Here is a 55617-nt window from a genome sequence, read left to right as displayed (position 1 = left end):
TGGCTGGGCGATGCGTCCGAGCCGGGGCGGTATTCGGCTGAGGCTGTGCTCTCGCCCCCCGCCCCGGCTTCGTGACGAATTCCTCAGATTGATCGGGTCACACGATCGCCTGCCACCAGCCGATTTAGCATCCAAGGCATTCCCCGACTTCCACGGGCGGCCCTTCGTCCTGGGTTTCCGGTCGTTCCCAGTGGCTCTGCGAGGGTGAACTAAATCCCGCAGCGGCTGCAATAGCTAGTTTTAGAGCCTAAAAGGGCCTGTATCAGTATCGCCGCGATACGCCTGGACAACCGACGCGAGTTTAGAAGGCAGTGTGAATACCACCAGTTCAGCGAATGTCGGTGCTGGTCCGACGTCAGGCATTGTCCCAGCCACACTGTTTCGCCAGAGCCGCCTGCCAGGCAGGCGGCGGCTCAACGCCGAGCGCCGCCATTCCTACACTCGTCAGATCCAGAACGCGGCTGCGGTGTTGAGGTGGCACCTCAGCGATGGAGGCGTATCCCAGCGAATGCTTCGCTATCCCCTCTGCGGTTTGCAGCCAAACTGCTGGCAGAGACGGAAGGCCGCCACTATCGACCGGAGGATTTGTCATAGCTCGCACCTGACGCTGAGACCTCCCACTCTGACTAGCTGCTTGATCGGCATGGGAACGGGCTCACGCATCATCCTTCGAGGGGATGACCTCGCTCTGTACTGCGGCGCACGATATTCGGCCAGCAGGCGCCGCATTGTTCGATTAATATCGGAGCAGCATGGACTGGCATTGGTGCTTCAGGCGCGCTCGGCGTCTGCCATCTCGGTGATGCGTCTGTGCAGGGCGTCATAGAACTGTGCTCGAAGGCCGGCCGGCTCGCGCTGCACCATCCATTCGCTTCGCGCCTCGCCTGCTAGCTCCACAAGGAAGCGGTGTCGGCCTGAGCGAGTTGGCCAATCTCCTGCTGTTCGAGTGGCCTCCTCGGCGATGCGATGGACCAGAGTGGGGATGCTGACCCATCCCGGCGACCCTGCGTGATCTGCGTGTTCGCGCAGATCAGCTAGGAAGCCGCGTGCGGCGATCCTGGCAGAACCCGCAGTATCATCTAGTGGATTTTGCATCGGCGCCCCCTCACTTTCGTTCGTCACGGCTCTCGAACCCGAGGAACGAGCCCAGATGGAGAGAACGGGCTGGGATCTAAACTACCCGGTATCGCGCTGAGCTATCGGCCGGCGTTCGCAGCTGAGGCGGGTCCGAGGGGCGCCGGTATAAGCAGGGTCAGTTTGCCGGGCGCCCAACATGTTGCGCAAGGGCAGTCTTCCATCCAGGCGACGGCAAGGTGCCTCGCATCTGCATGCGTGCGGTGACGCTTGTCAGCACCATTTGCCAGTGCTCCGGGCTTAATGCAGGCAACGTGTGTTCGTACCCAAGATTGCGAGATGAACCGGCTGCTGAAACAGCCCACTCCTCCAGCACGTAGGCATCAAAAAATTCCTTGAAGTTGCCTGGTGCCTGTACCATCACTCTTCTCCAATCTCGAGCTAGATGTGATGGTTGTTGTCTTGCGTAATTTGCATGTTGGCGAGCGACAGATGCTGCTTTAATAATTGTCGCAACCTGATATTGGAGTTTTCGCCATCAGCAGGATTGGCAAGATACGCAGCACAGCTCGCGATTGCGTCGTCGGTGTGTTGGTCGACCATCGCGCGGTCTGCAGTATCCATCCCGTCGAGATCATCAAAGCCCAACTCAGCCGCAATCAACTCAGAGATTTCGAGACGTTTGGCATCGAGGGGGGTCATAGACCTACTCCAACCGATAGCGCCGATGCCGTAATGCTACTCCTGCGTGGCTCTGATGGCGAGGAAAAACTTTTGAGAATAACTATTTCGGAGGGGCAGATGCTCATACTCTGTCCAGAAGCTTCTGCAGGGAAGCCGACGTGGGCTTCTGCGTCTCATCAACGAGCACAAAAAGCGCCGTCGCCGAGATCATTGCATGGGGTGGAGGATTGCTGTGGGGCTGCCCTTGTGGATCCGCGTAGCCAACCAGCGTACCGAAATTCGCCTTGAGGACGGTCAGAACGATCTCCGACCAGATTAGGTCGCGGACCGTCACATCGAAGCGGAGGCACTCGTCGCCTTCGCTGGAAAACAGACGCTCGATGATCCATTCGGTCCCGGGGGCGACGATGGCGCGAACGATCATCTCAGGATAGCCGCGCAGCGGTCTGACGATAGCCGACGCACCGGCGCGCTTCAGGCGCTCACGGTTCATATCGTCCACGCACTCAGCAACGATGCGGGCGGTGATACCGCGGTCGCGCAGACGATGGATGATGTCGAAGGTGCGGCTGTCGGAAAGGCGTTCTCCTTCCTGTTCAGCCAGGATGACGAGGACACGAGCACTATCGACACCCGCTGCCTCCAGCGCCGCCGGGTCGTCAAAGCGGCCTTTGAGCTGGACGATGAGCGGATCATCCTCAAGGTCGGGCGGCAGCCCGTCCGGGAAGGCTTCTGTCAGGATTAGTGAGGGTACGTTGGCGAAGTTGGCATGTGAACGATGCAACTGATCGAGCAGCCGCCGGAGGTAGTCGCCGGGTTCATCTGCCGGAGCGTTCACGAAGACGATATGGTCGCGCATGTCCCACCTCCACTCGCCTCGCCGCTTACGCTCACGTCGCAGGATCCGGAATTCGAAGAAGGCACCTCCCGCTTGCGTCAGTAGAAAGATGCCCGACAGGTAGATTAAGACGATGGTGGAGGCACGACCAGCAGTGGTCTTGGCAGAGAAGTCGCCGTAGCCCGTCGTCGTGATAGTGGTAAAAGTCAACCAAATCGCCTCGCCGAGCCCGAGGTGCTCGAAGGAGATCATCGATACGACGTGCAAGCCGATCAGGATCAGCAATCCGACCAGGGCAAAGCGAATGCGATTGCGCAGATCTCGTACAACGCTTCGCCGAAACCGAAGCGGTCGCGTACGGGATTGCTTTGAACGCATTATATCGTCCGGGGTATCAGGTAAAATAGATGTTCCATTGACCTTTTATTTCGGAGAGATCCTAAGGATCTTCATGGCATCTGGTCTGAGTTCTCCTTTGGGATCGACGTGCCGGTAGAGGGTCTGCCGGGTGATGCCGAGCTCAGTGCAGAGTTCGGCGATCTTCGTTTCAGGCTTGCCCATTGATGCTTGCGCCAACCTCAGCTTCGCCGCCGTCATCTTCGGCTTGCGGCCGCCGCTTCGGCCCCGCGCACGCGCTGAGGCAAGCCCGGCTTTGGTCCTCTCGATAATGAGTTCACGCTCGAACTCAGCCAATGCCGCGAAGATGCCGAACACGAGGCGGCCATTGGCCGTGGTGGTGTCGATGTTAGCGCCCTGCCCCGTCAGGACTTTCAGACCAACCCCGCGCTTCGTGAGGTCGTGCACGGTGTTGATGAGGTGGCGCAGGTCGCGGCCGAGGCGATCGAGTTTCCAGATCGCGAGTGTATCACCCTCACGCAGCGCCTTGAGACAGGCGTCCAGTCCAGGGCGGCTATCGCGTTTGCCTGAAGCGTAATCCTCATAGAAGCGGTCAGGCTCGACACCGGCGGCGAGGAGCGCATCGCGCTGCAGGTCGGTGGTCTGGGAGCCATCGGCCTTCGATACGCGCATATAGCCGAGCAGCATCAGGCCGTGGTCCTCATCGGTCGTGCTGGAAGCATCCGAGCGCTGACCGCTCGTCCGCTATCCGTTTGAGATGAGCTGCGGCTGTCACGCAAACGAGCGATTGCGTGACAGAGCCGCTCGCGCAGCTTTAAAGGTGCAGCTTGTGCTCCGCAAGCCGTCAGGTTTTCAATGATCCGCAAACAGTCGGATCACATGATTTAGAGACACGTCTGGTGGTTGCGCGGCGATTTTCGTACCCTCCTACCGTCTCGCGACCTTCCATCGCGTAATAGGACTTTTCAAAGATGGTCGTATTCCGATTTTGGCCCAATTTTTGTGCTACAGGCATTATAGCTAGTTGATACCAATATGACGATTTGGTATGTTTATGGGATTCCTTTTCGGATGGTGGAATCCTTGAGCTCGCAAGCAGTAAAAATTATCGATGGGGGTAAGCTCATCATTCCTGCTGCGTTTCGGCGCAAGCTCGGGATCGGCATCGGCGATACCGTTGTGGTCGAACTGACGGAAGATGGATTGTATGTCCGTTCGCTCTCGTCCGCAGTCCGCCAAGCTCAGGCGATCGTGCGTGGTTTCCTACCTGAAGTCAGCGTTACGACCGAAGAGGATGCTGTACTAGGAGACGTCGAGGATCACCATGGTTGACACGTTCGTGCTCGACGCCTCGGCATTGCTTTGTCTGCTTAAAGGGGAAGCTGGCGCCGAGCGGGTCCTCACTGTCCTGCCTCATGCGTGGATCAGCGCGGTGCACCTGTCCGAGACCTATGCTCATCTCGCCGACCTCGGAGGCACTGAGGAGCGCATCGCACAGGCCATTGAGGGACTTCACCTGCGTACTGTCCCCTTCGACGCCCTCCAGGCACGTGCAGCCGGAATGCTGCAGCCGAAAGGAAAGACCTTCGGACTGTCACTTAGCGATTGCGCCGCCCTAGCACTGGCGCGGCAACGCGAGGCCACCGCAATGACCACGCACCGAGCCTGGACTGACTTGGCCGAGCCCCTCGGGGTCGTCGTCGAACTCGTCGGCTGACGGCGTACCCGCAGGATCCATGCAGCCATGCCGATCCGACGCGAGCATCGCTTCTTCTACCCTATTGATTGGCGAGAGCTCTCAGCCGCCATCCGCTTCCGCCGCGCGGGTGGATCATGTGAGGGCTGCGGCCGGCCACACGGGCAGACCATCTACCATCTTGGCGACGGGCGCTGGTGGGATGCCGGCCTCGGTGCATGGCGCGATGGACAGGGGCGACGGCTTCAAACTCTGCCAACGATCGAAGAGCTCGGCGTTATCCGTGCAACTCGCGTTGTACTGGCGGCCGCTCACCGGGATCATGACACCTCCAACAACGCCAACGCGAACCTCGCGGCCTTCTGTCAGCGCTGTCATATGAACCATGATCGGCCCGAGCATCGTCGGCGTCGGTGGCGGACGCTGTTTCGCCGGAAAGCGGCCGGCGATCTGTTCGCCGGTCCCTACGAGATGCTCTGAAGCGGGTTTGCTCTCTTGGCAGATCTAGAGCGACGCATGACATTCATGCGCCGATACGCGTCCCTCGGGCGGTATGGACATGATGAACAGATCGAGTTGCGCCGAGGATGCATGCTTTCGGCGTCGGCGTGGTGAGCGCGTCCGCATGACGGGAAGTGGGATCCCCGGCTTGGCGTGCAGGACCGATCCGATGATCCGGCAGCCATCTCCGCAGTGGTAAACGTAGGCTCGATACGGACCAGACTGTAGGATCTCTTGGGCAAGAGACTGGTCACCCGGCAGTCCCCGAAGAGTATTTAGCAGACACGACAGGCCAATAACTTCTGTTCGAGTCGAGCGAAACTCGAAGCTTTGCCCGATCCAAGTTTGGAGCTGTGCTCCGATACTAGTTTTTGGGAATGGGTTGATACCGACCTGCGTTGCGGCGTCGACCAGGAAACCAGCGATCGCCTCACGGTCTACAATGTGTGGGCACGCCAGGACCGAGGCAGCCAGCTGACGTTTGCTAGGCGACACGCGCATCTCCCTCACACATGCAAAAACGGCTTGGAAGCGAATCCTGATTCTTGTTGAGTTTGATGTCAAACGCTACTTTGCAGTCATTGACTGATGGGTATGCGCATGGCCGTGATGACGATCCGCAATATCGACGATGCGATCAAAACGCGCCTACGCATCCGCGCCGCCCTGCATGGTCGGTCGATGGAAGACGAGGCGAGGGCCATCCTCCGCGCTGCTCTGTCGACCGAGCCCGTGCGGCCACGCGATCTCGGCCAGGCCATCCACGCGCGCTTTGCGGCTCTCGGTGGGGTCGATCTGCCGGAGGTCCCGCGCGAGCCTAGCCGCGAACCGCCGGGCTTTGAGGCGTGATCGTTCTCGACACCAACGTGATCTCCGAGTTGATGCGGGCAGCTCCCGATCCACGTGTGTTGGCTTGGCTGGTGCGCCAACCCATGGCGGGTCTGTTCACCACCACACTGACGCAGGCGGAGATCTTCTATGGATTGCGCCTCCTACCGGAGGGGCGCCGGCGGGAGGATCTAATGACAGCGGCCAGACCCATCTTCGAAATCGAGATGGCCGGTCGCATCCTGAGCTTCGATAGCGACGCGGCGCTGGTCTACCCCGAGATCGCCGCCCACCGCCGGTTGGCGGGTCAGCCCGTCGCGCAGATCGACGCCCAGATCGCAGCGATCACGCGTTCGCGGGGCGCGCAGTTGGCAACCCGCAACGTTCGGGATTTCGTTGGGTGCGGGATCGACGTGATCGATCCCTGGCTCGAGGGATGAACGCGACCGGCGTCAGGGTCGAGTCCGTAGCCTGGATCACGCGGCTAGGATGTATCCTCATCTTGGTGATCCATCCCGACGCTCGGGATGGATCACGCCGCCCTCATAACCCGATACCGAGCCTTTCGTACGAACTCTTCAACGTCCTGGGTCCAGTCAGTCGAACCTCGGCCTCGACCTTCATCAGCCTGCCCCGGCGCGGATGAGCCTGTCCTTGTCTCGCAGACGACCCCCTCGTCTGGCGGTCTCGCGGGGGCCCTTGGGATTTTCAGGGCTCCTTGCCAACCTCCCGACATCAGGAATGCGCAGCGAGAGCCAGCAATGGTCTCGTAATACGTAGATCCGGCCAACGCCTCGGGACCGTCGTTCGATGCCGCGCTCCAGCACCAACCCGGCCACTTCCGGAACCTCCCTACGCCTGACGCTCGATGAGCGTCGACGTCTGGATCGTGCTGCGGCAGCCCTCGGCCTCGGACCGAGCGGCTTCGCGCGAGAGGCGGTCCTGGCCGCCATCCGGCCGAGTGCCCCCGACGCTACGATCGTAGACCGCCGAGCCATCCGTGCCCGCCTCCTGGCCCGCTGGACTCTCGAGATTGGCCGTCTGGCCGACGAGGTTCGCACGCTAGCAGCTGCGCCGGCCGGCCAGCTCGACCACGCGGCCCTCGCGACGGTGGCGGACAGGATCGCACAGGTTCACGCGGCCGTGGTCCAGACCTCGGAGGCCCCCCGGTGATCACGACCATCAAGGCGCATGGCCGTACGCGTCGGGATACTGCTGCCCTGGTCGTCCATCTCGAGAAAACCGAGTTCGGTCAGGTGGTCGACATCATCCGCATCGCCGGGAGTCCCGCCAGCGACATGGCCGGGGCGTTCGCGGATTTCGAGCGCATTCGGGATGGCAGCCGCGCCACGATCGCCCTCCAGCATCTGCCGCTCAGCCCCGGGCGGCCCTGGACGGCTGCCGAACGCGATACTGCGGTCAATCGGATCCTCGCGGCGCTCGGCGCCGAGCACCACGGCTACGTCCTCGTTGCCCATCGGAACAAGCCACGGGCGCGTGGCGAGGCTGGCGACGAGCATTTTCACCTCGTGATCGCCCATGTCGGTCCAGGCCTGAGAGCCCTAAACCTATCTTACAGCTATGCCACGCTTGAGGCGGTGCGCGCCTCTCTAGAGGTCGATTTTAGCGAACCCCTGACCCCCTCCCGACGCAGCCCCGCGATCGCGGCGCGTCTGCGCCGGGGCGGCCGGGAGGCGGTGGCCGAGCGGGTCGAAGCGGCCGCCCTCGTACAGAGCGAGCTTCCGCGCTCCGGTTTGACCAGCCGGATCCATGCCCGGCTGGAGCGACTTGGGATCGCCGCGCCCCTGGTGCGGGCCAGGGTGATATCGGCCTACGCGATGGATAGAGCCGGGTTCGAAGGCGCTCTTTCCGAGGCGGGCCTCTCGTGCATACCGGGAGACCAGGTCGCCGGGGCCTGGGTCGTGCGGCAGGGCGACGTCCTCGTCGGGGCGCTCGACCGGCTCGTCGCTCGCCCCCGCGCGGTGATGGCCGCCCGCATGCGGAGCCTGGTGTCGTGCGTGGGTGAAACGGCCGATCCCCGGCTCGCCCCGGTCGAGGCTGCGCAGCGTGAGGGTGATCGGGACGCTGAGCCGATCCCGGCACCGGTCGTCCCTATCGTCGACGGGATGGCGATATCGCAACCTCCGCGCTCGGATGCTCCGTCCCCGCTCACACAATGGCGGGCGCGGTTCGTGCAGGACCTTGCCCTCGAACAGGGAGCCCTCAAACGGGCCCAACAGCGCAGCTCCGTTCCCACGAGCCGCTGGCATAAGGAGGAGGAGGCCAGGGCCGAGCGTCGTACCGCTCGGACCGAACGGGCTCGGGCCGCGGCTCTTGTGCAGGACCTTGAGGCCAGCCAGGCTCCGCCCGGCATCCTCACGCGGTGGTTCGGCGCGAAGAAGCGACCCGATCCCCATCCCGAGCTCGCCGCAGCCCGGGCAGCCCTCGCCCATGCATCCGAGCGGGAGGCCAACGCCGAGACGAAGCTCGAGAGCCTCCCGGATCTCGTCGCACACGAGGCCGCAGACTACGCACGTCGCATGCGGATCGAGGACGAGGCGTCGAAGACAGCCGAACGCGATGCCGAGAACCAGATCGCGTTCTTCGAGGACGCTCTCATCGTCCTGGACTACGAGCCCTGGCGCGCGGCCATCGGCATTGAGGCCATCCGCGATGGGGTACGCCGGCTGCGTCGTGCGGCTCGGCTGACCGCGCAGAGCCACCCGCACAACGATCCGACGCCGGTAGACGGCCTCGAGGCATCGCTGCGATGGATCCCACGCGTCGTTTGACAAATCCATATGTTGCAGACGCCGCATCTACCATGCAGCTATGTGATAGTACCATCACATAAGAAACTAGTCACATCATCATACAAGGCAGTCCCGGTCCGGTTATCCGCAGTTTGAGGATACAGATAGTCGAATATCTGGTTCCACCGAGCCATCGTCGAGTCAGTCTGACTGGCAGCCCCCCTAGACCGGTAAAACGATAGACGGTCTATAGCTCCGATAGCTCTGTGATCGACAAGGATACTGGTACGATCGCATGCTTTTTGTGCCGTCGACAGAAGCCCTGTTGTGTTTCCAGGCAAAGGAAAGCCGTTGGCCGATCACAGGTCAGTTGCTGACACCGCAGCGGTAACTTCCACTGCCTTAGATCGCGCTCCCAGGCATCTTCGATGTCCCACTGCCAGGGCATCGAAACTGGATCGTCGGGGTAGCGTATGGCCTCGCGAGACGCATGCATGGACACGGAGCCGGAAACTGGTTCTGGATCGGACTGTTCCACGGAGGGTGTCACCGCATCGCCTGAGAGTTCCAAGACCGGACCCGTGTTCTGTTCCAGGCTCGTCGGTTCAGGAGCGATCGGAGCGGGAGCAGATAGATCGGATCTCGGCGGAACAATCGGAGGCTCAAGGGCATCCGGGTCGGACATCACAACGTCCCCTCCCCCTCTTAGGTAGGACGGACGGATCAGACGCAGGCGTCTGCCGTCGATCGTGACCCCGCGACAGGCGACATGGCCCAGCCCCCGAAGGATCGCAATCGCGTTCGCGACGCTGTGCGCATGCATGCCGGTCGCCGCACCAATCGCGGCATTGTCGAGCAGGCAACCATCTTGCGCGAAGGACGGGTGCTCCGACAGGAGCCAAGCAATGCGGAGGCTGCCCTTCGTCACTGCGGCATCCTGCGATACCTGCCGGCGCCAGTCCGACATCATGGCCATCATGACTCTCACATAACGATGCAGATAAACAATAGACCAATCATATGACTATATATCTTCCGCCGTCTTATCACGGTAATGCCCACGCTGCTGCAGCATCAGCAGCAGCCCTCACGATACAGAGCCTGGGCCGATGTATCCTCGTCGCAGGCAATCTGACGAATGAGTTTGATCGTCCCCGCGCTGGCATACAGCGACCTGTGAACGTGCCGGGGCGGCGTTTGCTGAGGTTCTATCTCGGCTCCCGAGCTATGATGAAGGGACGAGGAGCCTGTTTGGGCAGCATTTGGCTGGGAAGTGGCGTCAGGAACATCCTCATCGCGTAACGGCGCAGACGGTGAATCATGTCCCTGCGCAAGTGTCTGATGATGTGACGGTATCGCGTCGAACGCCGCACGGATTGAGGCGCGTGGAGGTTTGTTAGGCACTGACTTGCTCCGTCGGCATGCGTTGTTTCGTCCAGGCCCAAAGCTCGCGGATCTCGCTCGCTGCCTTCCCAGTAGGATCGAGCTCCGTCACCCCCAGGCCGCTTGCGATCGCATCCCGGTGCGCCACGCGCTCCGAAACCACTGGTCCCACGAGGCCATTCTCACCGAGCGTCGCGATCGCGTCGTTGGTCCGCGCGTAGGAAACCGGGCTCGCGCCGTTCACGACGAAGGCGAACCGTCTGCCCATGACGCCGATCCGTCGCGCGGTCGGGACACCGGCCCAAAGGTCGAGCACCGAGGCGCGGACCGGCACCAGGGCGCAATCGGCATGGCCGAGCGCGACGTCCACCCCCGGTCCGAAGGTACCTGGTGTATCGACGATGCAGAGGCTCACCACCGGGATCTGGCGAGTCCGTACGACCCATTGGTTGAAATCGTCGGGAGCGACGGTCCGAAACACGATGCCGCTCGCACTCCGCAGCGCGCCCCAACTTGTGAGTGATTTCTGCGGATCGAGGTCGACGACGACAACCCGTTCGCCGGCCTCATATGCAGCGACCGCCAGGGATGCGGCGAGCGTGCTCTTGCCACTCCCACCCTTCTGAGAGGCCAAAACCAGGATCTGCATGGGTCACCATCTGCGAGATCGGGACCGCCTCCAGCGCCCGGTCCGGTGACGCCTGGAACACTAGCAGAACGAAAAACCCGCTGCCAGGGGTACACATAATTATGTGATTATGTGATTATGTAGCTGTGTATCTATGTAGCTATGTTATTGTTTATTCACATAACTAAAAGATTGCGTGATCCTTGGATCATACGACGATGTGAACAGGCACCTATGTGGCTATGTAATCGGTATTCAGGTGATGCGTTCTCCCAGATCCAACCGTACCTTAGTAGATATCGTGCGGTCGCAAATTATGACAAATCGCGCCGTCACCCTGATCGAACAATATTTTTATGTGATTGATCTTTCGAGTGACTACACGTTTGTATGGCTGGATGCTGATGTAAATATGTAATGGCATCAACATGGGAAGTCGGTTGGATCAGAACGGATTTTTGTCAGCTTGATTTTATGTTAGGCATGGCCCGATACAATCGGTTGCTCAGTCCAATGGGCTAACCCAGCATAGCCATCATTTTATCGAGAGAGTATGTTGCGCAAGCCCGCGCGGCGGTCATTTACCGTCGAGATCAAACACAGGACGGCATCCAAGCAAGGTTTCATTCTGCCGAAACCGCCACGGGGTTTAAGCACGGCCAAACGTCCACCCAACCCGACGCTTGCTTCGACTCTCGCGTCCGAAGAGAGGGTGATATGCCGGTTTCAGGCCTTGCGGGAGCACCAGAACCCAGGCGTATCCTGCCGAGCCTGATCGCCTGGGAACCATCGACGCCTGAGCCGGAACTTGAGGTGCAGCCTGCACCGCCCCTGCCTCGGGTTCGTCGTATCGCGCCTGGGCAGACTGTCGATGAGGCGCCGCCTTGCAGCGGCGAGCCCTCAGAGGCCGGGCTTGAACCCAGCACCGCAACGGAACCCGCGAGGTCCATCCACTCCGTAGCAACGCCACCACGGCTCGAAGGCCTTGCATCCTCTCCATCAACGGTGAGACCCATCTCCAACCCTTGCGGTGCCCGGTTGAAGGCAGCGAAATTGTCGCGTGCGGAGCGATGGAAGCGCCGCCTCCCACGTGCCTGCTGGTAAGTTATCCAAAAACGCAGGTTGGTCAGCCTGAGGTAGAACGGCAGGCCTGCGAGCGTCGGTTCAAAGGATGGTACAGCTGGCTCGCTCGCTTGTGCGACGATCAAATCGGCTGCGGATTGGACGCACCTTGGAGTTGCAGAGGGTAAGGCTTGGCCCATACTTGGGGATCAAAGCGCAATACTGGACGACAAGATCGTCTATGTCATTGCCGACAATTGCGTTTTATGCATTCTGACGCGTGACTTCGGGCCAGCCTCCTCATGCCGCGCTATCAACTTCGGGTTTTGCGTCGCGTGAAGAACGGCACAGCACCCGTTGAGACCACTCATGCCTGGATTGACGCCGTGAATGGGGCACGGGCTATCGCGCAAGCGACGGGTCAAGCAGAGGCAGCTCTCACAGGCTGGTCCGGCGTAGCCATGCTGATAAATGAGGGCGGTGCCATGCTCTGGTCGGTGCGTAAGGACCTACCCAGACCTAACGGACCAGGGGGGCGACCTCCCACAATGATCTGAAAAGTCTCGGGCGCCTGCTCACAGGCCGGAACGCTCGCCCTCGGCGCCTCACACTCGATCGACATCGTCCAGAGCCGCCACGGGGTGCCCAGAGGCAGGAAGTCTGCCTCATCCAGGGTCCAATCCGGTCGCCCGTCCTGCGCTACCGTCATCCGGAACGACGTCTCACCCGGATCGCCGATCAGTACGACGGTCAAGGTGTTACATCCATCGTGGAGCCAGGATGTCACATCGTAGGTGAAGCCATCCTCAGCCGGGTCCATCCCTACTAAAGCCGGCTGTGTGACACCGTAGGTGTTGAGACTGACCATAGCACGGCACCCTGCGCCCCACAGTGTGAGACGCAGCCGCTCCCCGGCTTGAATTTGCATGATGTGCCCCGCTTCAAGGGCCAAACTGACTGCTTCGCGGGTTTTCCACAACGGGAACAATCCACGAACCGAAACGCCTCGTTAACCATGTTGCGGCTCGGTCGCAGGCGTCTCAGTGCTCCTCCCAAGCTGCGCAACGCGAATGTTACAAGCGTGACCGTGGGTTAGCGCGTCACCCTCCCACAACGGTCGTTGCCGGCTGAGTGGCAGCCACCGAACCTTAACCGTTTGTTACCGATGCTCGTTCAGGATGTCGCAACTTTCGGAGGATCCTGGCCCATGCGCGTGCTGCTGATTGAGGACGACGCCTCCGTCGCGCAGAGCATCGAGCTGATGCTCAAATCCGAGAGCTTCAACACCTACACCACCGATCTGGGTGAGGAAGGGATCGATCTCGGCAAGCTGTACGACTACGACATCATCCTGCTCGACCTGACCCTGCCCGACATCTCAGGCTACGAGGTGCTGCGGTCCTTGCGTGCCTCGAAGATCAAGACGCCCATCCTGATCCTGTCCGGCATGGCCGGCATCGAGGACAAGGTGAAGGGCCTCGGCTTCGGCGCCGACGACTACCTCACTAAGCCCTTCCACAAGGACGAGCTCGTCGCCCGCATCCAGGCCATCGTCCGCCGCTCGAAGGGTCATGCCCAGTCGGTGATCACCACCGGCGACCTGATCGTGAACCTCGACCAGAAGACCGTCGCGATCGCAGGCAGCTACGTGAAGCTCACGGGCAAGGAATACCAGATCCTGGAGCTTCTTGCCCTCAGGAAAAGCACGACGCTGACCAAGGAGATGTTCCTCAACCATCTCTACGGCGGCATGGACGAGCCCGAGCTGAAGATCATCGACGTCTTCATCTGCAAGCTGCGCAAGAAGCTCGCTAACGCCTCAGGGGGGAAGAACTACATCGAGACCGTCTGGGGCCGCGGCTACGTACTCCACGACGGTGTGTCGGAGATGCAGGCCTTGGCCGGCTGAGGCATCCCAGAGGCGCTCGCGCCAATCACGATAGGGGAACGCAACGCCTCTTGCATTCTGTCGAGGTCAGATACGGCCAGCCGCAGACCTTCATGGAACCAATTTCCGATGTCCGCCACCAGCTCTCGCGGAAGCCGGCGGCGGAAGAACAAAACGTCGATCAGTGCCGCGGACCGAAGGCTTCACGCGCTGCGACCACCGTCTCGACGAGCCTGGTGAGGCGACGGATCGAGCCGCCCGGCCAAGCCCGACGGACCGCAGCGATCTCCTCGTTGTCGAGCGTCGCCAGGAAGCGCGGATCCAGGCCTTGGCTCGCCGCGATCCCAGCCAGTACAGGCAGCAACAGAGCCTCGAGGTCGGTGGCGGTCGGGGCCGGCATCTCGATCACCCGCAAACGGTCGAGCAGCGGGCCCGGCAGAGGGGCGATGTCGTTGGCCGTGAAAAGCCAACTCACGTGGCTGATGTCCACCGACGCCTGAAACGCCGGATCCGGATAGGCCCTCGCGGTCTCCGGTTCGAGCATCGGCAGGAGGCTGTCCCAGAGCCTCCCATAATCGCGGCGCGTCGAGGCCTTCTCGATTTCGTCGACGAGCATGAGCGGGTTGGCCACACCGTACCGTGCGATCGCCATCACGGGGTGGGCCGGCTCGGTGGACGACCAACGGCGATCCAGACCGCCGATCGCCGCCCCGCTGTCGTGAGTCGCGTCGACCCGCCAGAGCCCGACGCCGAGATGATGGGCTATCCGCGAAATCAGCCTGCTCTTGCCGACGCCTGGCCTGCCTAAAATGACCGTGGGGTTGAGTCCGACATGGCTCCCGTTGTTCAGATTAACGAGGAGGCGATCGATCAGATCGGTCGCGTACGGGAACTCGAACCGCAGAGCTGCGCGCAACTCTCGTAAGTCCGGCACGGGCGCGAGCGGAACCGGCTTGCCGATGATCGCCTCGTAGCCCTTGGTCACGCTGCGACCGCGATCGGTCCCAGTCTCTCGGACCTCGGCGACCACGAGGACCTGTCCGACCGGGATCGAAATGGCTTGCGCCGGAGCGGGAGAGACTCGAGGCGAGGCGCGCAAGGCCTGCGACGACTTACGGTGTTCCGCCACGGCCTTCGCCAAGGCCGCCTCGGCCTTGCGCCTACGCCAGCGCTCCCGCTCGCCGGCCTGGTCCGCGATGGGCTGGGTCAGGCGCTCCCCGAAGAGCATCAGAGCGCGCACCAGCAAGGTGCAGGTCAGAAACTCGGCGGATCCACCGCGACTGAGAACGGCAGCAGCAGCGACGATAGACGAGGCCGCCGCGTTCAAGGACGAATAGGCAGCTTCGAGCGCGTCGGTCCACGCCTCGAGGAGGGTCGCCTCCGCGTCCCGGCCGTCGACATCGACCTCCTCCTCGTCGCGATCGGTGAGGCGCCCGAGGCCGAGGGCGGTCTGGGCCTCGGCCAGGGCGGGCAGATGGAGGACGAGCCCCGGGAGGGTCTCGGCCTCGAGCCAGAGTGGCAGCGCGATGCGTGCAGCGGCCGCCGTATCGTCGCCACCGCAGGACAGCAGCACGACAAGATCGGCAAGCGCCCGTGCGGCCGGCACATCGCACGCGGCAGCGTGGTGGTCGAGAAACCGCATCAGGGCCTCCCGGGCAGCAACGAGCGCCGGATCGCACCAGGGATCGGCCCCTGCGGCAGCGGCGGTCGTGTTCCAGGCCACGGCCAGGGCGGCCGCCTCGGGCACCAGTGCGGCGATCTCAGCAACGATCCCCTCGCGTGCGGCCGGGATCCGCAAGGCGGTGTCGAGGCAGAAGCGCAGGCGCCGCGGGAAGGCGGCCAGGATCAAACCCTGTGCAGCTTTGGCGTCGATGAGCGGCAGGGGTGAGGTCGAGGAAAATCCCATGGGTTCGTCCTCCTCAACGGCCGGGTGCGGTGATGAACGAGGAGCCCTGATGCCCTCTGTGACGCCAAGCGTGGGCGAGACGCAGGACATCGAGATCGGCTCGGCGCCGGGCGCGGCGGCCAAGGGCATGCACGAGGAGGTCGCGGCACGCGGGATCGCCGAGGGTGGCGCAGACCAAGACGGCCGAGAGCGCCAGGTCGAGGCTGCCGGGGCGGGCGACGCCCTCCGCCAGGACCGTGAGCGCGACGCCGATCGCTGCGGCCGGATCGGCCTGGATCGCCGCCTTCCAGCCGGGGAGCTGTAAGGCCGGGACAGCAAGCAGGCTAGCGCGCAGACGCTGCTGTGCGAACACGTCGAGGGTCTCGGGCGGGAGCGTTCTCCACCAGGTCAGGGGCGCTTCGGACAGGGGGGAAGCGGGCATCGACGCCGGCGGGTTGGCGGTGGGATCGGACGCGTCGTTCATGAAGGCATGCCTCGAGAGGGCATCGGCGCAGGTGGCGCAGCGATGCGGAAGGGGGAAAGGGGGTAGGCAGCGGAAGACCGGCTGCGGTCGGGTTCAAGCCGCAGCCGGATCTCAGGTCAGGCCATCGGCTTCCAGCTCGCCGCGTGGACGTGGCTACCCGTCACGAATTTGGCCGCCGAGGAGAGCGAGGGCAGGTTGATGTCGTGGGTCAGCCGCCAGCGGTCGGTGCCAGGGATCCTGATCACGATGTCCGAGGCAAACAGGCGTTCACGATCGAGCTGGATGCCCGGCGGCATAGTGGCGTAACCGCTGCGGCGGATCTCGGAGCCAGCCCGGATCGTGACATTGCCATCGATGGCCACGGCGTGAGCCCAGACATCGCGGTGCACGAGGTAGAGCCGGCGGGGCTCGATCGGCCCGGCCAGGGTCGCCCCCTCGCGCAAGCCCGACATCCGCTCGACGAACGTGGTCGAAGCGGCCGCCTCCCGCTCCGGTCCGGTCACGGCATCCCGGGCTGCGGATGAAGCGGTGCGTCCGAGTTCAGTCCGGGCCTCGGTATGGTCCGGCCGGATCGGCTCGAGCAGACGACAGCCGAGAGCCACCAGGCCGCGGCGGGCGTCGTCGAGCAGCCGCTCGAGCCCGATCCAGGTCGCGGCATCGAGGTCGGGGCGGCTCGGACGTGCACCCCGAAGGATGTGCGCCCGACCTGTGCTCTCGATCCGGGCATCGATCAGCCACTGCAAGCCCGCGACATGGTCCTTGCCGAAGAGCGGATCGCGGCTGGTCAAGATGAAGACCGACGTCACGAAGCTCTTGGCCGGATCGCGAGCGTGACACCCGAGCCGCTGACCGAGGTTGATCGTCTCGCCGTTGTAGACCGCCCAGCTGGTACCCTCGAGGTCGATGGAGCCGGCGAGGATGTAGGCGGCGATCTGCAAACTCCCGGCCCCGGCCACGAGGGCGTCGCGGCGCGACCAGGGGGCGGCGAGCACGACGGCCGACGAGCCCGGGCTCGTGGCCATGCGAACACCGAGCGGATCACCGTCGACGTGCTCGACGAGGCAGGTGGCGTGAACGGCGGACGGGTTGGTGAGAAAGAAGGACAAGCGGTCGTCTCCAGGAAAAAGACGCGCGGACGCACACGGCCGCGATGGCTGCGGCGCGTCATGCGGCGGGGCCGAGTGCGCGAGAGCGCGGACATCGGACAGCCCGGGTGGCGTCAACGAAGGTGGTCGAGGGTCCTGCGAGCTCACCGCATCACACGATGCGGCAGCCACGCGATCACGCGCTCACCCGACGATGTGATCGCGCGCAGCGCGATCCGCATCAGGGGGCGTGAGGCTCTCGGGCTTCAGGTCTGGAGGGGCGACCGATCCGGATCGGCGGCAGCGACGAAGTTCTGCTGCAGGGACGGTTTCGCGAACGGCGCAACGCCGCTAAAGGGGCTCGTAGCCATGGTGGTATCCTTACTCGATACGACGGTGGTCAGGCCGCTGCTCGGTGCTCTAACACCAGTAGCGGCCGCTCTCTAAAGCGGACGCGACGTGCATAGGCTGGCCCGACTCAACCTGGTCCAGACCTGTACTGCTGGAAAGCCCTTCGGCGCGCTTTTTTGCGGATCCCGATGTGTGTTGACCAAGCGTGGTTAACCAGGAACCAGGCGCGATCACGCGATCCTTCCGATCACGTCGAGAAATCAGACGGCGATACGGACAGCTGGAGCGTCGCCGGGATCAGTCACGCGATGGAGGCCGCACCCAGTGTCGGACCGGCAGGGACCATCAGCACATAGATATGCGGAAACCGGTCGTTTTCTGCACACTGCTGACTTCCTTGCGGACGCAGTATTTAGAGTCGAATTTTTGCAGTGCTGCTTCCTACTTCGTCACCGCTCCGTTCGGCGTGCCGGTCTCCGTCGTCACCTGTGCCGGCGCGGCAGTACTTCTGCTGCTCGCGAACCGCAGCCGGGTCATTCCGATCCGCAAGGTGCTGGCCGGCGCACCCTGGCAGATCGTATTGTTCAGCCTCGAGGGACGGGAGCGTGGGTTCACTCAGCGTCGGAGTGGCTGATCATGGCGATGGTTGCGCTCAGGCGCTGCCTGTCCAGGGGAGCCACCTTCGTGCGTGGAAGCGCAGCGACGGGCTTCCGGTCGACCTGAGGCGCACGGGAGGCGATCACGGCCTGCTGCAGTTGGGTGCGAGCGGAGGCATCAGCCAGAACGAAGAGCCCGGCGACGACGCAGCCGGACAGGCAGGCGCTGACGATGAGGGCTGAGAGGCTGGGCATGCACACGATCCTGATGACGGCCTGATCGTAGCCGTCGAGCCGGGCCCGAGATGCAGCGGGAGGAACACGCTCGAAGACCGAACGATCTTATCCCCCGGCTCTCATCGCGGCGGGTGCCCTTCTGCGGGCCCTGTCGCAAACGCGAACGCGCGGGCGTTTACCCGACGTTGACCATACGGCCTGCATGGCGCCTCCGTTTTCGGAGGTCGCCTATGATTTTGTCCGCCATTGCCGCCAAGCTCAAGCAGCGCTCGAAGACCGACTTCAAGAGACGGCACTACGAGGCGGCGCTCATCGTACAGGCGGTCTCCTGGTACCTGCGATATCCGCTGAGCTACCGCGACATCGAGGAGCTGTTCCTGGAGCGCGGTGTCGAGGTCGATCACAGCACCCTGAACCGCTGGATGCTCGCATACGCGCCGCTGATCGAGAAGCGGCTGCGCCAGTTCCGCAAACCACATTGCGGATCGGTCCGGATCGACGAGACTTACATCAAGGTCCGTGGCGAGTGGCGCTACCTCTACCGAGCCATCGACAAGCACGGCAACCCGGTCGACTTCCTGCTCACTGCGAGCCGGGATCTCGACGCCGCCAAGCGCTTCTTCCGCAAGATGCTGGTGGACCAGCCACTTCTAGCGCCAGACCGGATCGGTACGGATGGCGCCAGTACCTATCCGACGGCCATCGCTGGGAGCCACAAGGAGGGCTTGCTGCCTCGCATGCCAGCCCACTACGTCACCAAACATCTGCAGCAGGGCATCGAGAGCGACCACTTCCGGGTCAAGAAGAACATGCCCCGGATCGGCGGCTTTCAATGCTTCCACACGGCCCGGCGCACTATCCAGGGCTTTGAGGCCATGCTCTGGTTGCGCAAGGGCTTTGGCTTTGCCGGCGTATGGACCGTCCGTGAACAGAACCAGCTGCTCGGGGTCTGCTTCGGACTTCAGGCGGTTAACAAAATCTAAAACGAGGCGGATCTGGCCTCTGCTGCGGCCTACGGCACGATATGCGACAGGCCCGTTGGACAGGACAACGACCGGCTTCACGGAGCTGGGTTCCACGCCATAAAAACGGTCGCCCCGCTGCGCGGGGCGATGCGGTCGCGCCTGTGGAGCGAGCCTTTCTACGCGCTGCGCGCGAGGGGGCCTCATTACCGGCCCCCGAACCCCTGCTAGGATTTTCTGGAAGGGTTAGGTTTTTGTTTTACACTCAAGCTACGAAACAGCCAGGGATGGCGATGGTCGTGAAGGGTTAGGGGCCACTCTGGCAACAGGGTGGCCTTTGCCATGGGAGGGACCTCGCGTCAGCTTGGGAAGTTGCTGTGCCATGACCGATCCTTTCGATCTCGCACGGTTCGTGGACGCTCAGGGCGCCACCTACCCGCAGGCCTTGCAGGAGCTGAAAGCAGGTTACAAGTGCAATCACTGGATGTGGTTCATCTTCCCGCAGGTCGCCGGACTCGGGTTCAGCGCGATGGCACAGCGCTTTGCGATCAGCGGCCTCGATGAGGCGCGGACCTACCTCCAGCATCCGGTCCTGGGCGAGCGCCTGCGGGTCTGTACTGCAGCGGTCAACGCAGTTACCGGGCGGACCGCACACCAGGTGTTCGGCTCCCCCGACGACATGAAATTCCGCTCCAGCATGACCCTGTTCGGGCGCGCTGAACCGGCCGAACCAGCGTTTCGGACGGCGATGGAGCGGTACTTTGATGAGCAGGAGGACCTGCGCACGCTGGAAAAGCTGAAAACTGGGTAACCGCAACCCCACATTTGCAGAAATACGATTTTCTGGTCGCACGCAGCGCCGGAAGCCCGGCCCAAATATGGGGCCGTTGCTCACGCAGCCGACCCGGTGGGGCCCAGACAGTTCAGCCGTCAGCCTCATGACTGCGAACAGGCTGGCGGCAGCCGACGTCCGCAGGAACAGCGGCCCTAGAATTTTCCTCCAGCAAGCCGCGGCGAAAGTTCATCGCCAGATACGGCACCTTTGCTGCTCGCGTTTCGCGGTCGCTCTGCGACCGCATCATCCCCCATCGCGCTCTGCGCGGTGACAACGCCTCTGAGGAGGGCTGTGGGCTGTTCTAAGGGCTCTGGCCTCACACCGTCGGTTCTGCCGCTCAGAACGGTTCCTGACGCCGCTCAGGCTGGTTCTGCCACTCACTGTCTCGCAGAGACTCTTCACGTCCGTCGCTAGGCGGATCCAGTTCGAGTTAGCCGTCGCAGGCGGCTTCCGTATCCGGTGGGGGAGCGAGTTTTCGCGCAGTGAAAAGGGGCGGGTTTTTTCGGTCACCATCGCAGTGGGGTTTTGTCAAAAACGATTCGGGCGGTTCAGCTGCGCTGGATTGATTAAGCGCACAAGCGGAGAGTTATCCACCGGTGCAGCGTTTTAGACAGTTTTCTAGGTTTTAAATAGTTTTAGGAGTTTTGCGCTTCGCCGGCCGACAGAAATTTATGATTTTTTACAGCACCTTAGCAATTAAAAAGATTGGTGATGTACGGTCCCCGAATTGGTGATGTACGGCTTGTCATTGGTAATGTACGGGATGTCATTGGTGATGTACGGTTTTCGATTGACGAAGTACGGTTTTGACAAAAGTTTTCCACAGGCTGGCGGGGACTTTCAGCCGCCAACCAGGACCATTGGCGAAGTACGGTTTTGACAAAAATGGCTGACAAAAACGCCTCTAGGCCAGTGGAAGCTCGGGCGCACCGGCACCACTGCCTAAAGGAACATCAGCCGCGTCGGGCTTCCGTTCGCGCATGACAAGAATGTCCTCGCGCTTCCCCTCAACGATCTCCAGGTCGTAGTCCGGGAACGGGAACACGCGGGTGCTGCTGACGAACTGGCGCACCTGAAAGGCGAACTGCGGCAGCCCCTGCAGGGAGCCGCTGCGCTTGTGCAACTCTTTCAGGCCATAACGGGCGATCCCGCTCTTGCCGGCCGCGCGGCGGGCCAGCCGGTAGATGAAGCGGCCGATCCCCTGCGTAATCAGGAAATACTCCGGGTTGAGGGTCAAGATTTGTGGGTTGCCCTTCTCGCGCACCACGCCGTTGTAGACCCAGTCGGGGATGCCGATTTCGACCTGATCGATGTTGCCCGTGGTGGTCTTGCTGATCACCTTGAACGTCTGGATCAGCGGCATTGCCACGACCTCGCGGCGGCTGCCGCCGGTCAGGTTGAGGATTTTGATGCGGGTGCCCTGTAGCCGGTCGAGCGCGGCTTCCAGGTCCTTGTACTGCTTGCCGCCGGAGCTGCGCCGGCAGAACTTCAGGATATGCGACGAACTGGGGCGGTAGACCCGGGCAGGCGCATCGGTGCGCAGGCCCTTGTCCTGGTTGAGACGGTAGCGCCGCGCCTCCTCGGCGAGGCTGGTGACCATGTGCAGGAAGATGTCGTAGTCGAACACCGTCGCGAGGCCCGCTGAAGCGCTCCCGTCGATGGTGATGATGCAATCCTTCAGCTCGTAGCGGATCTCCCCTCCCCGCTTGGCCTTGCCCAGTGAGAACGGCGCCACGTCCATCAGGTTGACGTCGTCCTTGAGCGGCGCGTCGTAGATGCTGGGCACGAAGAACGAGAGTTGGGAGTCGTCCTCGGGGGCTTCTCGCAACACGGGCGCCGGCAGCTCGGCGGTCAGGGCACCGACGATGTCGGGGCGCCGCTCGTTGAGTTTGACGGCCTCACCGAGGTCCCTGAGGGCCTGCTCCAGCGCGTTGGTTGGCTCCGGCGAGACCTTGAGGTCTGCCAGGCTGCGCCGGCTGTAGAAGCGCCGGAGACGGCTCAGGGCGTCCTTGCTGAGCTCGAGCGTCTCACGGCCGGTCCGGGCGCAGAACGTGTCGGCGAGCTCCTGCAGGTAGTCGTTTTTGGCGTGCAGCCCCAAGGCCCCGAACTGGTCGAGGGGCATCAGGTCGAGGCGGACAGGCTCGCTCACGTCAGCTTTTCCGGAAAATCGTAAAGGCGGATTTCTTCATCAGCGCAATTACGACGCCGGAAACTCGCGTTCGAGCAGGTCGCGCATCACGTCGGCCATCTTCTGACCGCGGGCGGCGCACTGCATCTTCACCCGGCGGTGCAGGCTTTCGGGCACGTCGATGGTGAAGCGGGACATCTTCTCCTTCGGTGCCTCAGCAGGCGCAGCCTCGACGGGCTTCAGGGCGGTCACGGTGCCCCCTTCCCGGTCGCTCGCAGGCTCGGCGCCACGGTTGGCGATCCAGGCGTCCGCACCGGTCGCCAGCTTCGAGGTTGGCACCTTGAACGATACCGACTTGCCACCCTTGCTCATGCGGCCTTCCTTTCTTTCTTGGTCTTGCTGCTGCCCTTGGTCAGCAGGAGTTCGTTGGCGAGCTGGGCCATCTCGATCGCGGCCTCGCTTTTAGGATCAGTTTCGATCACGGCCCTCCCCTGTGCCGCGCTTTCAGCATAGATCACCCGCTGGCAAAGGGCATTGGGCAGCACCGGAAAATCGAACTGCTCCAGCGCCTTAGCAACATCGCGCCCAATTGCCGTGTTTACGATTTTGCGATTAATCACAAAAACGGCTTTGATGTTTTCCTTAAACTGCTGGGCTTCGCGGATCAGCTGCACGGTGTCGGCCGAGGCCCACACGTCGTAGGGTGACGGCTGGACCGGGATCAGCACCACGTCACTCGCGAGGATCGCGGCACGCCCAAGGTCGTTCACCCGCGGCGCACCGTCGATGATCACCACGTCGTAATCGGCGGCCAGCTCCGGCAGGTCCTTGTGCAGGGTCGGCTTAGCCATGCTGATCACCGGGAACAGCGGATCGGCTTCTCGGGCGGACGACCAGGCCATTGAGCTGCCCTGGGGGTCGGCGTCGACCAGCAGCACCCGGCTGCCCGCCTTGGCGCAGACGGCAGCGAGGTTGGTGGCGATGGTCGTTTTGCCGACGCCGCCTTTCTGGTTGAGCACCCCGATGATCATGCAGCCGCCTTTCTGGATTTGTGCATTTCCGGTTTTACGATTTTCCGCAAAGCCGCTTCTGTAGGATTACGATTTCACACAAGCACGACCTTGCCAACGGTTGGTTAACGGCTTGTGCGAACAGTGTGCCGCAGGGGCCACATTTCTGGAAAGGCACAGACCCATAAAGTCGTATTTACGCCGCGCGGATGCGAAAGCACCGCCCTCTGGGTGGCGCGCAAAGCGGGGATCACCATCCCGGGCAGACCGCGAAGCAGGGTCCCACTGGGATGCTGGCGGCTGTACCCGTGGGGCCTGGTCCGTACAGCATCGCCCGGTGATGAGCCGAGGCCACCTGTCTCTGTCCCTCTATGCGGGCTCGCACCGGGCGAGCCTGACAGCGGCGATCCACCACAAAATCGTAAAAGCGGATTTACTGTTTTCTAAGCTGTCTCCCAGAAACCTGCCGCGCCTGCGGGCGGGGGCTGGGACTCTTAAAGCCTCTCCGGTGTACCTCGGGACCAGCAGCCTGTCAGAGCAGGCTTGATTGGTAACGTATATGGTACTATGTTAGATGGAGATCAGAGAGTTCCTAGACAGCCGCGGCGGCAGTCCGTTCGCCAGCTGGTTCGATGATCTGGATGCGCAGGCTGCCGCCAAGGTGACGGTCGCGCTGACCCGGATGGAACGGGGCAACCTCTCCAACGCCAAAGGCGTCGGGGGAGGGGTCCAGGAGTACCGGATCGACTGGGGCCCGGGCTACCGGGTGTATTTCGGGCAGGACGGAGACACGCTGATCATCCTCCTATGTGGCGGCACCAAGCGCCGGCAGCATGACGACATCGCCGAGGCGCAGGCGCACTGGGCGGAGTACAAACGACGGAAAAAGGAGGAGGGGTGATGGCCCTGACCCGCAGCTTCAAAGACACAGTAAAGGCGCGCGCTGAGCGCGACCCGGCGTTTCGGGATGCCCTGCTGACCGAGGCGGTCGACCTGTTTCTGGCTGGAGACCTCGACACCGGCAAAGCGGTCCTGCGCGACTACATCAACGCGACGATCGGCTTCGAGCGTTTAGCCGAGGAGACCGGCGCCTCGTCCAAAAGCCTGATGCGCATGCTCAGTCCAACCGGCAATCCTACCGCCAGCAACCTGTTCAGCGTGTTGAGCACGGTCCAGAAGGCGGCAGGCGTCCATCTTGCCGTGGCCGCCGGCCATTGACGGAAGCCTCGGGCCTCAGAACTGGAATGGGTAAAGCCTGAGGAACAAATCGCCGAGTGCCTTCCAGTGTCGGCGGCCAGGATCAGGCTCTATAAGTCCTGCCTGTAACCAACTGAGCGCCTGTCAACAGGCAAGAAAAAAGGCCGCTCCAAGGGGGGAGCGGCCCGAAGTCTAGGGGCCCTCTCTCAAACGCGCAGCGTTTACCCGGCGTTGACCATAGAGCCCGCAGAGCCCGCATGGCACCTCCCGTTTCGGAGGCCACCCCATGATCCTGTCCGCCATCGCCGCGAAGCTGAAGCAGCGTGCCCGGGCTGACTTCAAGGACCGGCACTACGAGGCGGCGCTGATCGTGCAGGCAGTCTTCTGGTACCTGCGCTACCCGCTGAGCTACCGCGACATCGAGGAGTTGTTCCTGGAGCGCGGGGTCGAGGTCGATCACAGCACCCTGAACCGCTGGGTCCTGGCCTACGCGTCCCTGATCGAGAAGCGGCTGCGCCAGTTTCGCCAGCCGCACTACGGGTCGATCCGGATCGATGAGACCTACATCAAGGTGCGTGGTAAGTGGCGCTACCTCTACCGAGCTGTCGACAAGCACGGCAATCCTGTCGACTTCCTCCTCACCACCAACCGCGATCACGACGCCGCCAAGCGCTTCTTCCGCAAGATGCTGACGGATCAGCCGCTGCTCGCACCCGACCGGATCGGCACGGATGGTGCCGGAACCTATCCGACGGCCATCGCTGGGAGCCACAAGGAGGGCTTTCTGCCCCGCATGCCGCTCCACTATGTCACCAAGCACCTGCAGCAGGGCATCGAGAGCGACCACTTCCGGGTCAAGAAGAACATGCCCCGCATCGGTGGCTTCCACTCGTTCACCACGACGCGCCGCACGATCCAAGGCTTCGAAGCCATGCTGTGGCTGCGCAAGGGCTTCGGCTTTGCCGGTGCGTGGACTGTCCGCGAGCAGAACCGTTTGCTCGCCATCTGCTTCGGACTTCAGGCGGTTAACAAACCCTGAAAACGTGGCAGATCCGGCTTCTGCTACGGCCTACGACACGGCTTGCGACAGGCGCTGGTGGAGCACCAGGGCGTCATGCTCGACGCATACCGCAAGGGTGAAGCTGCCAAGCCGAAGAAGGCCCGCAAAGGCGAGACGGTGCGAACTGGCGATCAGATACTGGCCGATCTGAAGGCGAGGGTCGCACACCTGTGAACCCGATCATCCTGACCGTTGTCCAAGACGACTCCGGGTTCCTCGTTCACGGCCCTGACGAGAAGGTCACCGTGAAGCCGTTCGAGGGGTTCGACGACGCCCTCGACTTCCTGTGCTGGTGCACGGTCAACCGCTGCGCCGCAGAGCCCTTGTTCAGCCTGCCGATCCACTACCGGGGTGGACGATGCTGGGTGATCAAGCCCGTGGATGAAGACGCAGCGTTCGCGCTGCGCATGCGGTGGCTCTGAAACCGGTAGGAGCCCCGAGAGGCTTGCTTGCGAGTTAACATAGATCACAGTTGATGCTGCTACTGGGGGAGCCATCGGCAACCTCAAGCGTAGCGCTTCATGCACCGGCTCGGATCATCACGCCCACCCTACGCCCTGGTCGTCGAAGGCCATGTACTTATACGCCTGGACGCCGCCAGCATCCTTGAGGATGCGGGCTTCAAGGTGCTCGATGTGACGACGGGTGATGAAGCCATGCACCTTCTGAATCAGCACGGGCGAGACCTCGCCTTGCTGTTCACTGCCGTGGGGCTCGACGGTCAATATGACGGATTTGCGCTGGCCCGTAAGACCGCCTCCGATCACCCCCACATCAGCATCGTTGTGGCTTCAGGTCATCACACGCCCGCTCCGGGCGATCTACCGGCCTCGGCTTGCTTCATCCAGAAACCGTTCAGTGCTGGGGTCATCCATGACCACCTCCGGCGCATTCTGCCGGACGACAAAAAACCAGAACCGTTAAAGTGAGACGAAAAAGGCCCGCCGGAGCGGGCCAAGGTTCTCGGTGCAAAACGATCCTGGGAGACCGAATTGGCAACAGGGACGGTGCCTCGAATGCTCCCAGCCGTCTAGGTAGTTCGCCACACGCTAATACAGTGTCGCAACTGCCCGTGAGATACATTTTCCGGGTACGCACGCCTCGCGCCCAATGCCGCCGCGCGCCGCGCTGCTTCCACGTCAACCATAGCTCCCAGACCTCCCACACCGACCATGGCAGCTATGGGACCTGGGGTAGCTCTGGAAAGCTCAGGAAGGGTGTGGTTCGCCTCGATCCGACAAGCTGGGTGAGGAAGCGAACGTGTCGGGGTTGGTTTGTCCGACAATGTCGGTGATCGTTCATCCTGCATCGTTACCCGACATTATGTCGGTTTTGTCAAGACCGTTTATACGACAATAGAAAACCAGTCAGCCTTTTACGACACGTCTGCCTTCGAGGGTGGGTGTCGGGTTGTCCGGTTAGAACGGGTGTCGATTATACGATCGAATATCCAACATATCGCTTAGGTTGCTGTTGGCCTCAGAGTGAGGCCGTGGTTCGGTGGAAAACAGCTCATTGGTAGGCAGGTGTCGAACAGGAACCGCAGGAGAGGTGCCAGCACCCTCCAATTGGCTCGGCGCAGACAGTGAACTGCATCAAAACGGCGGCGTTCTTTGCTAAAGGCGGAGGCGCATCATGCTGCTGATTGACGAGGTCCATGCGACTGGTAGGCGCCGTTTTCTCAGACGCACGTATATCGCGTGGCGATTTTTGGTTGTAGTTGCTCGTGATTTTTGGAGGCTTGGCACCAGCCGAGCAGCATCGCATTCGGATCAGCGACCTTAAATCCTAAAGCAGCCTTGCTCGACCGGTTTGAGCCTCAGGTGTAAGGTCGTATTTCCGATACAGATAGACGTATGCGCCGGGCGTCTTGGGGAAAGCCGGATTGATACTTGCGCCGCAGGCGCTTCAGCCCGGCGGACATGTTCTTCTTGCCGGGCGGCTGGCGGTGCATCTATCTCCCGATCACGCCGGGCGTCGTTCTAGGTGCGCAAGATCGAGAGCCCGACCTTGAGATCGCTGGTGATCTCTTAACGGAAGCGGCCATTCGTCTGGGCGAGCCGAATCACCTCCGCGAGAAACTCAGGTATGAACAGTTTCTCGAGTTCTGCCATTGGAGACCTCCTCCTTTGCGGAAAGAGTTCTCCACATCTCCCAAGCAAGCCCAGAGACGCAGATCCCAAGGCAGAGCGCCAGAAGAAGCGGCCAAATCAGCAGTAGGGCCAAACCGACCACAGCGATTTCGGCAGCCCGCTGGCTCAAACGCTTTAGAAGCTGAGCTTGACTAATCCACAAAACAGGACGGGTAAGGTTTAGCTCCGGAAACCTTGTAGTAAAAACGGGTATGTTAGAAGCTTGACTGTCGCGCATCATCTTGATCCAATTCTGCTTCAGACTGTTCCGGTGTGGTGATGAGGTTGCGCAGGCAGCCGAAAAACGTGGTGTTCCAAGGCGCGGTGGCCCCGTCCGCCAGCGTTGAGCGACTGAACTCGTTGTTGAAGGTCAGCTGCATGCCGGCTCGTGTCGCAACGATAGCAGGCGCTGACGTTGAGATCTGATCCACGGTAAGCCCCCGGTAGATTCATTATCCGAGAGTTTGCCCAGCACGCTTTAATCTGACCTGCGCACAATTATTAAAAATTGATACAACGCAGCAGCGAAGCTGCATTTGTTCCTTGCGAGTAAAAAATTCTAGACACGTTGGTTTCCAGATGATTGATGAGATCTGAATAATTTGCTTGCGATTTACTGGCTTTGGCATGAGTTTCACGAGACCGCGGTGGAGACGGTTCTGTAACTCTCAGTGAGCGCAGGTCTCTCGGAATTTTTAAATTTTGTGCAATCTTTCCTGATGTACCTGAGCGTCAGGCAACCGGTAGTTTTCCTGACTGCTACTGAAACTCGATCTTTTCCAGTTATCACTTGAAGGTAACGCTAACATAAGTGAATATGTCTTGGCCAATTTCTCATTGCCTATTGATTTCAATGGGATTGCTGATCATCATTAGTGATCAAGTTGAGCCTTTCCGGGGTCATACTGATCAAATGATAGAGCTGGCGCTGATGAAATCCTCGCCTGAGCAACCTGCATTGGATTTGGATCAACGCATCGCGGAGGCTGAAAACACCTTCGCGATGCTCACTCACCTAATCCTGAAGCTCTCCTTTCAGGAGCAGGACGCCAGCGAGGCGGAGAAGGCTCTCGGCGCCTGTCTGGAGAGGCTGACGCGTCTCCGGCTCCAACGGGCTGTCCTACCAACGCCGACCGGCTGGTAGCCTCACGAAGGAAGTCATGGAGAACTTCTGGGCGACCTTGGATCACCTCATTGACGAGGCAGAGGAGCGGCGTACCAAGCAGATGCTGCACATCGCCACTTTATTGGCGGGGGACGAAGACACGACCGAAGTCGAGGCGGAACTGCGCCAGATCGAGAACCTTCTGATGCGGATGCGCGCCCACCGATCCGCTGAGCCATCGCAGAGGAACGAGGTGTTGGCGGCAGGCTGATGATGCGATCGATCTCGGCTAGAAGGGGGTGAGCATGAACACGAACTGGATCGACGACGTACTGCGCTTGAACGCCCGTATTGTCGCCACGCGGACCATAGTCAGCGCTCAGGGCGATCGTATCCTTGAAATGCTCGAAGCGCGTGAGGATACCTCCCTCGCAGAGGCTCTGTTCAAATCCTACGGGCGACAACTTGCCTACCTGCGCATGATGCAGGCTGAACTGCTTCAGCAACCAGAAGCATCGAAATAAGGACATGTCGCAAATTCGTAGCGTTTGCTCCGCGTTTATCATGCAGCCTGCATCGCGATTGCCAGTTTAGACGACGTTCTGATTGTGCGAACAGTCTCTTGGTACCCGCGCCACCCACTTAGCTACCGCGATATCAAGAACAATTTTGGAGGCTCCGTAAACGCGCTTACGCAAATAGTCAGAGCGAGCGTCGCAAATCATGCTTCCTGATGCTTTACACGCGTCAAATAGCTTCATGGTGACGCTTAAATCTATCTATTTTTCTACTAAACCATTGATCCCACTCATCCTAAGGCGGATGCGAGCGCTAGAATTTCACCGCTAAATGAGCCATTCGGAATTGAGGTGGGAAGCGTTTATAGAGGGCGTATGCAGATCCGATACAAGGTCCTCTAAAGTTCCGCGTGAGGGCTCCTGGCAGCCACCTGCGGAGGAGAACGCCACTAGCGTGTAGGCCGCAATCAACTGCGCGACAGCCGGGTCCACGTGCTCGCCCAGCAGGAGCTGAACGGCTTGGCTTGCCCCCTCGGCGGCGGCCAACAAAGCCTCATCCTGGAAGAAGGCGTGTTCCGGCACTTCGACGCTCATTGTCCCTTGCCTTTGCTGTCAGCACGTTGGCAGGCGTCTGAGCGCCCGCTGCCCAACAACATCGGTGGACTGCCACGTCGTCGCGCTGCGTCGCTCAGTCGATGTCCGTTCAAGCTGCAATACTGGGACGCCGGCAGGGCTCGTGCGGCTGCCCTAGAAGTTCAGGCTGCGTAGCGTGCTGCCAACTCATTGCATTACGGCGCTCGATCAGCTCCATGATGGCGTTCACCGTTTGACGAAGGCGGACCCTGGTCATCGTGGCTTCGCCCTTTAGAGCCGGGCTGATCGCCTCGAATAACAGCTCCTCCTTGAACGCATGCTCGGTGAGGATCTCCTCGACCTCGTGGCGAACAGGATCGAGAAACTCAACGCCAAAGCCGTCCGCTTCGCGCCGAGCGATGCGGCACGCACGCGGTAAGCTGCTCATACCGATCGAGAGATCAAAGTTCGCCGGTATGGAGCTGTGCTTGGGCGTACGCACGAAGCTGCCGTGGGTTGAGATATCTGTAATCACACAAGGGATTGGAGTGCTTGAGCGCGGCACGAAGATACGGGCATCTAAATTGCATTGTTGCCGTGGAAGGCGCCTCCGTTCCAACATTGCACATCTCCAAAATGTTGCCAATATACATCAGCTTCACTCTAATATCCGGGCCGATTTATTAATGACGAGTAAAATTTCACAGCTAAATAAATCGGGATGCGTACGGAACTTTTTAGAGGGTGGCACACCCGACTTCACGTTGCGAACCATGAACGGGCGCAAAGCATGCTCCGTAAACCTCAACAACGAACGTAGTCCAAGTTGCCTCAACCCCCGATCCGGAAGTTCGAAGCCGTAACGGGGTTTAGTGTGAGACGCTGCTCGGCCTAATTCCACCACCGGTACCGCTTCTGCCCAGCCGCGGCGAGGCGTCGTCGCCGCAAGCGATGCGCCGGCTAATCCGCTGCTTACGAGGGCCAAGGGCGCAGGCTTCGACGTGAAGGTGAGGGCGGCCGTACCCTGGGTACTAATAGCTAGGAGGGTACATCGCATGTGTGCCTCTGGTGTTCGCAGGTCAGTCCCGGATCGGCCCGTGCCTTCGTATCGAGTCCCGAACCGCCGCTCGTCCGGCTGGCTCCATCGAGCTGCGAACGACAACCCCGTACCGCATGTAGCGCCGTATAAGTTCGCCCTGCTGCTTACGGGTACGGCGCTGGTTGGCTCTCTCTCCCTTCTCGCGGCGCTATCCCAGGCGTGATCGCGCCCGCTCCGACGATGTCGGCTGCTGCCACAACGATCGGCGGGTGCGTCGCACTCATGGGACGGCTGCGTCGGCGTAGGTATTTCGCCACGCGGCAGAACGCCGAACCCGTAGGCTGACTGATCGTTATGTTGATCGCGGACCGGCCACCACGCTCGGGAGGGGGAGCTTTGCTCGCCCAGCGCGATGGTCGGTCTGCATCAGCCCTCCCCCGCCTCAGCTTCCGCCCTTATCCCGCAAGGCCGCTCGAAGGTCCGGCAGCGCCGCAATCCCAATTGCGATCCGCCGTGCTTCGTCCTTCGACATGCGCTCAGCCATTGAGGCTCGGCGCTCAGCGTCGGCGCAGTAATAGACGTAAGCGACCGCAAAGCCGTTCGCGTCCTCGATGCGGAACGCTTCCTCAAGCTCGACGGCGGTCCAGGGTGCGGGGAAGCGGCGGGTCGTTAGGCCATCACCCATGCCAGCACCAGGATGGCGCTCAGGAAAATCCCGTAAGTCAGCACCACGGCGGCAATCTCGCGGTGCCGGCGCAAGACGGATGGTGTGAGCAACATGGAATGGGACCAGGAGCGGATGCGCTCCTCAATGTGCCCCTGCTACCCCATCGATTTCATGCTTAAAGGCTGTGGAACAAACCAAAAACATCTTGCGTGGCGCAGCAGTCACATAAGGGTGGGTACGGGACTTTGGCCCACCCGCAGGAGCCCGCCTTGTGCCTCTCGACAAGGATCAGATTAGCGCTCGCCTGGATCACTGATCGCTCCAGCCACCGCTGCCGTCAGAGCCGCAGTCATCATGCCGATGAAGGTCGCGGTGATCATCTCTCAGGGCCCTTTGAGGTGTGACGTGGACGCATCAAAGCGTCCGCACCCGCATATGTCCAGCTATTCGTTTACGGAACGTTAACCGTAAGGTGGACTCCTGATTGCCGTATGAAAGATAGCGTCTTGCGACTAGATTTGCGCTATCAAACGGGCAGATTGCATCATGGCAGAGCTGATTGGATTGGCATCCACGAAGGGCGGCGTGGGTAAAACCACCATCGCGCTGAACCTTGCGGCGGTGATGGCGCGCCGGGGTGATCGCGTCCTCGTGCTCGATGCGGATCCCGCCGGCCATGCTGCTGCAGTTGCCGAGATCGGCGCGCTGCCGTTTCCGGTCCAAGCTCTCCTGCTTGAGGAGGTCGAGGCCAAGGCCGTCGCTGCCTGGACGAAGGCTGTCCGCTCCACGGATGTCGACTTCGTCATCCTCGACGCGCCTGGAGCGCTCGGGCCAGCGTTCGGTGCGGTGCTCGCAATCGCGGATCTTGTGTCGGTCCCCGTGGGTGCGAGCATGCTCGACATCCGGGGAGCGGCCGAAACGGTTGGGATCGTGCGCCGACACCGGAAGGCCGGCGGGAGAGGGCGCCCGGATATCCTCGTTGTGCCGTCCAGGGTAGACCGGCGCACCGGATCGGGCCGGGATGTGGTTGCGACCCTTGCCGGTCTGACCGAGCCGGTGGCACCTCCCATCACCTTAAAGGCCGTGGTTGTTGATAGCCTTTCGGCCGGTGAGGCTGTGCCGGGAGATAGCCCGTCCGGCATTGAGTTTGCCGCTCTCGCCGATGCCGTCCGTGTTCGCTTGGAGACCCTGTGATGTCCACGAAGTCCCCCACCAAGGCCGGCATGGATGCCGAGGCCGTGGCCCGGATGATGGCCGCGCAGAACGACGAAGATCAGGACCAGGTCGGCACCGTGCTTGAAGAGATTGCCCAGGCGGCACCCGCTCAACCCACGCCAGCCGAGCCTCGGGCTAAACACGACGCCCACGCGTTTGACCCCGGCAAGGTCGATGGGCGGACCCTACGCAAGACCGGCCGCGAGCCGTTCGCCACCCGGATCAAGCCAGAGACCCACGAGGCCCTTCGGCGGATCGCCTACACCCGCCGCATCACAATCGCGGAAGCCCTCGAAAGCGCTGTGGCTGCATATGATGGCAGCTAGATTTCTGGTCGCATGATAGGCGCAAGATAGAAGATTTATAGCAGTATGATACCGCTCTTCATTCGCAATAATCGGGTGGGGGCGAGATTGGACTACCTCTTCTTGGCTGTCATCTTGGGTGTCTTCTTGACCACCTTCTTGTCCGCTTCCTTGTCAGCCTGCTCCTTAGCGAGCCGAAGGGCCTTGAGGCGCACTGTCTTATCCTCGGTGGCCCGCTGGGTTGCCTCGTAATCGGCTCTGGCCTCGCCTCCTTCGCGGGCCTTCTCCAGGTGCTTCGCAGCCTTCGCTTCGCGACGATCCTAATCGCCGCTGTCATCGCTGGTCATGGTGCTCGCCTTCCTGCTGGTGATGGATCGGGACGGGGCTACCGTTGACTTAACCATGCCCGCCACGCGACATGGGATGTTAGGCTGCGTTCGCCCTTCGAGACGAGTCGTGGGCCTACCACCATTAGGGATTAGCGCCGCGAGAAAGACCTAAGCCCAAAACGCCAACGGCCCCACCCTGGCAGGGGTGAGGCCGTCGAAATTGATGAGGTCTGGGAGACCGCTTTTCAACTCCCCAGACATCATAACACCAGTCAGGAGTCAATCGGGATCGCTTCCCGAGACGATGGCGCTTTGCCTTTTGCCGGGTATCCACATCGTGGAAGCCCTTGCTTTGCCGCGGCCCAAGCAGGGCTGAGGACGATGTTTGCTGAGGAAATCCGGCGAGCGGCTGAGGTTGCGCCGCGTGTGAAACTGCCTGAAGTGGCAGCGCTGCTGTGGCGTGCCTTCGGCGCCGGGCAAGTGACAGAAACTGAAGCCGAGGCGCTGTCCAACCTCATCGAGGCACGAAAGGTCGCTCCAACGCTCATAGGAGCCCCCAGGAGGGCCGTGGGCTCGCGACCGCGCACTGATGCCTCGATGGCGCGCCGACGCCGCTGGGCCGCCTCTGGGCGGCTGCCCCCAGCCATCGCAACACGGTTCACCCTGGCAGAGACCGCCGTCCTCGCCGTTGTAGCTTGCGAGATCGTCCGGCGCGACGATTGTCGGATGTGCATCGACCACATTGCTGCGGTTGCCGGCGTGAGCCGCAGCACCGTGAAGAACGCTCTGCGACAGGCCCGCACGCTGGGTTTGCTCACTATCGAGGAGCGGGCGCAGACGGCATGGCGCAATCTGTCGAACGTCGTGCGGATCGTGTCGCAGGAGTGGACCGCCTGGATGCGGCTGGCCCGCCGAACCTTACCTCAAGGGGGAGGGGTCAAATCCGTGACCCGCACGAATACTCAAGAGCTAGAACTCCGGGGAAAGCAAAGGTTACAGCCCTCCAAGAAGCTGCCGGAACGGCAGGGTCGCCTTCAGGCAAGCGGCTCACGAAAAGCCGCGCAGGTGGCGAAGCTCGGCTAATCCATGCCGTGAGCAAATGAGAGCAGACGATCTGACGAACGAGGCTGATGGAGCGTTTCAGGGACGGTCCTTCCGTGCCGCACACTCTGATGGAGATACCCCCGATGAAGAAGCTCGCCGCTGCCACCGTGACCCTACTCATCCTGACTGCCGCACCCGCCTTCGCCATGAGCTGCTGTGGTGGAAGTAAGGGTAAGGCTGCGATGTGCGGGAAGAGCGACATGGCGATGAACCACGCTGGCATGAAGGCCAAGAAGGGCTGCTGCTGCGAAAGTATGGGCGGCAACATGAGCAAGCGAGGCTGAAGCCTATCTTGTCACGCAAGACCCTCCTCCTACACAAACGAAGGCATGGGCGAGGTGGCACCGGGGGAACTCAGGCGAAACCGGCTAAAAGGTTGGTGTCTCAGAAGTTTCCAGCAAATCAGCGGGACTCGGATTTATCAGATGTAGTTGCGGGGGCCCCACGCCATCGCGGAACGTTATCCGCACCGATATGCGTTTTGAATTTTCCCGGGAACCTTTTCGTAACCCTAGCCATTGCGGGGCTGATAAAATCCAGACGGGGAGAGCCGATGTCTGACCACGCCATCACTGACGGCCAAATTATCCCAGCCGTGAGCAAGCCGCCTCGGGACTACGCTGCTGTACTCGTTCTAGGATTTGGTGCGCTCGTGACCTTAGCTTGGCTGGGTTTACTCGGGCGTGGAGCCCTCTGGCTTATTGGCTACTAGTCACAAGGCGACGCGGTCCACTCATCGGGCCAGTACGGGGCTCCCACAGCGAGTTCAAGGAAGATCGCTAGACATGCGAGATGGACCGTGACGTAAGCGAGCATGAACGGGCCTCGGGTTTGCTCCGCGACCCCTCAATGGCGCGACTACGTAGTATCCTGCATTTACAAGGGCACTGAGCAACCCTTGAGCAACGAATGATGCAAAATCGCACCTGCCTAGGAGCCTCCCATCGCCAAGGTCGCTACCCAGACATCATTCGCCGATCCCTGTGAAAGCCGCTGAAAGGTCGACAGCACTCGGCGTAGCGGCTGCTCCCTCCAGGCCCCAGTCAAGGGCTAGCACCATGGATCCGGCGAAGAGCATGACCAGCAGCAGGTCGGTGATACGCTCCGCATGTCGCCTCTGCGTATGAATGAAAGCGCAGCCCAACGTGAAGGTCGCTGCTTCGGTTACAGCTAGGGACAAGGCCATGCTCGTTCGCTCTCTCTGATACAGAGGTAGGGAAAGCTACAGCGAGGTGCTTGGGTTCACGACCCTCCTTCTGCTCAAACGAAAGGCCGAAGGGGTGCCAAGGGGGGACAAAGGTTCAACCGGGTTGGGCGGTTGGGGTTTCGGAAGTCTGCAGCATTTTCAGCCGATCCATTCACCAACCCACATTTGATAGACAACTAGAAACACATCTGCTTTATTACTGCCCAACTATAAATTACGATTGTTTGATATATCATATTAATTATAGGATCAATTACCTTTCATTGTCCTTAAGTAAAATTTAACTGATAGGCTGCGACTCTAAGCTCTGCCCTACGAAATAATAACATCTGAATAATTTTAGGGATGGTGGCTATTAAAGGTATTGCGGCTATGAACAGAGCAGATCGAGCTTGGCTGCTAGACCGTTACATCGCTGAGGCTGAGAAGGTTGCGGAAACATTGAACCGTCAGTTGCTGGACCTGATCGAGGTGAACGGTAACGCTTGGTCAGAACGGACCCGCCTTGCTGACCTGAACGAGAAGCTGCTCGACCTGCGGTACGAACGTGCGGCGCTCGATAGTGAGTATCCGGCGATCCCTCTCCTAATGTGTGCCTGAGCCAACCTGATGGGCCTGTCGCAAACGTTCGTCGGTCGAAATAATCTTCTCTGAACAAGGCGTTGCAACGCCTACGCATCGCCTGCTTGCCCGCTTCACCGAAGCCAGTGAAGCTGTCTGACGGGGTCAACACCCTCTCATCGAACCAGGGTGCACCCACGCTGAGAGCATATTTTGCTGCGGCAAAAATCTTTGCGACAGGCCCCGTGAACACGGTCCCTACCGCTGAGCGGAACCTGTCACCATCTGGCTCCGCTCGGCAGGCCAACCGAAATGCTGATTACATGGCGATCTCGTACCGAGGGCAAGGACATTCCTGACATCAGCATATGAGAAGATGAACTATGTCAGACTCGCGATCCTAGGTCAGCGTCTGAAGCCACGCGAAGTGCGTGCATCTGTAGCATCACGCTCTCAACGGCCGCTCGAGTGTATTCCTCGATGAGCTCCTCTAGAATCTCCATCCCCCGAAAGCGCTGTGCCTCGCCTTGCAGGTTGACCCCCAGCAGATCGATGAGATTTTGGACCTGAGCGTCACCTACGCTCTTGCCGTGCATGAGTGTCGCTAACTCTTCGCCATAGAGCTCACCAGCCTTGAGGCCGGCGGCTCGCCACCGGTCGCGTTCAGCATCTGTCATGGCCAGTCCTTAGCCTGCTCCGTAGCCGCCCTCCTTATTGGTCGGGTGCTAGCTCGGCGAGTGGTCGTCGTATCCTCCCGTTTCCGGGCCTTTGTCCTCAGGAGGCTCGACGCGACCAGGTGAAGTCGGGCCGGCATCTGCAGGGTCATCCGTTACCTGGGGCGTGACCAGAGGCTTACCCTTCGGCGGGACGTTGAGGACACCGGATAATATCTTCGCCTTCGAACTCACAGCGCTTTCCCTCCGCATTGCCTATGCAAGTGAAGAGGCAGAGCCGCGTCCCGTCCCCTATGAGTTGAGAGCGCGTATGGGCCATCAAGGATTGCTGCCGTTACCGCTGAAAGGATTACGGCAACGCTCTCGGCAAAGTTCAGCGTCGTACAGTGGATAAGCCTACCCTGATAAATGACTTTGAACATCGAGGCTTGATTATTGCGCACCGTCACGTCTTAGAGAGTGATCATTTTTTCTGAAGGAGATCACCACATGGACGAAAGCACCCTGAACATGCCGACTGACCACATTGAGCTGACCGCAGACATCGTGTCAGCCTTCGTGTCGAACAATCCTGTTCCGGTAAGCGAACTGGCCAACCTTCTTACCAGCGTACACACTGCTCTCAGCGGCCTTGCTGCGGGCGGATCAGCGGCGTCGCAGAAGGACGAGGTCGAGAAGCCGACGCCGGCGCAAATCAAAAAGTCGATTACTCCGGGCGCACTCATCAGCTTCGAGGACGGCAAGCCCTACAAGGCACTACGCCGGCATTTGACACTTCGCGGCCTGACTCCCGAGGCATATCGAGCGAAGCACGGCCTCTCTGCCGACTACCCGATGACCGCAGCTAGCTACTCGGCTCAGCGCTCTGAGCTCGCACGCGCTCTGGGGCTCGGCAACAGCCGGAAGAGTCAGACCAAGGCTGCGGCAAAGGCCGCAGAGCCGGAGGAGACTGTCTCGGCGGCTTCCGCTGAAGCGAAGCCGAAGCGCGCTGGACGGCCGCGCAAGGCAGCTGCCGCAGAATGACCTGGATGAGAGGCGGCAACTGTTAGGCTGCCGCCTCTGGCTACGGACTACGACGAAATGAGCTTGGGCCGGGCAACCGCTTGCCGACCCTGAGGTGTCCTCGCTCCTGCTGCCACCATGTGGGGGATAAATGCAGAACCCATTTCTCGGGCGACACATAACGCTGCTACGCTCCAGCTCCTGATCCGGAGCACCCAGGCGATGCGCTCACTCAACTTTGTTCTGCCCATCATCCTCGGCCTCGCAGCTCCGACGTTCGCCCAGACGCCAGCTCCTTCGGCTGCGCAAAGCGCTCAGCGTGAGCGAATGAAGAGCTGCAACGTCGATGCGGGATCGCAGAAGCTGGCCGGCAGCGCGCGGAAGGGCTTCATGGCTGACTGTCTCGCCGGCAAAACTGCAACGCCGGCCAAGGAGCTGACGCCTCAGCAGGCCAAGATGAAGAGCTGCAACGCTGACGCCTCGGCCAAAAGCTTGAAGGGGTCCGAGCGCAGAACCTTTATGAGCACCTGCTTGAAGGGGTGAAGCTGAGCGGCGGCGCCCATTCCAGCGGGTTGCCTACGTGTCCGCCGGTCTTGGGGCGAAACTGCCCGGCCGCGATCTACGCGCGGGTACTCTCACCCGCGCTCTGCTGTCCCGGCCGTACTGGCGACCGTGGCCTGAGACCGGTCTCTGCAGTGGATAACCCTTCGTTAACCATGCGGTTGGCACTCCTTGCTGAAGCCATCAGCGAGTCTGAAGATCGATGAACCAGAAGCGACGGGTTCGCCCGGATTTTGATCCCCTGACCGAAGCGCAGCTGATTGCCGGGCGCACAACTGCCCGACGTGTCCTACTTCAGCCATCGGCCGACCAGAACCTTGGTGAACTGTTGAACGCGATCGACCACATCGCTGAGGTGGCCACAGGCGAGCGGAGTTTCTTACATCTGAAGCCGAGCCTGGCGACGGTGAAGCACTGAGCGTTCAGCCAGGCTGAGAAAACACTGCGGCCGAGCGTGACCGCCTGTCCGAGGCCGATCGCGTACTTCGAAAGGGTGACGCCAGCCTGCAGGACATTGCCGCCGAGCTGCGCAAGCTAGACAACAGCCAGGCAGATCCCATCACGACGGGAACCTCATCGGGAGCCCGATGAGCTTCAACCCGTCTCAAGGCATGAGATCCAATTCATCCGCCAATGGACTGACACCCATCGCGGGTCATTGGATCCCGGGTACGACCGGCGTCAACGCGAGTCGTGAAGAGTGTCCGCTTTCGAGTACGACTTGGATCCGTCAATATGGCGGGGTTGGGTCGGATGCAGACGGCGCGTTTTGTCTGGAAAACGAACGATAACCTGACACATCGTTCAGGTTGCTATCGGCCCTTTGCAGAAGGCCGGAAGGTCCGGTTGTAGGCTGCTCGGTGAGCCCGTGCCCCAGAGCTGCGAATGAGCACCGTGTAAGACTGCTTCTGCCCGTCCATAGGAACCTCGCCTTTAGCGACTTTAGGAGTCGCTCGCATCGCTTCGTGGCAGATGTCCGCGGGGGCTGCGCATTTGGTCCCAACTGCCTCGCGCTTCATGGTCCCATCGTGGAAAATCAAAGAAGTAGCGTACCAGTCCAGCCTCCTTCCGGCAGATTTCATGAGCCGAAAGCAATTGACCGATTGTTTGTTTCAGATCGCAGGTCCTGGTCTGTCAACGACGATCCTCTTCACACCGCTCTGTACAAAATGATACAATAAGGGAGAGTTCGACTTTTAAAAATCTATCTATTACGGATGGTTGGCTGACGCATTGGCCGAGGGCATGGCCCGGGAGGGTACATGCTCAATCCATTCATTCAAAAGCTTGGACGTCGTTTCGTACTCTCAGGAGCCGAGGAAACAGCTCTGTCGGAAGCGAGTGCACGTCTTCGTGATATCCAACCCCGAACTGAGCTCATCTCAGAAGGGGAGGTGCCGGATCATGTCCACTTGATCCAGAAAGGCTTCGCCGGCCGCTATAAGGTACTCCCGAGCGGTGGGCGGTCAATCGTTGCCTTCCTCATCCCGGGAGACTTCTGCGACCTGAACGTATCGATCCTCGGTGAGATGGACCACTGCATCGGAACGATCAGCGCCTGCGACGTGGTGCGGATCCCGCGCTCGGTCATCAACGACCTCACCGACAAACACCCGCTCCTCAATCGCGCCTTACAATGGGCTGGCTTGGTCGACGAGGCGATCCTGCGGGAGTGGCTGGTGAGCATGGGTCGTCGCTCTGCAGATCAGCGGGTCGCCCACCTGTTCTGCGAATTCTTGATCCGCCTTCAGACGGTCGGCCTAGCAACAGAGAACAGCTACCACTTCCCTTTGACCCAAACTGATCTGGCCGACGCAACGGGGCTCTCGAACGTCCACATCAACCGGGTGCTGCAGGAACTGCGACGCCTGAAGCTGGTCGTGTTCAAGGAGCGGCGTGTCACCCTACCCAACGTGGCGGCCATCCAAGCCTATGCCGGTTTCAACCCAAACTACCTCCACCTGCATCCGAAGGCTCCGCCTACCCGCGCTCTGTGAGGTACCCGACCGTTCGCAACGAGCAGGAAACTTCACCCATTTGTTAAACATTTCGTCGGGGCAGCGCCTATAACATAGCGCATCGCGGCCATACCCCCGGCCTTCCGCGCCTGTGAGACTCCGTGTGCTCCCGCCTGCTGCGCGTGGAGAGCCCTGTGCCTCGCTACTTCTTTGACATCCACGACGGCCGAACACTTCGCGACGACGAAGGCACCGACCTTCCGGGTCCTCAGGAAGCCGCGCGTCACGCAAAATCGGTCCTGCCCCAAATCGCAGCGCACGAGGTGCCCAAGGACGGCGAGCACCAAGCCTTCTCGGTGCTGGTGACGGACGAGGATGGGCATCCCATCTACTCGGCCGCCGTGACCTACACCGGCACGTGGCTGATCCGGTGACTGACCCCCCATCTGCCGAACCAGATGGGACACCTAACCCTTCGGGGCCTCTCGGCAGAGGCCTTCCGGGCGAAGTACGGCCTGCCTACCGATTACCCGATGACCGCTGCCAGCTATTCAGCGCAGCGCTTTGAGCTGGCTCGTACCATCGGGCTGGGTCACAATCGGAAGGGTCAGACAAAGGCGGCTGCACAAGCTGTTGCGTCGGACGAGACCGAGTCAACGGAGGCTCCGAAGCGCCGCGGTCGGAAGCCCAAAGCTGCTTGAAGCCATTAAGGCTGGGGTCAACCCCAGCCCTTTAATAGGCCGGGGTCCGGTTCCCAAGCAGCGCCCAGGCCTGTCGCACCGGCCCAAAGGATTCGGTTTTCGTTAATTCTATGAGCAGCTTAGGTCGCAAGAATTACATCTTGTTATTCAGCCTCTGCTACTGCTTCGACATTGCGGTTTAGATGCTTGAGACACGTTGCGATGAACATCACCCGCTTCATGGCTTACCAGAAACACGCGGTAATAGGTTTCGCGGGCTTCGCAGCGATCTCTGCCGTACTTACGAGCGTAGCTCTTGCTGGCTTGGGTAGCGTGGCTTACACGATCAGCCAAAAAGGTCGAACGTTCCAACCAAGCGAAACGCGCATACAGCAAGGTGGGACCATCACATTCATCAACGATGACGGTGATCTCGTGCATCATGCCTATCTTGATACTAATGAATTCAGCTTTGATACGGGAGACCAAGCGCCGGGTAGCAGGATCGACACGACGTTTGTAAAGAAAGGTACCTTCGTCGTAATGTGCGCTGTCCATCCAAAAATGAAGCTTACTGTTCGGGTGGACTGATCTTTCACTCAGGGATGCATTTTCATGGTTTCTCAGATGAGCGGCATGCCGCTGATGGTAGCGTAGAGAACTGCGTGACTCGTATAGTATATAACGAGAAATGTCGCGAGCGCAGCGCCATAGTAGGCAGGCACCAGCATGGTGCTTCGGGCTCTCACTGCGACACGCGCATCGTCAGCAGCGATACCGAGCAGCACGACGATGATGCCGGAGTGACCGATCGCATCGACCTTGCCGAACTCGAACACCGCCGAGACGAAGACCGCGGTCAGGATGATCGCACTCATCCGGCGCACCAGTGGGGTCCAGATCAGCGCGAAGGCGAGGGTGAACTCGATCACGCCGGCCGCATTCATGAACAGCTCGTTCGAAAAACCCATTGTCATCTCGGGCTTGGCTGCCAGCAGCGGATCGGTCCAGTGCGGGTAGGCCCACTTCTCGACGGAGGCCCACATCAGGGTGACGGCGGCGCTCAACCGCACCACGTCGAGGGGACGCAGGCCAAACAATGTGCGGTCGAAGCTGACGAGTGTCAGGTAGGCGGCAATGCCGAGGAAGACTGGGTAGTCGGCCAGGTGGAAGGCGCCGTAGTTCCAGGTGGCAAAGCCGAACAGGAACACGATGCCAAGGGCGGCGAGGGGGAGCGTCTGCTTCCAGATCAGCATCGTCGCGATGCCGAGCTGCAGCCACGGGATCCAGGAGAGGTCGGTCTTCAGCTCAGGTGTGAGAATGATACCACCGAGGTTCCAAAGCGACACGAAGAAGAAGCCCAGCGTGGCTCGGACCAGCAGGGTCGTGTCCGCCCGCAGCCGAGCCGTCACCCGGTCGAGAGCGTTGAGCAGGTACGTTCCGAGCGGTGTGCCTTCCATCAGGCAGCCGGCCATCAGGCATACGAGGGACAGGCCGACGAGCCACTCGAACTCGGCACAGAGCACCTGTTCGAGACCACGTGGCTGGCCAGCCACATCGTAGGCGCAGAACCACTTCACGTGCGCACTCGCGCTACCAACCCCCAGCAGCATCAGAGCCACAGACAGGCATACCGCCAGCCGTGAGGGGAGCCAGCTGGGAGCAAGCAGACGCATGAGGAAGTGCTCGAGGGTACGTAGGCGGGCACCTGCCCGCCTCAGTAGTTTCCTCCAAAGTTCCCTTGGACGCTAATGAATTGTTAACCAGCCTTTGAGGATGGTTAACCCGCCCGGCACCCTTTGCTTAATCCCTGCCTGCGAGAAACAGGCAGGGAGATGCGAATGGCGGTTCTGAGCTTTGTGTGTCTGGTATCAGGGGTCATTTCGGCCGGCGTCGCCGCGCAGCAGCCTCGGCAACAAGCTGTCCTCGAAAGCATCGGCGGCGGCCTATTGATCGGGGGCCTATGCCTGCTTGGAGCAGGGCTCCCGCTATTCCGCTGACGGTCGTACGCTCAGCCTGCGTTTGTCGCGGCTTGGAGCCGCGTCGTGCGTGGCGACGCTTGGAAGCTTTGGGTAGACCCGGCGTCTCGGCATTGAGTCGGATAGAGGACGGCATGCACGACACGGCACAGCGCACTGCCGAGTTTCTGGCCCTCGCTGTCGAGAACGCTGAGCTGCGCCAGCAGCTCGCGGAGGTTCAGGACCAATGTGTGGAGCTCGCCGTCGACGCAGGCGAGCTGCACGCCGAGATTGAGGCCCTACGCGCCCGGCTGGCCCAGGCCGAGCAGGACCGGGACGCCTGGCGAGCCGAGGCCGACCAGGGCCTACGCACGGGCTGAGGCTCCCCGACATCAAACATGTTGACACGAAACGGAGGCATGGCCGTCAAATAGGCGCCACTCTCCAGCTCTAAGCCTCGTCCTCACGCAGAAAGCGGAGCACTGCCATGACGCGCAGCGACCTCGATGGGCGCGCTGAACTAACGATCTGGCCTGGGCACAAGCCGGCCCATACGGCTCACGGCCGAGAGTTTCCTACTCTGCGAGATGCCCTTACCGCTGCGGCAGATGCGATCAGCACCAGCGATGCGCAGCCTTGGATCGTGACAGAACAGGGCGACATCCTCTCACCCAACTGGATCCGCGCGAACGTGGGCCTTGCACGCGGACACTAGGCGAGCGGATCGTTGAAGAGAGCACGTGCCTTCCCTTTGGCCGTCCGAGCCAGCCACGGTATTTACCTCTCGCGCGACGCAGATGCAGGCTTGGCCTCGCTCACGTCGCGCAACCCGCCGCTTCGGGATTTGGCGAGTAGCTGCAAGTTGGGTAGGGGCAGGGGACGCCTTCGGACGACTTTGCCTGCCTCCGACTCTAGCACCTAAAAGTGCAGATTTGCACGTTTGCGCTCTGACGCTTGGGATCCGTTCGTACAATCCCTGTCCGCTTAAGTTACCGTCCGTTGGATCGTCGCGGCCCACACGGACAGTCCTTCCGGCAAGCTCAAGGTGTCCGTGCGGGCATGCTCTCACGGACAGGATTTTCTGCCTGAATAAGTAGTGCGAACCATGGGGTGCTTTCCGCTTTCGGCCCCAACCCGGTCGTAGATCGATGCCTCACTAAGCTGTCTCCAAGCAGAAGTTCCCAGCGTATGAGATAAGTAAATAGAAACCTAGACTACTCTTAAAGTAGCAGAGGCTACTTCTGACACATAAGTTTCTTGTTACTAAGCTTTGTCATCTGACCAGCCATGTCCCGACATATGATAGGGCAGCTGAGTAGATGGAGCGTCCCCCCTCGTCGGTAACCATTACCGTGAAGGCTTGATGCTCACCATCTGCTGGCACTGCACCCGCCGCGATAAGAGGCAAAAGTTTTTTCGCCTCCTGAGCAGCCTCATCCGGACCGGCGAGTTCCGTCCCTTCTTCATCGCGCGTCATTACACGATCATACGTGTCAAAGAAGTAGCGAGGCACAGGGTTCTCCGAATGCATTTGGCAAGAGCACATAGGTCTCACAAACGCACGCGCCAGGGAGGAGAAACGCATTTATCCCGACACTGAAACCACGGGATCAAACAGCCTATTAAGTGCTTTCCTTCACCCGGACAGCTCGATTGGTGATGCGGCTGCTTGTCATCAGGTGCCTTTCAATTCAGATCCGAGGTGAAGATATCGGGGATTGAACTCTGCGAAGGCTGTAAGCGCTTTGACGTTCAAGATGTTTGCACGTTTATCTCTAAATTCTAGCAGCTTCTCACTTCTTAATCTCTGAAGCATACGATTGACGTGAACCGTAGAAAGTCCGGTTGCGTCGCCAATATCAGCTTGGGTTAAAGGCAGATCGTAACTATCCTCTTCAGATAGACCGACAGCTTGGAGGCGCAGCAAAAACTCGCAAAATAGATGTCCAACCTGTTTTTCAGCTGAGCGGCACTTCGCTGAGATGAGCCATTCACGCAAGATGCCCTCATCTAACAGGCTCATCCAACGAAAGCCTTGATCCAAAATAGGATAGCTCGAGAGGGTATTACTTAGTGCTTCACGTGGTATCTGGACTATTTCGCAATCGCTGAGAGTTCGGACTGAGTAGTCGACGGATCCGAGGAGGTGTGCGTTGAGATCGCAAAAATCTCCTGGGATTAGGAAGCCCAAAATCAGACGAGTACCGTCAGCTAAGGCTTTGTAGCGACAGGCAAACCCACTGTGAATGAGGTGCGCATGGTCAGGAGCATCTCCTTCTAGGATGAAGACATTTCGAGCGCGGACGGGTGCGACGTAGGCGTTTAGGCTCTCAAGAGCTGCCCGATCGGCTTTGGAGATTGTGAAGCGGCGTTCGAGCTTTTTTATCAGGGGGGCAAGCATGTTTTTGGGTGCGTCGGTAGGACATGATCGGTGCTATAAATAGGTCGCAACCAAAAACATCAAGTCGATATCTAATTGGCAATTGCTATTACAAATTGTTTTGATGAGGGCGTCTCGATCTTATGTTAATATTCAAACTTGTTATTCCTATATAAAGCCACAGATGATTTATTTAGAGTATGTTTTCAATGAACGCGACGATTATCGATCATAACTTAGGACCAAAGATTTATTTAAAAATATTACAAAAATTGCAAATTTGCAACTGTAGTATTGATTATATATTATTGCTCGAGATAAATAAGTTTATACGGAAATTTTCCATCTAGTAGATTTATATGTAATTCAGCGATCTGAATTATGAATTCATATTGGCAGGCGGCGAGCCTAAATCTCTCGTACGTCTGTTTTCTAACGTACAATTCCCAGGCGCGGCTTTTCGAATGACCAGCAAATACATGTTGCAAACTTGTCAAATGGATCGAGCTTGAAACGAAGATTGCACGCCCGGTCCTCCCATTATATTTTCATTAACCAACTGTGTTATTAACTTCGATCATATCACGAATTGGTGACTCGGTCGATGATGTGGATTGAGGCAGTCAACGCTGACGAAATTGAAGGGCATGATAAGATCCGGAACGGACTTATAAGTCCATTCCGGGGACTTGTTCTCTCATCGACGAGCCTGTTTGCATTGCTATGCGCCACCTCTGCGCAGGCGCAATCAAGCTCCCTTGTTGATGTCTGTGCGGGTCTCAGCGTTAAGCTGCCTCATCTGACATCACCAGCGCCGATCACAAATTCATTCAGTCTCGTAAATGGACTGACGTCGACGCTCACCGGTCTTGTCGGCGACATCAACCAGGGGATTATTGCCCCCCTTTCTGATGTCACCCTGCGCGTGGGTGTTCTCGACGCAAACGGTAATCTGATCAGCGCCAATAGTCCTAGCGCTTGTAACCTGAGCGCTTCAACCCTGACCCTCAATTCTAATAAGGGACTTGCAATCGGTGGTGGCCGCATCACTGGTCTGGGTAGTCTCACCGGTACAGTGGCAAACGCGGGCGACGTCACATCCATCGCGCTTGGCAGTGGCTCTGCCACTGCTGCGGCGAAGACTGACGCCATCGCACTGGGATCAAGTGCCAGCGTGACCGCCAATCAAGCGCTCGCGATCGGTTTGCGCGGTAGCGTCAGTGCCGATGATGGCATTGCACTCGGCACCGACGCGCGCAGTACGGCCGTTGCGGCTCTCGGCCTCGGTGCACGAAGCAACGCGAGCGTTGCAGGCGCTGTGGCGCTCGGAAGCAGCTCCATTGCAAACCGCGCGGGTCTGTCTGGAGCGGCGGAAAGTTTCAGTGGCGTCACGGTTGCGTCGACCAGCGGCGCGGTGTCGGTGGGCGACGCGGGTACCGAGCGGCAGATCGTCAACGTCGCGGGTGGGACCAAGCCAACCGATGCCGTCAACCTACGGCAGCTCTCCAGTGTCGGCAGCAATCTCGCCAATGGACTTGGAGGCGGTGCCAAGTTCGATGCCACCACCGGGCTGTTCACGGCGCCGAGCTTTACCGTTCAAGGCAGCTCCTACAACAACGTCGGTGGGGCCCTCGGTGCGCTCGACCTTCGCCTGACTGGCAACACCACAGCAATCTCGACTACGGCAGCGAACCTGCAGATCCTGCAAGATCAAGTCACCGGCCTGCCCAACCACGTTCAGCAGGATGCTGTCACGCGCGCACTAACAATTGGAAAAGGAACCGACGGAACGCTCCTTAGCATTGCAGGACTGAGCGGAGACCGTCGCTTGAGCGGCGTTAGTGCCGGGATCAACGGCAACGATGCGGTCAATCTCACGCAGCTGCGCGCCTCGGGTCAGTCCCTGGCATCATCCCTGGGGGGCGGTGCCAGCTTCGATGCTGTGACGGGCAGCTATCAAGCTCCAGGTTACAGCATCGGCGGGACCTCATACGCTTCGGTCGGCGGGGCTCTCGGGGCTCTCGATACCCTGTCGGTGCAGTACGTCCCCGGCAGCAACGGCACGGCGACCGCTTCGATCGACCTCAGTAAGGGCGGCATGCTTGGCGCCGTTGGCATCCATGGCTTGGCGCCCGGCCTTGTCGCCAGTGGCTCAGGAGACGCCATCAACGGTGCGCAGCTCTACGCCACCAACCAACAGGTTGCCTCGAACACCGCGGGTCTTACCAGCCTGCAGAACGTCATCGGCAGCAGCTCCCTCGGCCTCGTCAGCCAGGATCCGACCAGTCGCACCCTGACCCTCGGCGCGGCCACGGATGGCACGCGCGTCAGCGTCGCTGGGACGCTTGGTGCGCGTCAGGTCAGTGGGATCGCATCCGGAACCGTCAGTGCAAATTCGACGGACGCCGTGAATGGAGCGCAGCTCAACGCGACGAACCAGGCGCTAGCGGGCAACGCTGCGGCCGTCACCAGCGTACAAGGCCAACTCACGAGTACGACCACCAACCTCAACGCCTCACTCAGCACCTTGCAAGGTCAGCTCGGGACGACGGCGACGTCGTTAGCGAGTACCACGGGCGATCTCACCACCCTGCGCTCCGGCGTGCAGAACGGGACGATCGGTCTCGTACAGCAGAACGCAATCACCCGCGATCTCTCGGTCGGCAGTGGTAGCGATGGTGGCCGGATCAACCTTGCCGGGACCTCAGGCCCTCGACAGGTCACAGGGGTTGCCGCCGGTAGCGTTGCAGCCAGCTCGACCGATGCGGTCAATGGCGGACAGCTCTCAGCGACGAACCAGGCCGTGGCCGGCAATGCCGCCGGTCTTGCCAGCCTCCAGGGTCAGGTGAGCACCCATACGAGCGAGATTGCCAACAACACCGCGAACCTGACCACGCTTCAGAGCCAGACCACGACGAACTCGAGCGGTCTGGCCAGCACCGCGAGCAGCCTTGCCAACCTGCAGATTGGACTAGCCAACGGCAGCGTGGGCCTCGTGCAGCAGAATGGCGTTGCCGGAGCCGTCACGGTTGCCGGCGATACGGGCGGGAGCCTCGTCAGTGTTGCCGGCCGGAGCGCCGATCGTCGTGTGACCGGCGTTGCTGCCGCAACGGGCGCTAACGATGCCGTCAACCTGGCGCAGCTCAACACCATCGTGGCAGGGATCGGCGGCGGTGGCGTAACGGCGCTCGCCAGCAACAATCTCTCGGGTCTTACTTTGCCACAAGCGATGGGGCGCGATGCTGTCAGCCTCGGCTACGGCTCCCTGGCCACAGGTACTCGCAGCGTCGCGCTCGGTGCAGGCTCAATCGCCGATGCCGCCGACACCTTGTCGGTCGGAACCGCGACTGCAACGCGCCGCATCGTCAACGTCAGCGATGGGACTGTATCCGCTAGCTCAAGCGATGCCGTCACCGGGCGGCAGCTCTACGCGGCTAACGAGGCCCTGGCACTGACCGCTGGCCGGGTCGCAAGCGTGCAGGGAGGGCTCGCCAGCCTTGGCCAGGCCTTGGGTGGGGGTGCTGGCTTCGACGCTGCCACCGGAACGTTCACGGCCCCCACCTTCACGGTTGCCGGGCTCAGTTATGGCACCGTCTCAGGAGCCATCGGGGCCCTCGATCAACGTACAGGCCTGAACAGCACCGACATCGCGGCCCTGCAGCGCGCCAGCTCAGCCAATGCCGTCACGGTCACGAGCCTCCAGGGACAAGTGACGACGAACACGGCCAACCTGACGGGCGTGACGGCGAACCTGACCAGTCTGCAGTCCGGCATCGCCGGTGGTACCCTAGGGCTCGTGCAGCAGGATCCGACCAGCCGCAACCTCAGCGTCGGCGCGGCCACGAACGGCACCCAGATCAGCTTGTCCGGAAGCGCGGGTAATCGGCGCGTTACGGGCGTCGCCAGCGGCCTCAGCGCCAACGATGCCGTCAATGTCGGCCAGCTCAACTCAGCCTTGACGAACCTAAGCACCGGCAGTTCACCGGGTGTTGCCATCAACGGTCAATCCGGCCTGCCGATCGCTGCGGCCACGGGGGGCGACGCTGTTGCCTTTGGATACGGCGCCTCGGCAGGCGCAACGCGCTCGGTCGCGCTCGGCAGTGGCTCGGTGGCGACGCAGGCTGATACGGTCTCGGTTGGAGCCGCAGGAACTGAGCGCCGCATCGTCAACGTGGCCGGTGGCACGATCGCAGCGGGTTCCACCGATGCAGTCAATGGAGGGCAGCTCTACAGCACCAATCAGCAGGTGGGCACGATCTCGACCTCGCTGACCGCACTGCGGGGCAGCTTGGACGATGGCACGATCGGTCTCGTGCAGCAGAACGTCACCAGCGGCAACATCACGGTGGCGGCAGGCATCGGCGGCAGCGTCGTCGATCTCAACGGCTCACAGGGCACGCGGAAACTAACCGGACTCACCGCTGGCACGACCGGCAGTGATGCGGTGAACGTTGCTCAGCTCAACGCGGCGGTGACGGGGGTGGGCGCGCGCATCGGCGATCTGCCGCTAGCCGCGAGCAATCAGTCCGGTTTGGCGACGCCGTCCGTCACCGCACGCGATGCCCTCGCGCTGGGCCAGGGCGCAAAGGTCACGGCAGACCGCGCCATTGCTCTGGGGAATGGCTCGCTCGCCGATCAGGCCGCTACGCTCTCGGTCGGGCGTGTCGGGGCCGAACGGCGCATCGTCCATGTCGCCAGCGGCGGTTTGAGCAGTGCTTCGACCGATGCCATCAACGGTGGGCAGCTCTTTGCCACCAACACGCAGCTGGCCGGTATGCTCGGCGGCGGGGCCCGCTTCGATGCCGCGGCTGGCTGGACGGGGCCGAGCTACACCATCCGCGGCAGCACCTACGCGGATGTCGGCAGTGCCCTGAGCGCCGTCGATACGGCTTTGGCCCGGAACAGCTCGGAGATTGGTGCGGTAACGCAGAAGCTTGCCTCGCTGCAGGGCGGTACGGGCGGGGGAGGCGTTACGGTACAGCCAACGAGCACGGGCGGATCCGTCAATGTCGCGGCACAGGTTGGAGGCACGGTTGTCAACGTGTCCGGCACGGAAGGACCACGTCAGGTCAGCGGTGTCGCCGACGGCAAGGCCGCCGGTGACGCGGTCAACCTTGGCCAGCTCAACACGACGGCGCAGGCTGTCGAGACCAAGCTTCAGGACTTCCCCGTACGGGCAAACAACAGCCGGGGTGCGGCAAAGCCGGTCGCCTCCGGTACCGATGCCTACGCGAGTGGGTATGGCGCCAAGGCCATCGGAAGCGCGAGCGTCGCCGTAGGCTCCATGACCAACTCACGCGGTGTTGCGACCACCACCATCGGCAACGACAGCGATGCCATAGCCGATCGAACAACCGCGGTAGGCGCCAGCAGCATGGCGAGTGGCGTCGACAGCGCGGCCTTCGGCCAAGGAAGCCAGGCGATGGCGGCTGCCGCGACAGCAATCGGCACGGCTTCTCAAGCGACCTGGGATGGAGCCACGGCCATCGGCTACGGCGCACGGGCCGTGGCCGATCCAACGACCGCTGTCGGTTTCAACACTCTGGCCAGCGGGAACGAAGCCTCGGCGTTTGGCGCCTATGCCAGTGCGACAGGCGAGAACAGCACGGCGTTGGGTCGCTCGGCTAACACGAGCGGCGCAGGTGCTACAGCCATCGGCGTGAATGCCAGTGCTGAAGGCACTGACGGTGTCGCGCTTGGACGAGGTGCGGTGGCTAAGCAGGACAACGCGATGGCGATTGGGGCTGGCGTGACCACGACACGAGCCAACCAAGTTGCGATCGGAACCCAGCGCAACAGCTACACTCTAGCAGGTGTGGGCTCTGCTCAGAGCAGAGCTACCCAGACAGGTGCCACTACTTTCGTGACGGCTGATGCCTCCGGCAATCTCGCGACCTCCGACTATGGACCAGGCCATATCGCGAACCTGGCGAACCAAGTTGGTGCCTTGGGCGCACAGATCAGCGGCGTCAGTCAGTACGCCACTGCAACGCGTCGAGAAGCACGTCAGGGCGTTGCCGCTGCCATGGCAATGACCTCGGCCTCGATGCCTTCGCAGCGGGGTAAGACAAGCTGGACGGTCAATAGCGCCACGTTCCGAGGCGAGTGGGCCGGCGGCATCGGGCTGGCACACCGACTCGACACCGCGATACCAATCGCTCTGACCGCCGGCTATAGCTACAGCCAGGCCAATCAACAGGGCGTGCGGGCAGGCTTGGCGGGCGAATTTTAGAAAGACTGCCGCAAGATTGCTTATACCCTTACCAGAAACCAAAACCGCTGCGGTACCGTCTTTTCTTGACCGCCTGTAGCTGCCACAGACACCGAGCAGATACTTCTGCTTAAGAATATTTTATATCGGACAAAACCGAAGCCATTACGCAGCCAAAACACGGCTTCGAAGCTTCGATCTTGCTCGAAGCAGTGTGACTGGTACGCACCCAAAGACATGCTTGCATTCAGCGCATAACTTGGTGTTGTCAGGTATCCGATCCTTATGCCGACAGGCTCACCGTATGCGGCAAAGTCCGCTGCGGGTGATGAGCGCGCCCTGGCCTTTCGCTCCGGAGCAGGCGTTTCGCCTCAGATCCACAGGAGACGAAGTCAGCCTATTAGGCGCTGCGTGCTTGAGGCGGCGAGGACGCCCCTTCACCGATGTCACGCTGAAGCAGGACAACATCCAGCCAGCGTCCGTGCTTATAGCCAATCGCCTCTAAGGTGCCGACACGGCGAAAGCCGTGGCGTTCATGCAAGCGGATCGAGGCGCGATTGGTACTGTCACCTACGACGGCGATCATCTGTCTGAAGCCCTGCACCTCACACGCCTTCACCAGAGCTTTGAGCAGCAGTGTTCCAAGGCCGCGCCCGACAGCGTCGGGATGCAGGTAAATCGATGTCTCAACCGTGTTGCAGTAGGCGGCACGGGGACGGTAGGCGCCAGCATACGCATAGCCGACGACCATGCTCCCTTGCTCGGCCACAAGGTAGGGATAGCCGCCCTGCAACGACGTCACGCGACGACGCGCGATCTCGACGATGTCTGGCGGCTCGATCTCAAACGAGGCCGTGCCGTTACGAACATGATGCGCATAGATGGCCGCTATTGCGGCGAGATCCTCCTCCTCGGATGTGCGAACGTTCGCGAACGCTAGAGAGGGCATGACGCAACTGCTCCCCAATTTAGAGACGCTACCGCATCGGAGCGAGATCAATGCCAAAGGACAAGCTCGTTGCCCACCTCGTTCAAGTCATCAGCGAAGATGCCTCGCTAGAAGCTGAACGTGCGTTCTACGCGGTTCTGACGGTGCAGGCCGACGAGGCGCTACGGCACGTTGAGGTCCTGTGTAGTGAGGACGAACGGGCGAGCCTCGCAGGCGGATCCCTGTCGACATCCACCGCACGCGCTTTGAGCTTGAGCCCTGGTCAGCCTCGTCGGCTCTAACTTCTTCGTCAAAGCGGACCTTCGCAAGGCTTGCAAAGGGTTGATAGCAACCTGAACGATGTGTCGGGTATCCGATTGTTTTTCCGACAATCTGGCGTTATGCGTCCGGCGCATCTGATTATGTGGGGGGCATGAGGGTAGTAGTGGCTGGGAAGGGGGAAGCTGCACGATGACGAAAGCTAAGCGCCGGTCGGCCGATTTCCTGCCAATCATCCGGGATATTCAGGCATCCGGGATCACCAGTGCCCACGCCATCGCTCAAGAATTGAATGCTCGCGGAATTCGTGCTGCTCGCGGAGGCTTCTGGCAGTCCACACAAATCCAGCGGGTTCTTGCGAAGGTGACCTGAACGAAAAGAGGCCGCCCCGGTAAGGGAGCGGCCCGAAGTCTAGGGAGGAAACGCCCAATGAGGGCCGCAGCACGGCGACGCCATCGCTGTGCTGCACTGCAGCAATCGCATATTGTATGCCAAGTTCCATTTTCCTTAATAGACCAATGATTCTCAGCAGTTTGCCGCATTGACGATATTCTGCAGATAGCAGACACGGGCTCATCCAAGAGACGGTCACAACTCTTGGGAGGAAACGCCGACGTGAGCGGGGCTGGTAAGCACGTCTGGGTGCTGCCGGCCCTGTTCGCGTTGGCAGATGACATAACCGATGCGGCCGCTATCTCCGCTGGCGCGCCCTTGCTCGCTTGCGATGTGCGTCAGCCCGGCGGCCAAAGAGAGGCTCTTCCTCTTGCGCCGCTGGTCAAATAGTAATCCGCGTTGCGGCGTTTCAGCGACGCTCTTCGCCGCCACCGTGGATCAGCTTTTCTATCTGCTCCGTACCCTGCACCCGTGCCTTCGCCTCAGATGGCTTCGCACGATCCGAGCGCTGGACCAGCTTCCCGTGCTTGCGGATGGCCCATTGCCAAGTGTCCTTGGCTCGCGGGTTCGGCTCGACCTCAAGGGTGTACGGGTAGCTGGTCGTTATCTCCGTCATGCTGTGCTTATGCCACGAGTATTCGGCGCACGTCACTGGCGCACGTCCAGAAGGCTCTGGCCTTAGGCCGCGTCAGCTACCGTCTGGAGCACTGAGTTCGTCTGCGCGTTGATAAGCGCTGCTAAGGCTTCGGAAGCCGGTCTGGCAAAACTCCACCACGACGGACTGGATAGGCAGCTTCCAGCGCACGGGTTGCCCCGATGATTGCAGCACGCGCCGCCGTTGATCGTGGCAGACGGCCGAGGCTGATGACTGGCATGTGGTTCCCGATTTGCCGGCGCAATATGCCAAACAGCCAGCTGATCGCCTACATAAACCTCAATGCCTAGGAAGACTCAGGACGGCCAAGAGGCTTGTGAGGCACTTGGACCGCCGAAAGCACGCCAAAGCCGCTCAGAGCCTCGTTAATGCCATTTGGCGCGGTCTTTAAGGCCGACCATGTCAATATAGGCGTTTATGGCTGCCGCTCGCGAACGATCGGAAACGGGCACGCACGAGCTGCCGCTTCCGCTGTACCCTAGAGGACAAGCGCGCGAGCCATCGCGGGGGATGGGTATCGGCTGCGCAAAGGCGACCCCGCATAACAGGGGGATTAGAGCAAGGGCAAGGCTTCGCATCGGGGGCAACGCAGCAGATGCGATCTCGTTCGATGACAGCCAAGATGGTGAAGCCGGTCAGTTCGTCGGGCGAGCAAAGCTCCCCCTCCCATCGGACCAACCGGCTCCGGGCTGAGAACGCCGTCATCGCTACTGGGTTGCAGCGATCCCAGGGTGTGGTGAATGCGGGAAAGGGAAGGCGACCGGGTGCGCAGGGGACGTTCCCGGCCGCCGACGGTCATCTCGTGCCGGGGGAGGCATGACAGGAACCAGCGGGCCCCATATGGCACGGCCACGCTTCCAGGAAAATCCTGAGTTTCAGCCGAAGTTCGAGGACCTACTCACCGGCTTGGGTGTTCGGGTCGAAGCCGGCCAAAGTCGCCAAGTTGTGCCGCCCCCTCAGCGCCCTCGACCGGCCCGGAAGACCAACAAATGACACACTGAACGGTTCAATCGATAGAAGCGGCCGAGCATTACCAGGGGGGTTAACTCGGCCGCTGCCGACATCGAAAGGCTTGGGACCAGAATTCGAGCCGACCCAAATACCATAACAGAATTTCGATCGATTGTGTGGCACATTTCAGGGGTTTGGGGAATACCTTTCCGCATACCTCCACCGCGCACCAATAAAAGCGCTGATTTAATTTCGGCATGAAAAACCCGGCCTCTGCGAAGGTGTCCGACGTCAGCGCCTGTGGGACAGATTGAGTGTCTTCACGAACGGAGGATGGCTGGTTCATCGTAGCCCCTGAGGAGCGAAGATGAAGCAGCCATCCGGGCCGGCCAAGAAACCGGCAGAAGCGGTGATCAAGGACATCCGTCCGGGCCACACGTCGGCAGTTCTCCTCCGAGGAGAAGATCCGCGTGGTGCTGGAAGGCTTGCGTGGCGAGGACAGCATCGCCGAATTGTGCCGACGCGAGGGGATCGCCGCCTCGATGTACGACGGCTGGTCCAAGGAGTTCCTGGAGGCGGGCAAGAAGCGCCTGTCGGGGGACACGGCTCGTGCGGCCGGATCAGCTATCGCAGCGAGGACGCTGTGCCGAAAGCCGAAGGGCGCACGAGGGCTGCATGACCCTTCCATCGTTCGCGCCATGCTCGGCAGT

Annotated in this window: 56 protein-coding genes and 3 pseudogenes; 36 read left to right on the top strand and 23 right to left on the bottom strand. The window is 60.8% G+C overall.

The window, feature by feature from the left end:
• Window positions 1-1252: 1252 nt before the first annotated feature.
• From CRT23_RS27945 to CRT23_RS21520, 4 genes are all read right to left on the bottom strand, one after another.
• Entirely contained in the window at window positions 1253-1495 is a 243-nt protein-coding gene (locus CRT23_RS27945) for a hypothetical protein (RefSeq protein WP_146056453.1), read from the bottom strand.
• Between the two features lie 20 nt (window positions 1496-1515).
• Window positions 1516-1776, bottom strand: a complete 261-nt coding sequence (locus tag CRT23_RS21530; protein ID WP_103711725.1) for a hypothetical protein — start codon at window positions 1774-1776, stop codon at window positions 1516-1518.
• Between the two features lie 103 nt (window positions 1777-1879).
• Entirely contained in the window at window positions 1880-2881 is a 1002-nt protein-coding gene (locus CRT23_RS21525) for an ion channel (protein WP_245436461.1), read from the bottom strand.
• Between the two features lie 138 nt (window positions 2882-3019).
• Window positions 3020-3640, bottom strand: a complete 621-nt coding sequence (locus CRT23_RS21520) for a recombinase family protein (RefSeq protein ID WP_103711723.1) — start codon at window positions 3638-3640, stop codon at window positions 3020-3022.
• A 348-nt stretch (window positions 3641-3988) separates the two neighbouring features.
• Here CRT23_RS21520 and CRT23_RS21515 point away from each other — a divergent pair, with 348 nt between their 5' ends.
• The 7 genes from CRT23_RS21515 to CRT23_RS21485 all read left to right on the top strand — a co-directional run bounded on the left by CRT23_RS21515 (window position 3989) and on the right by CRT23_RS21485 (window position 8770).
• The gene (locus CRT23_RS21515; protein ID WP_245436460.1) at window positions 3989-4285 is read left to right on the top strand and encodes an AbrB/MazE/SpoVT family DNA-binding domain-containing protein; all 297 of its coding nucleotides are present in this window, start codon (window positions 3989-3991) and stop codon (window positions 4283-4285) included.
• Window positions 4278-4670: a type II toxin-antitoxin system VapC family toxin gene (locus CRT23_RS21510; protein ID WP_103711722.1), complete on the top strand. Its 393-nt coding sequence runs from the start codon at window positions 4278-4280 to the stop codon at window positions 4668-4670. The genes CRT23_RS21515 and CRT23_RS21510 overlap by 8 nt, the downstream gene beginning before the upstream one ends.
• Before the next feature lie 27 nt (window positions 4671-4697).
• The gene (locus CRT23_RS21505) at window positions 4698-5129 is read left to right on the top strand and encodes a hypothetical protein (protein WP_103711721.1); all 432 of its coding nucleotides are present in this window, start codon (window positions 4698-4700) and stop codon (window positions 5127-5129) included.
• A 621-nt stretch (window positions 5130-5750) separates the two neighbouring features.
• Window positions 5751-5999 (top strand): plasmid stabilization protein, encoded by a 249-nt coding sequence (locus CRT23_RS21500; RefSeq protein WP_103711730.1) that lies wholly within the window; start codon window positions 5751-5753, stop codon window positions 5997-5999.
• Window positions 5996-6418, top strand: coding sequence for a type II toxin-antitoxin system VapC family toxin (locus tag CRT23_RS21495; RefSeq protein WP_103711720.1), 423 nt, complete (start codon window positions 5996-5998; stop codon window positions 6416-6418). Before CRT23_RS21500 ends, CRT23_RS21495 begins: the two co-directional genes overlap by 4 nt.
• 370 nt (window positions 6419-6788) lie before the next feature.
• Window positions 6789-7151 (top strand): hypothetical protein, encoded by a 363-nt coding sequence (locus CRT23_RS21490; protein WP_103711719.1) that lies wholly within the window; start codon window positions 6789-6791, stop codon window positions 7149-7151.
• Complete coding sequence (locus CRT23_RS21485; protein WP_103711718.1) at window positions 7148-8770, top strand: hypothetical protein; 1623 nt, start codon at window positions 7148-7150, stop codon at window positions 8768-8770. The genes CRT23_RS21490 and CRT23_RS21485 overlap by 4 nt, the downstream gene beginning before the upstream one ends.
• A gap of 208 nt (window positions 8771-8978) precedes the next feature.
• On the opposite strand, the gene CRT23_RS27940 is transcribed toward CRT23_RS21485, so the two are convergent.
• Together CRT23_RS27940 and CRT23_RS21480 are read right to left on the bottom strand one after the other, a co-directional pair.
• Window positions 8979-9710, bottom strand: a complete 732-nt coding sequence (locus tag CRT23_RS27940; RefSeq protein WP_146056452.1) for a hypothetical protein — start codon at window positions 9708-9710, stop codon at window positions 8979-8981.
• 417 nt (window positions 9711-10127) lie between these two features.
• A complete protein-coding gene (locus tag CRT23_RS21480) occupies window positions 10128-10763 on the bottom strand; it encodes a ParA family protein (protein WP_103711717.1) in 636 nt (211 codons plus the stop codon).
• Window positions 10764-13011: 2248 nt separating this feature from the next.
• Here CRT23_RS21480 and CRT23_RS21470 point away from each other — a divergent pair.
• Window positions 13012-13713 (top strand): response regulator transcription factor CtrA, encoded by a 702-nt coding sequence (locus CRT23_RS21470; protein ID WP_103711715.1) that lies wholly within the window; start codon window positions 13012-13014, stop codon window positions 13711-13713.
• Between the two features lie 160 nt (window positions 13714-13873).
• On the opposite strand, the gene CRT23_RS29270 is transcribed toward CRT23_RS21470, so the two are convergent.
• The 3 genes from CRT23_RS29270 to CRT23_RS21455 form a co-directional block, all read right to left on the bottom strand.
• On the bottom strand, window positions 13874-15490 hold the full coding sequence (locus CRT23_RS29270) for an AAA family ATPase (RefSeq protein WP_245436459.1): 1617 nt from the start codon (window positions 15488-15490) through the stop codon (window positions 13874-13876).
• 121 nt (window positions 15491-15611) lie between these two features.
• On the bottom strand, window positions 15612-16061 hold the full coding sequence (locus CRT23_RS21460) for a hypothetical protein (RefSeq protein WP_103711714.1): 450 nt from the start codon (window positions 16059-16061) through the stop codon (window positions 15612-15614).
• A gap of 116 nt (window positions 16062-16177) precedes the next feature.
• A complete protein-coding gene (locus tag CRT23_RS21455; protein ID WP_103711713.1) occupies window positions 16178-17167 on the bottom strand; it encodes a hypothetical protein in 990 nt (329 codons plus the stop codon).
• A gap of 769 nt (window positions 17168-17936) precedes the next feature.
• On the opposite strand from CRT23_RS21455, the pseudogene CRT23_RS21450 reads away from it, so the two are divergent.
• Window positions 17937-18089 (top strand): annotated as a pseudogene (locus CRT23_RS21450) (ArsB/NhaD family transporter); the annotation flags it as partial.
• 19 nt (window positions 18090-18108) lie between these two features.
• Here CRT23_RS21450 and CRT23_RS21445 read toward each other — a convergent pair.
• The gene (locus tag CRT23_RS21445) at window positions 18109-18348 is read right to left on the bottom strand and encodes a hypothetical protein (RefSeq protein ID WP_103711712.1); all 240 of its coding nucleotides are present in this window, start codon (window positions 18346-18348) and stop codon (window positions 18109-18111) included.
• Window positions 18349-18560: 212 nt separating this feature from the next.
• Here CRT23_RS21445 and CRT23_RS21440 point away from each other — a divergent pair, with 212 nt between their 5' ends.
• Window positions 18561-19313, top strand: coding sequence for an IS6 family transposase (locus tag CRT23_RS21440; protein ID WP_103711711.1), 753 nt, complete (start codon window positions 18561-18563; stop codon window positions 19311-19313).
• 361 nt (window positions 19314-19674) lie between these two features.
• Window positions 19675-20103, top strand: a complete 429-nt coding sequence (locus CRT23_RS21435; RefSeq protein WP_103711710.1) for a DUF1810 domain-containing protein — start codon at window positions 19675-19677, stop codon at window positions 20101-20103.
• Window positions 20104-21031: 928 nt separating this feature from the next.
• On the opposite strand, the gene CRT23_RS21430 is transcribed toward CRT23_RS21435, so the two are convergent.
• From CRT23_RS21430 to parA, 3 genes are read right to left on the bottom strand one after another with little or no spacing between them, the layout of a single operon-like run.
• The gene (locus tag CRT23_RS21430; protein WP_103711709.1) at window positions 21032-22276 is read right to left on the bottom strand and encodes a replication initiator protein A; all 1245 of its coding nucleotides are present in this window, start codon (window positions 22274-22276) and stop codon (window positions 21032-21034) included.
• 48 nt (window positions 22277-22324) lie between these two features.
• Complete coding sequence (locus CRT23_RS21425) at window positions 22325-22627, bottom strand: hypothetical protein (protein WP_103711708.1); 303 nt, start codon at window positions 22625-22627, stop codon at window positions 22325-22327.
• Window positions 22624-23286, bottom strand: coding sequence for a ParA family partition ATPase (gene parA, locus CRT23_RS21420; protein ID WP_103711707.1), 663 nt, complete (start codon window positions 23284-23286; stop codon window positions 22624-22626). Before parA ends, CRT23_RS21425 begins: the two co-directional genes overlap by 4 nt.
• Before the next feature lie 553 nt (window positions 23287-23839).
• On the opposite strand from parA, the gene CRT23_RS21415 reads away from it, so the two are divergent.
• The 6 genes from CRT23_RS21415 to CRT23_RS21395 all read left to right on the top strand — a co-directional run bounded on the left by CRT23_RS21415 (window position 23840) and on the right by CRT23_RS21395 (window position 26451).
• Window positions 23840-24166 carry a type II toxin-antitoxin system RelE/ParE family toxin gene (locus CRT23_RS21415; RefSeq protein WP_103711706.1) on the top strand — a complete coding sequence of 109 codons (327 nt, stop codon included), beginning with the start codon at window positions 23840-23842 and terminating at the stop codon, window positions 24164-24166.
• Window positions 24166-24483, top strand: coding sequence for a transcriptional regulator (locus CRT23_RS21410; protein ID WP_103711705.1), 318 nt, complete (start codon window positions 24166-24168; stop codon window positions 24481-24483). The genes CRT23_RS21415 and CRT23_RS21410 overlap by 1 nt, the downstream gene beginning before the upstream one ends.
• A gap of 265 nt (window positions 24484-24748) precedes the next feature.
• Window positions 24749-25501: an IS6 family transposase gene (locus CRT23_RS21405; RefSeq protein ID WP_103711704.1), complete on the top strand. Its 753-nt coding sequence runs from the start codon at window positions 24749-24751 to the stop codon at window positions 25499-25501.
• Window positions 25502-25543: 42 nt separating this feature from the next.
• Window positions 25544-25696, top strand: coding sequence for a hypothetical protein (locus CRT23_RS28600; protein ID WP_181017420.1), 153 nt, complete (start codon window positions 25544-25546; stop codon window positions 25694-25696).
• Window positions 25693-25944 (top strand): hypothetical protein, encoded by a 252-nt coding sequence (locus CRT23_RS21400; RefSeq protein WP_103711703.1) that lies wholly within the window; start codon window positions 25693-25695, stop codon window positions 25942-25944. The genes CRT23_RS28600 and CRT23_RS21400 overlap by 4 nt, the downstream gene beginning before the upstream one ends.
• A 99-nt stretch (window positions 25945-26043) precedes the next feature.
• Window positions 26044-26451, top strand: a complete 408-nt coding sequence (locus CRT23_RS21395; protein ID WP_103711702.1) for a response regulator — start codon at window positions 26044-26046, stop codon at window positions 26449-26451.
• 1418 nt (window positions 26452-27869) lie between these two features.
• Here CRT23_RS21395 and CRT23_RS28595 read toward each other — a convergent pair.
• Window positions 27870-28034 carry a hypothetical protein gene (locus CRT23_RS28595; protein WP_181017419.1) on the bottom strand — a complete coding sequence of 55 codons (165 nt, stop codon included), beginning with the start codon at window positions 28032-28034 and terminating at the stop codon, window positions 27870-27872.
• A 479-nt stretch (window positions 28035-28513) separates the two neighbouring features.
• Here CRT23_RS28595 and CRT23_RS21390 point away from each other — a divergent pair, with 479 nt between their 5' ends.
• From CRT23_RS21390 to CRT23_RS21380, 3 genes are read left to right on the top strand one after another with little or no spacing between them, the layout of a single operon-like run.
• Window positions 28514-28798, top strand: a complete 285-nt coding sequence (locus CRT23_RS21390) for a hypothetical protein (protein WP_146056451.1) — start codon at window positions 28514-28516, stop codon at window positions 28796-28798.
• Window positions 28799-28814: 16 nt separating this feature from the next.
• On the top strand, window positions 28815-29030 hold the full coding sequence (locus CRT23_RS21385) for a hypothetical protein (RefSeq protein ID WP_103711700.1): 216 nt from the start codon (window positions 28815-28817) through the stop codon (window positions 29028-29030).
• Between the two features lie 34 nt (window positions 29031-29064).
• The gene (locus CRT23_RS21380; RefSeq protein ID WP_103711699.1) at window positions 29065-29283 is read left to right on the top strand and encodes a hypothetical protein; all 219 of its coding nucleotides are present in this window, start codon (window positions 29065-29067) and stop codon (window positions 29281-29283) included.
• A gap of 321 nt (window positions 29284-29604) precedes the next feature.
• On the opposite strand, the gene CRT23_RS21375 is transcribed toward CRT23_RS21380, so the two are convergent.
• The 3 genes from CRT23_RS21375 to CRT23_RS21365 all read right to left on the bottom strand — a co-directional run bounded on the left by CRT23_RS21375 (window position 29605) and on the right by CRT23_RS21365 (window position 31574).
• Complete coding sequence (locus tag CRT23_RS21375) at window positions 29605-29871, bottom strand: hypothetical protein (RefSeq protein WP_103711698.1); 267 nt, start codon at window positions 29869-29871, stop codon at window positions 29605-29607.
• Between the two features lie 109 nt (window positions 29872-29980).
• Window positions 29981-30472, bottom strand: a complete 492-nt coding sequence (locus CRT23_RS21370) for a PilZ domain-containing protein (protein ID WP_103711697.1) — start codon at window positions 30470-30472, stop codon at window positions 29981-29983.
• An 859-nt stretch (window positions 30473-31331) separates the two neighbouring features.
• Window positions 31332-31574, bottom strand: a complete 243-nt coding sequence (locus CRT23_RS21365) for a hypothetical protein (RefSeq protein WP_103711696.1) — start codon at window positions 31572-31574, stop codon at window positions 31332-31334.
• 528 nt (window positions 31575-32102) lie between these two features.
• Between CRT23_RS21365 and CRT23_RS21360 the strand changes: the two genes are divergently transcribed.
• The 5 genes from CRT23_RS21360 (at window position 32103) to CRT23_RS21335 (ending at window position 36316) form a co-directional block, all read left to right on the top strand.
• A complete protein-coding gene (locus CRT23_RS21360; protein ID WP_103711695.1) occupies window positions 32103-32750 on the top strand; it encodes a ParA family protein in 648 nt (215 codons plus the stop codon).
• Window positions 32750-33097, top strand: coding sequence for a hypothetical protein (locus CRT23_RS21355; protein ID WP_103711694.1), 348 nt, complete (start codon window positions 32750-32752; stop codon window positions 33095-33097). The genes CRT23_RS21360 and CRT23_RS21355 overlap by 1 nt, the downstream gene beginning before the upstream one ends.
• Before the next feature lie 689 nt (window positions 33098-33786).
• Window positions 33787-34488: a hypothetical protein gene (locus CRT23_RS21350; RefSeq protein ID WP_103711693.1), complete on the top strand. Its 702-nt coding sequence runs from the start codon at window positions 33787-33789 to the stop codon at window positions 34486-34488.
• A gap of 104 nt (window positions 34489-34592) precedes the next feature.
• Window positions 34593-34793, top strand: coding sequence for a hypothetical protein (locus CRT23_RS21345; protein WP_103711728.1), 201 nt, complete (start codon window positions 34593-34595; stop codon window positions 34791-34793).
• Window positions 34794-36061: 1268 nt separating this feature from the next.
• On the top strand, window positions 36062-36316 hold the full coding sequence (locus CRT23_RS21335) for a hypothetical protein (RefSeq protein ID WP_103711691.1): 255 nt from the start codon (window positions 36062-36064) through the stop codon (window positions 36314-36316).
• A gap of 347 nt (window positions 36317-36663) precedes the next feature.
• Here the strand turns inward: CRT23_RS21335 and CRT23_RS21330 are convergent, their stop codons facing one another.
• A complete protein-coding gene (locus CRT23_RS21330) occupies window positions 36664-36954 on the bottom strand; it encodes a hypothetical protein (RefSeq protein ID WP_103711690.1) in 291 nt (96 codons plus the stop codon).
• Window positions 36955-37440: 486 nt separating this feature from the next.
• Here CRT23_RS21330 and CRT23_RS21320 point away from each other — a divergent pair, with 486 nt between their 5' ends.
• The 7 genes and pseudogenes from CRT23_RS21320 (at window position 37441) to CRT23_RS21290 (ending at window position 41743) form a co-directional block, all read left to right on the top strand.
• Window positions 37441-37974 (top strand): MucR family transcriptional regulator, encoded by a 534-nt coding sequence (locus CRT23_RS21320; protein WP_103711688.1) that lies wholly within the window; start codon window positions 37441-37443, stop codon window positions 37972-37974.
• A gap of 201 nt (window positions 37975-38175) precedes the next feature.
• Window positions 38176-38496 carry a PsiF family protein gene (locus CRT23_RS21315; RefSeq protein WP_103711687.1) on the top strand — a complete coding sequence of 107 codons (321 nt, stop codon included), beginning with the start codon at window positions 38176-38178 and terminating at the stop codon, window positions 38494-38496.
• A 220-nt stretch (window positions 38497-38716) separates the two neighbouring features.
• A complete protein-coding gene (locus CRT23_RS21310) occupies window positions 38717-38932 on the top strand; it encodes a hypothetical protein (protein ID WP_103711686.1) in 216 nt (71 codons plus the stop codon).
• An 844-nt stretch (window positions 38933-39776) separates the two neighbouring features.
• On the top strand, window positions 39777-40511 hold the full coding sequence (locus CRT23_RS21305) for a Crp/Fnr family transcriptional regulator (RefSeq protein WP_103711685.1): 735 nt from the start codon (window positions 39777-39779) through the stop codon (window positions 40509-40511).
• Window positions 40512-40666: 155 nt separating this feature from the next.
• The gene (locus CRT23_RS21300; protein WP_103711684.1) at window positions 40667-40906 is read left to right on the top strand and encodes a hypothetical protein; all 240 of its coding nucleotides are present in this window, start codon (window positions 40667-40669) and stop codon (window positions 40904-40906) included.
• A 30-nt stretch (window positions 40907-40936) separates the two neighbouring features.
• Window positions 40937-41173 (top strand): annotated as a pseudogene (locus CRT23_RS21295) (MucR family transcriptional regulator); the annotation flags it as partial.
• Window positions 41174-41374: 201 nt separating this feature from the next.
• Window positions 41375-41743, top strand: a complete 369-nt coding sequence (locus CRT23_RS21290; protein WP_245436458.1) for a hypothetical protein — start codon at window positions 41375-41377, stop codon at window positions 41741-41743.
• A 32-nt stretch (window positions 41744-41775) separates the two neighbouring features.
• On the opposite strand, the gene CRT23_RS21285 is transcribed toward CRT23_RS21290, so the two are convergent.
• Window positions 41776-42828: a hypothetical protein gene (locus CRT23_RS21285; protein WP_181017418.1), complete on the bottom strand. Its 1053-nt coding sequence runs from the start codon at window positions 42826-42828 to the stop codon at window positions 41776-41778.
• A 437-nt stretch (window positions 42829-43265) separates the two neighbouring features.
• Here CRT23_RS21285 and CRT23_RS21280 point away from each other — a divergent pair, with 437 nt between their 5' ends.
• Window positions 43266-43490 (top strand): hypothetical protein, encoded by a 225-nt coding sequence (locus CRT23_RS21280; protein ID WP_103711681.1) that lies wholly within the window; start codon window positions 43266-43268, stop codon window positions 43488-43490.
• Window positions 43491-44383: 893 nt separating this feature from the next.
• Here the strand turns inward: CRT23_RS21280 and CRT23_RS21270 are convergent.
• Window positions 44384-44623 carry a hypothetical protein gene (locus tag CRT23_RS21270; protein ID WP_103711726.1) on the bottom strand — a complete coding sequence of 80 codons (240 nt, stop codon included), beginning with the start codon at window positions 44621-44623 and terminating at the stop codon, window positions 44384-44386.
• 162 nt (window positions 44624-44785) lie between these two features.
• Window positions 44786-45511 (bottom strand): Crp/Fnr family transcriptional regulator, encoded by a 726-nt coding sequence (locus CRT23_RS21265; RefSeq protein ID WP_103711679.1) that lies wholly within the window; start codon window positions 45509-45511, stop codon window positions 44786-44788.
• Between the two features lie 583 nt (window positions 45512-46094).
• Between CRT23_RS21265 and CRT23_RS21260 the strand changes: the two genes are divergently transcribed.
• A complete protein-coding gene (locus tag CRT23_RS21260; RefSeq protein WP_103711678.1) occupies window positions 46095-51722 on the top strand; it encodes a hypothetical protein in 5628 nt (1875 codons plus the stop codon).
• Window positions 51723-52101: 379 nt separating this feature from the next.
• On the opposite strand, the gene CRT23_RS21255 is transcribed toward CRT23_RS21260, so the two are convergent.
• A complete protein-coding gene (locus CRT23_RS21255; protein WP_103711677.1) occupies window positions 52102-52650 on the bottom strand; it encodes a GNAT family N-acetyltransferase in 549 nt (182 codons plus the stop codon).
• Between the two features lie 450 nt (window positions 52651-53100).
• Here CRT23_RS21255 and CRT23_RS27935 point away from each other — a divergent pair, with 450 nt between their 5' ends.
• Window positions 53101-53280: a recombinase family protein gene (locus tag CRT23_RS27935; RefSeq protein WP_146056449.1), complete on the top strand. Its 180-nt coding sequence runs from the start codon at window positions 53101-53103 to the stop codon at window positions 53278-53280.
• Window positions 53281-53710: 430 nt separating this feature from the next.
• Here CRT23_RS27935 and CRT23_RS21245 read toward each other — a convergent pair whose 3' ends face one another.
• Window positions 53711-53917 carry a hypothetical protein gene (locus CRT23_RS21245; RefSeq protein ID WP_103711675.1) on the bottom strand — a complete coding sequence of 69 codons (207 nt, stop codon included), beginning with the start codon at window positions 53915-53917 and terminating at the stop codon, window positions 53711-53713.
• Between the two features lie 1357 nt (window positions 53918-55274).
• Here CRT23_RS21245 and CRT23_RS21240 point away from each other — a divergent pair.
• Window positions 55275-55524: pseudogene (locus CRT23_RS21240) on the top strand (transposase); the annotation flags it as partial.
• Between the last annotated feature and the right edge of the window lie 93 nt (window positions 55525-55617).

Origin of the sequence: Methylobacterium sp. V23, from assembly GCF_002917135.1 — a bacterium.
GTDB lineage: Bacteria > Pseudomonadota > Alphaproteobacteria > Rhizobiales > Beijerinckiaceae > Methylobacterium.
This window is presented reverse-complemented; position numbering and strand designations above follow the sequence as displayed.

Excerpts from the sequence above, each read along its gene's own strand:
- CRT23_RS27945 (WP_146056453.1), bottom strand. The coding sequence starts at position 1,495 with ATGGTACAGGCACCAGGCAACTTCAAGGAATTTTTTGATGCCTACGTG.
- CRT23_RS21530 (WP_103711725.1), bottom strand. The coding sequence starts at position 1,776 with ATGACCCCCCTCGATGCCAAACGTCTCGAAATCTCTGAGTTGATTGCG.
- CRT23_RS21520 (WP_103711723.1), bottom strand. The coding sequence starts at position 3,640 with ATGCTGCTCGGCTATATGCGCGTATCGAAGGCCGATGGCTCCCAGACC.
- CRT23_RS21515 (WP_245436460.1), top strand. The coding sequence starts at position 3,989 with ATGACGATTTGGTATGTTTATGGGATTCCTTTTCGGATGGTGGAATCC.
- CRT23_RS21510 (WP_103711722.1), top strand. The coding sequence starts at position 4,278 with ATGGTTGACACGTTCGTGCTCGACGCCTCGGCATTGCTTTGTCTGCTT.
- CRT23_RS21505 (WP_103711721.1), top strand. The coding sequence starts at position 4,698 with ATGCCGATCCGACGCGAGCATCGCTTCTTCTACCCTATTGATTGGCGA.
- CRT23_RS21500 (WP_103711730.1), top strand. The coding sequence starts at position 5,751 with ATGGCCGTGATGACGATCCGCAATATCGACGATGCGATCAAAACGCGC.
- CRT23_RS21490 (WP_103711719.1), top strand. The coding sequence starts at position 6,789 with ATGCCGCGCTCCAGCACCAACCCGGCCACTTCCGGAACCTCCCTACGC.
- CRT23_RS27940 (WP_146056452.1), bottom strand. The coding sequence starts at position 9,710 with ATGATGGCCATGATGTCGGACTGGCGCCGGCAGGTATCGCAGGATGCC.
- CRT23_RS21480 (WP_103711717.1), bottom strand. The coding sequence starts at position 10,763 with ATGCAGATCCTGGTTTTGGCCTCTCAGAAGGGTGGGAGTGGCAAGAGC.
- CRT23_RS21470 (WP_103711715.1), top strand. The coding sequence starts at position 13,012 with ATGCGCGTGCTGCTGATTGAGGACGACGCCTCCGTCGCGCAGAGCATC.
- CRT23_RS21460 (WP_103711714.1), bottom strand. The coding sequence starts at position 16,061 with ATGAACGACGCGTCCGATCCCACCGCCAACCCGCCGGCGTCGATGCCC.
- CRT23_RS21445 (WP_103711712.1), bottom strand. The coding sequence starts at position 18,348 with ATGCCCAGCCTCTCAGCCCTCATCGTCAGCGCCTGCCTGTCCGGCTGC.
- CRT23_RS21440 (WP_103711711.1), top strand. The coding sequence starts at position 18,561 with ATGATTTTGTCCGCCATTGCCGCCAAGCTCAAGCAGCGCTCGAAGACC.
- CRT23_RS21435 (WP_103711710.1), top strand. The coding sequence starts at position 19,675 with ATGACCGATCCTTTCGATCTCGCACGGTTCGTGGACGCTCAGGGCGCC.
- CRT23_RS21425 (WP_103711708.1), bottom strand. The coding sequence starts at position 22,627 with ATGAGCAAGGGTGGCAAGTCGGTATCGTTCAAGGTGCCAACCTCGAAG.
- parA (WP_103711707.1), bottom strand. The coding sequence starts at position 23,286 with ATGATCATCGGGGTGCTCAACCAGAAAGGCGGCGTCGGCAAAACGACC.
- CRT23_RS21415 (WP_103711706.1), top strand. The coding sequence starts at position 23,840 with ATGGAGATCAGAGAGTTCCTAGACAGCCGCGGCGGCAGTCCGTTCGCC.
- CRT23_RS21410 (WP_103711705.1), top strand. The coding sequence starts at position 24,166 with ATGGCCCTGACCCGCAGCTTCAAAGACACAGTAAAGGCGCGCGCTGAG.
- CRT23_RS21405 (WP_103711704.1), top strand. The coding sequence starts at position 24,749 with ATGATCCTGTCCGCCATCGCCGCGAAGCTGAAGCAGCGTGCCCGGGCT.
- CRT23_RS21395 (WP_103711702.1), top strand. The coding sequence starts at position 26,044 with ATGCACCGGCTCGGATCATCACGCCCACCCTACGCCCTGGTCGTCGAA.
- CRT23_RS28595 (WP_181017419.1), bottom strand. The coding sequence starts at position 28,034 with ATGCAGCTGACCTTCAACAACGAGTTCAGTCGCTCAACGCTGGCGGAC.
- CRT23_RS21385 (WP_103711700.1), top strand. The coding sequence starts at position 28,815 with ATGGAGAACTTCTGGGCGACCTTGGATCACCTCATTGACGAGGCAGAG.
- CRT23_RS21380 (WP_103711699.1), top strand. The coding sequence starts at position 29,065 with ATGAACACGAACTGGATCGACGACGTACTGCGCTTGAACGCCCGTATT.
- CRT23_RS21375 (WP_103711698.1), bottom strand. The coding sequence starts at position 29,871 with ATGAGCGTCGAAGTGCCGGAACACGCCTTCTTCCAGGATGAGGCTTTG.
- CRT23_RS21370 (WP_103711697.1), bottom strand. The coding sequence starts at position 30,472 with ATGTTGGAACGGAGGCGCCTTCCACGGCAACAATGCAATTTAGATGCC.
- CRT23_RS21365 (WP_103711696.1), bottom strand. The coding sequence starts at position 31,574 with ATGGGTGATGGCCTAACGACCCGCCGCTTCCCCGCACCCTGGACCGCC.
- CRT23_RS21360 (WP_103711695.1), top strand. The coding sequence starts at position 32,103 with ATGGCAGAGCTGATTGGATTGGCATCCACGAAGGGCGGCGTGGGTAAA.
- CRT23_RS21355 (WP_103711694.1), top strand. The coding sequence starts at position 32,750 with ATGTCCACGAAGTCCCCCACCAAGGCCGGCATGGATGCCGAGGCCGTG.
- CRT23_RS21350 (WP_103711693.1), top strand. The coding sequence starts at position 33,787 with ATGTTTGCTGAGGAAATCCGGCGAGCGGCTGAGGTTGCGCCGCGTGTG.
- CRT23_RS21345 (WP_103711728.1), top strand. The coding sequence starts at position 34,593 with ATGAAGAAGCTCGCCGCTGCCACCGTGACCCTACTCATCCTGACTGCC.
- CRT23_RS21335 (WP_103711691.1), top strand. The coding sequence starts at position 36,062 with ATGGTGGCTATTAAAGGTATTGCGGCTATGAACAGAGCAGATCGAGCT.
- CRT23_RS21330 (WP_103711690.1), bottom strand. The coding sequence starts at position 36,954 with ATGACAGATGCTGAACGCGACCGGTGGCGAGCCGCCGGCCTCAAGGCT.
- CRT23_RS21320 (WP_103711688.1), top strand. The coding sequence starts at position 37,441 with ATGGACGAAAGCACCCTGAACATGCCGACTGACCACATTGAGCTGACC.
- CRT23_RS21315 (WP_103711687.1), top strand. The coding sequence starts at position 38,176 with ATGCGCTCACTCAACTTTGTTCTGCCCATCATCCTCGGCCTCGCAGCT.
- CRT23_RS21310 (WP_103711686.1), top strand. The coding sequence starts at position 38,717 with ATGAACCAGAAGCGACGGGTTCGCCCGGATTTTGATCCCCTGACCGAA.
- CRT23_RS21305 (WP_103711685.1), top strand. The coding sequence starts at position 39,777 with ATGCTCAATCCATTCATTCAAAAGCTTGGACGTCGTTTCGTACTCTCA.
- CRT23_RS21290 (WP_245436458.1), top strand. The coding sequence starts at position 41,375 with ATGAACATCACCCGCTTCATGGCTTACCAGAAACACGCGGTAATAGGT.
- CRT23_RS21285 (WP_181017418.1), bottom strand. The coding sequence starts at position 42,828 with ATGCGTCTGCTTGCTCCCAGCTGGCTCCCCTCACGGCTGGCGGTATGC.
- CRT23_RS21280 (WP_103711681.1), top strand. The coding sequence starts at position 43,266 with ATGCACGACACGGCACAGCGCACTGCCGAGTTTCTGGCCCTCGCTGTC.
- CRT23_RS21265 (WP_103711679.1), bottom strand. The coding sequence starts at position 45,511 with ATGCTTGCCCCCCTGATAAAAAAGCTCGAACGCCGCTTCACAATCTCC.
- CRT23_RS21260 (WP_103711678.1), top strand. The coding sequence starts at position 46,095 with ATGATGTGGATTGAGGCAGTCAACGCTGACGAAATTGAAGGGCATGAT.
- CRT23_RS21255 (WP_103711677.1), bottom strand. The coding sequence starts at position 52,650 with ATGCCCTCTCTAGCGTTCGCGAACGTTCGCACATCCGAGGAGGAGGAT.
- CRT23_RS27935 (WP_146056449.1), top strand. The coding sequence starts at position 53,101 with ATGACGAAAGCTAAGCGCCGGTCGGCCGATTTCCTGCCAATCATCCGG.
- CRT23_RS21245 (WP_103711675.1), bottom strand. The coding sequence starts at position 53,917 with ATGACGGAGATAACGACCAGCTACCCGTACACCCTTGAGGTCGAGCCG.